The sequence below is a fragment of the Agromyces sp. NPDC058126 genome, from assembly GCF_042884595.1.
GTDB lineage: Bacteria > Actinomycetota > Actinomycetes > Actinomycetales > Microbacteriaceae > Agromyces.
Genome location: NZ_JBHVTS010000001.1, coordinates 750,395 through 808,065 on the forward strand (window position 1 = coordinate 750,395; position 57,671 = coordinate 808,065).

A 57,671-nucleotide genomic window follows, 5' to 3' on the forward strand; every position below is an offset into this window, starting at 1 on the left:
ACTACTGGAAGGCGCGTGGTGGGCTCGGCGGCGCGATCGGTGCGCCGACGGCGTCGCCGTCGGGTTCGGCCGCGGCGGGGTGGACGCAGAACTTCACGAAGGGTTCGATCTCCGTGAGCTCCACCGGTGTCGTGACCAGTTCGCCGTGACCGCCGGAGCTGTGCGGGCCGCCGGATGCCGGCCCTGTGCAGCGCACGGGCACGGCGGGCGCGTGTCGACCGGTCAGTCGCAGTCGACCTCGTAGAGCCCGAGCTCTCCCTCGGCGGCGATGAGCACGAGCCCCGCGCTCTCATCCAGTTCGGACAATCCGGGATAGCTCTCGGAGCGTGGGTCCGCTTCGAAGATGTACTGTTCGCCGAAGTCGAGAACGTGCGTCACGCCGAGTTCGCGAGCTGCAGCGCACGCCTCGGGAGTGCCCTCGGCGAGGCCCTCGGCGAGCGCCCGGTACTCGCCGGGATACGCACCTCCGACGTGCGGGAACACCGTGCGCAGCCCGGTGTAGGCGTACACCAGGGAACTCCCGTTCCATGGGTTGCCCGCGATGACCGCGTTCTCGGGCACGAGGTCGCCGATCCGCTCGAGGAAGGCGGCCTCCTGATCGGAGAGCATCACGCTGTCGTCGTCGAAACGGTACCCGTCGGCGAGGAATCGGCTGCTGTCGGTCACCGTCGAGGCGTACGGCACGCCGATCGCGAGCAGGCCCACGAGAATCATCGTCGCGAGCGCGGGCAGCCCGATGCGACGCGACCGATCGCGTCCGAGGCGGATCCCGCGGACGAGCCAGCGGGCGACGCGCACGGCGCCGAGCGCGGCGAGCGGGATCGCGAGCACGGGCGTCAACGCGGCGAGTCGGTAGGAGTCGTTGTACCAGGCACCGGTGATCGCCGTGCGGAACGGGCCCACCGGCCAGGCGATTGCCACGGAGTAGAGCAGGACGCCCAGGAGGTAGGCCGCGACCGCCCAACGGAGCCGTGGCCGGCGCACGGCGACGACCAGGCCGATGATCATGAACGCACTCACGACCCACGCGTAGCCGAGGTCGATCGGCCCGTTCGTGAGCGCTTCGCGGACCGCCGCCGGGAAGTTCCGGGTCGGCAGCCACCCGTTGTCCCCGGTGGTCGCGCGGGAGAACGCGAAGGCCTCGACGGCGAAGAGCGCGGCCGCCGTGGTCGTCGCGACGACGGCGACGAGTGCACGGCGTTCGGGGACGGCCCGGCGGACGACTCGCACGACCGCGTAGACGACGAGCGGAACAGTGAGGACGAAGAGGCTGAACAGCGCATTCGGATGAGCGAGCGTCATTCCGCCGACGACCCACACGGCGACGAGGGCGAGTGCGACCGGTCGCAGACCGAGCATCGACCGTTGCTGGACGAGTGCCGCGAGCAACCCCAGTGCGACTGGGAGCAGGCTCACGGCCAGCAGGTTCGGGTACAGCACGCCGAACCACAACAGCATCGCGGGGAACGCGCCGAAGACCGCACTGAGGCCGCCGACGAGCACGGCGTGGAACGGCGCGCGGCCGAACAGCACGCGCGCGAGGAACACGCACGCGACGGTCCACACCACGGAGGCGACGACGAGCGCGACGGCGTTCGTCGCGACGACGATGGAGGCGCCGGTCAACTGGACGACGATCGCGACGATCGCATGCCACAGCGTCGGGTAGAAGCCCGACGCACGCCCCGGAGTGGTCATGTTCATCGCCGTCGGCGAGGCGTTGCCCGTGTCCAGGATCCACTGAACGGCATTCAGGTGGAAGAGGGTGTCGTAGCTCTGGGCCGGATGATCGGGAGCGCCGAACTGGGGAGCGATCCAGAGGAGCGTGAGCGTCGTGCCCAGCAGGACCGCGAACGCCTGGGCGAGGAACGGACGACCCCACTCACTGCGACCGCCGGGGGCGGGAGCGGTCGTCAGTCGACGACGCAGCGGCAGCATTGCGAGCGCGACGAGGACTGAGAATCCCAGGGGGATGAACACCGTCCACGACAGGCCGATCCACGGCGCGACGATCGACGAGAGTCCGATCGAGGCGATCGACGAGCCGATGGCGACGCCGAAGAATGCGATGCCGCGGAGCCGGAGGGCTCCTGCGATCGGCGCACCGACGCCGATCATCAGCACGAGGACCGCGGCGAAGACGGGGAGGAATTCGAACCAGCTCATCCGAGGTCAGCCCGCACCGTCGGAGTCTTCGGACGTGTGGTGCGGTGATCCGTCGAGACCACGATCGCGCGAGGTGCGAAGGTCACGTGCTCGGCTCCAATTCTGAAAGACGGTCCATCGTACTCGACACGTCGCGACCCTTCCCGAGCGTCAGCCGAGTGGGCGGAGCACCGCGTCGGCCGCGGCATCCCCGACTGCGCGAAGCGACGCGTTGGCCTCGATCCAGGCTGCGCGGTCGCGCCGCTTCTCCGTCGCGAGCGCGGTCTCGTGCTCGCCGAGCAACTCGAGCATCGCCGCGGCGACGGATTCCGGAGTGAACGACGCGTGGATGCCGAGTCCGTGCTCCCGCACGAGCGCCGCACCGCTGCTGGCATCCGAACCGGCGAACACGACGGGGGTGCCGCACGCGGCCGCCGCGTACGTCTTGGTCGGTCGTGCGAAGTCGTATCCCAGGCCCGGAGCGATGCTCACGAGCGCGCCGACCGCTCCACGGATCCATTCAGCGGACTGCTCGGGCGGGACGACGCCGCCGAACGTGATGGCGTCGGGAGCCGTCTGCGCGGCGAGCACCCGCAGCTGCGCCTCCGCAGAGCCCTGGCCGAAGAACCTGAGCCGGACGTCGGGGACGTGTTCGCGTACGAGGGGAAGGGCCCGGATGAACACCTCGGCGCCCTGCCATTCGGACATCGTCCCGGTGTACACGAAGTACTTCGTGCCGTCGTTCGCAGCCTCCCCGTCTGGGGTGAAGACCTCGGTGTCGATCCCGTTCCCGACGGTGGCGATGCGCGCGGGATCGACGCCGAATTCGATGATCCGGTCGGTGACCTCATCCGAGATCGACAGGACGGTCGAGGCGTGACGCATCGTGAGGCCCTCGAGCCAGCGGATGACGGAGACGACGAAGCGCGGCGCACCGATCGCGGCGACGCCGTCGGTCCAGACGTCCGCGGCGTAGTAGGCGTAGGGTCGGCGGCGCAGTGCGCTGATCGCGGCGACGACGATGCCGGTGGTCGGAGGCGCCTCGGCGACGGCGAGGTCGTAGCGCGAGACGAGGAGTCGGAACACCAGCGGGATGTCGTAGCTGAGGTACTGGACGTACCCGCGTACGTTCCCGCCGGCGTCCCGCAGAACGGGGAAGCGCGAGATCTCCAGGCCGGGCTGCTCGTCGGTGCCCTGCGGGGCGGTGCTCGGCGGCGTCGTGGTCAGCACTCGGACGGTCGCCGACCGTCCGATCAGCGAGCGGGTCAGCGCCCGCAGCCGGAAGGCGCCGGCACTGACTTCAGGCGCGAAGAGCCTGGTCGCGAGGACGACCCGAGGCGCGGCACGGTTCTTCGGAGCCCTCGATGGGCTCACTCAGCGACCTCGAGGAGTTCGCCGTTCGACTCGGTGTAGAGGGCACCGGTCTGCGGGCACACCCAGTCGCCGTCGCCGATCGGGTCGAGCGGAACGCCGGCTCGGCCCACCCACCGGATGCGCCGCGCGGGAACTCCGGCGACGAGCGCGAACGCGGGGACGTCCTTCGTGACGACGGCTCCGGCGGCGACGGTGGCCCAGGCCCCGATCGTGACCGGGGCGATGCAGACGGCGCGCGCGCCGATCGACGCGCCGTGCTCGATCGTCACGCCGACGGGCTCCCAGTCGGATGCGGTCTTGATCGACCCGTCGGGCGCGATCGCCCGCGGGTAGGTGTCGTTCGTGAGGACCGCGGCCGGTCCGACGAAGACGCCGTCGGCGAGCTTCGCGGGCTCGTAGACCAGTGCGTAGTTCTGGATCTTGCAGTCGTCGCCGAGGTGCACGCCGGAACCGATGTAGGCCCCGCGTCCGACGATGCACCGGTCGCCGATGTCCGCGCCTTCGCGGACCTGCGCGAGGTGCCAGATCTTCGTGTCGTCGCCGATTCGTGCGTCGGGGGAGACGTCGGCGCTCTCCGCGATGGTTGCCACGGTGGACTCCTTGTGCTCAGACGGGCGGGATCCCGGGGCGCAGCGGCGCCTCAGGGGTGGGCGTCGGGAAGGTCGCGCTTCGGGTCGATTCGCTCCTCGAGCCGCTCCAAGCGTACCTTCTGGAGGGCGGACTCCTCGGCGAGCGTGCGCGTCTTGTCCTCGAGGTCCGTCAGCTCCGCGCTGTGCTGGAGATTGACCAGGAAGAGCAGCACGATCGAGACGAAGAAGACGAGGTTGCTCGGCAGGCCGACGCCGACGACCGAGGCGATCCAGGCGACGCTGGCGGGGAACAGCGCGCCGAGGAGCGCGAGCGTCGCCGCCAGGATCCACCAGATGGCATGCCGTTCGCGGAGGCGTCGCCGCCGGAGCAGTTCGATCACCGAGACGAGGGCGATCACCGCCGCAGCGATCCCGAGGAGATAGGTCATCGTGCTCACTGGGCTTCCTCGGTTCTCGTGAGCTGCACCTTCGGGCGGATCATCGCGAAGATGAGCGCCATCCCCGCACGCGCGAGGTACGCAGCGGCCTTGACCGGATGATGGGACGGCACGCCGCCCTGCCGATCGCGCATCGCGACCGGTGACTGCCGGATCCGGAGTCCGGCGCGCGCCGCGATCACGAGGGCCTCGACGGTGTCGCCGAGATACTCGGCCGGATAGGTCGACGCGAACAGCTCCACCGCGTTCGGACCGCTCGCCTTGAACCCGCTGGTCGCGTCCGTGAGCTTCGTGCTGGCGATCCGTCCGATGACCGAGGCGAGGACCTTCATCGCCCATCGGCGAGGGCCGCGGGCACTGTAGTCGCCGGTGCCGGCGAACCGCGCACCGATCACGATGTCGGCCTGGTCGAGGTCGGCGACCAGGCGCGGAACGTCTCGGGGATCGTGCTGTCCGTCCGCGTCGACCTGGACGACCGCCGAGTAGCCGTTGCGGAGCGCGTAGCGGAAGCCCGCGCGCATCGCGCCGCCGACGCCCAGGTTGAACGGAAGGTCGATCACCGTGACCCCACGGGCCCGCGCGACCGCGACCGTTCCATCCTCAGAGCCGTCGTTCACGACCAGGCAGTCGATGTTCGGCAGCGCTTCGGAGATCTCGTCCAGCACTGGTCCGAGGGCCTGCTCCTCATTGAACGCTGGCAGCACGATGAGCGGGCGCAGCGGTATCGAGGGCATGTCGGAGATACTAGCAATCGCGACCCCGCGAGAAGCGCGGGCGAGTTCGCTCTCGTCTACGATCGATGCGTGAAGGTTCTCAGTGTCGTCGGCGCTCGGCCGCAGTTCGTCAAGCTCGCTCCGATCGCCCGGGCCGCCGAGGCTGCAGGGGTCGAGCACGTCATCGTCCACACCGGTCAGCATTACGACCCGATGCTCTCGGACGTCTTCTTCGACGATCTCCGCATCCCCGCGCCGAACGTCCACCTGGGCGTGGGCTCCGGCAGTCACGGTGTGCAGACCGGTGCCATGCTCGGAGCGCTCGATGCGGTGCTGACCGAGCACGACCCCGACTGGGTGCTCGTCTACGGTGACACCAACTCGACGTTGGCGGCGGCCGTGAGCGCGGTGAAGCTGCACTATCCGGTGGCGCACCTGGAGGCCGGGCTGCGGTCGTTCAACCGCCGGATGCCGGAGGAGCACAACCGCGTCCTCACCGACCACGCCGCCGATCTCTGCCTGGCCCCGACGCACGTGGCGCTCGATCACCTCACCACGGAGGGCCTCGCCGAACGCTCCGTGCTCGTCGGAGACGTCATGACCGACGTGCTGCTCGGTGTCCGCGACGCCGTGGCGGACGAGTACCCGCAGGTGCTCGCCGACGCGGGACTCGCCGAGCGCGGGTACTACCTTGCGACGATCCACCGTGCGGAGAACACGGATGACCCGACTCGGCTCCGGTCGATCGTCGAGAGCCTGTCCGGTCTCGATCGACCGGTGCTCATCGTCGCGCACCCCCGACTCGTCGCGAAGGCGGCCGAGCACGGCATCGAGCTCGCGACGGGCACCCTCGTGCCGCACCGGCCGTTGCGCTACCCCGAGCTCGTCTCCGTCGCGCTCCGCAGCGCCGGCGTGGTGACGGATTCGGGCGGACTGCAGAAGGAGGCGTTCCTGCTCGGTGTCCCGTGCACGACCGTCCGCAGCGAGACCGAGTGGGTCGAGACCGTCGAGCTCGGTTGGAATGTGCTCGCCGAGACGCACGAGGCCATCTCCCGAGCGGTTCAGCGTCCGATGCCCGCGCCCACCGATGCGCAGCCGTACGGCGACGGTCGCGCGGCCGAGCGTGTGATCGAGGCGTTGCTCGCCGGCGCGAACTGAGCGCGATGGCTCGACTCCTGCCGCGCACCGTTCGGGACGCGGAGCTCAGCCGGTCGAGGAGGTTCCACCGAGGCGATGCGGATTTCCGACGAGGTAGGCTTGGCGGACGTCCTTTGTGCCATACGGCAGAACTACATCGAAAGGTGGGCGCGTGAGCGGTCCAGAGTTCATCCCTGCGGCGAAGCCGATCATCGGCGACGAGGAGCGGGCAGCGGTCGACTCGGTGCTCCGTTCCGGAATGGTCGCGCAGGGCCCCGAGGTCGCGGCGTTCGAGCGCGAGTTCTCCGATGTACTGCTCGACGGCAGGGCGGCGGTGGCCGTCAACTCCGGGACATCCGGATTGCATCTCGGGCTGCTCGCGGCCGGTGTCGGCCCCGGCGACGAGGTGATCGTTCCGTCGTTCACGTTCGCCGCGACGGGCAACTCCGTCGCGCTGACGGGCGCAACGCCGGTGTTCGCCGACATCGAGCCCGATCACTTCGGTCTCGACGTCGCGTCGGTCGAATCGCGGATCACCGAGCGCACCGTCGGCATCATGCCGGTGCACCTGTACGGTCACCCCGCGAACGTCGCCGGCCTCGGTGATCTCGCCGAACGACGTGGGCTGAATCTCTTCGAGGACGCGGCGCAGGCGCACGGCGCGACGGTCGACGGCGCGTCCGTCGGAACCTTCGGTGCTTTCGCCATGTTCAGCCTCTATCCGACGAAGAACATGACGTCGGGTGAGGGCGGCATGGTCTCGACCGGCGACCCCGACCTCGAGCGTCGACTCCGGCTGCTGCGCAACCAGGGCATGGAGCGCCAGTACGAGAACGAGGTCGTCGGGTTCAACGCTCGCATGACCGACATCCACGCCGCCATCGGCCGCGTCCAGCTCACGAAGGTCGGCGCTTGGACTCGAGCACGCCAGGAGAACGCGGCGTTCCTCGACGCGAATCTGACCGGTGTCGTGGTGCCGCCGGTGGCACCGGGGGCCGTGCACGTCTACCACCAGTACACGATCCGCGTGCTCGACGATCGCGACGGCTTCGTGAAGGCGCTGAAGGACGAGTACCAGGTCGGCAGCGGCGTCTACTACCCGATTCCGAACCACCGTCTTCCCTCGCTCGCCCACTACGCGCCCGGACTCGACCTGCCCGAGACCGAGAAGGCCGCGAGCGAAGTCGTCTCGCTGCCGGTGCATCCGTCGCTCACGCAGAACGAGCTCGAGCGCATCGTCGAGGCCGTCAACGCCATCGCCGGGGCGGGCGCCTGATGGGCGCTCTGCGCGCCGGACTGCTCGGCGTCGGGATGATGGGCCGGCACCACGCGCGGGTGCTCCGAGAGCTCGACGGCGTCGAACTCGTCGCGATCGCGGATCCCGGCGGGGATCCGCACGGCGTCGCCGGCGATCTCGAGATCCTCCCCGACATCGATGCGCTCATCGCCGAGGGGCTCGATCTCGCGGTCGTGGCCGTGCCCACCCGCTTCCATGAGGACGCCGCACTGAAGCTCGCCGCCGCAGGCGTGCACACGCTCGTCGAGAAGCCGATCGCGCACACGATCGACTCCGGTCACCGCATGGTGGACGCATTCCGTGAGGCCGGCCTCGTCGGTGCCGTCGGCCACATCGAGCGGTTCAACCCCGCACTTCAAGAGTTGCGTACTCGCATCGCCGCGGGCGATCTCGGCGAGGTGTACCAGATCGCGACACGTCGTCAAGGTCCGTTCCCCTCGCGCATCGCCGACGTGGGCGTCGCGAAGGACCTCGCATCTCACGACATCGACCTCACTTCGTGGGTGGCGCAGAGCCCGTATGAGACGGTCTCGGCTCAGACGGCCTTCAAGAGCGGACGTGAGCACGAGGACATGATCGCCATGACGGGATGCCTCGAGAACGGCGTCATCGTCAACCATCTCGTCAACTGGCTCAGCCCGATGAAGGAGCGCGTGACGATCGTGACCGGCGAGAAGGGCGCGTTCGTCGCCGACACGTCGACCGGCGACCTCACGTTCTTCGCGAACGGGACGATCCCGCTCGAGTGGGAGTCGATGACCGTCTTCCGCGGGGTGTCCGAGGGTGACGTGACTCGCTACGCGTTCCCGAAACGAGAGCCGCTGCGCGTCGAGCACGAGGCGTTCCGCGACGCCGTGCTCGGCCTGCCGAGCGACGTGGTGACGATGGCTCAGGGCCTGCGCACCCTCGAGGTCGTCGAAGCCGCGCTTCGGACCGCGGCCGGCAGTCGCCGTGCGCAGACGCCCGATGGCGTGATGGAGCGATGATCGGGGTACGACGCATCGGGGTGGCGACGTGAAGCGCATCCTCAGCACGTTCCGTCAGGTCGTCCCTCACCTGCCGGAGAACGCCCAGCGCTATATCGTGCGCTACATCGTGCTCTCATCGTCCCTCGCGATTCTGGATGTCGCGGCGCTCATGCTGCTCGCCGCTTCTCTCGTCGCGATGCTCGGCGGCACCGCGATCCAGCTTCCGCTCATCGGGTCCATCGGCCAGGACGGATATGTGTGGATCCTCCTCGTGATCTCCGGGCTCATCATCGTCAAGTCGACCGCGGCCGTCCTCATGCAGTGGATGGCGACGCGTCGAATGGCGACGTTCGAGCTCGAGATCGGCGACCGGCTGTTCGAGGCGTACATCCGTGCCCCGTGGGTCGAGCGCCTTCAGCGGAACACGACCCATCTCGTGCGCCTCGCCGACGTCGGCATCGCGAATGTCACGTCCGGCTTCCTGCTTCCGTTCATGTCGCTGCCGACGCTGCTGACGACCGCCGCGCTCGTCGTGCTCGTCATCGTGATCGTGCAGCCGCTCACCGCACTCGTGACCGTGGCATACCTCGGTGGGATCGCGGTGCTGCTGTACGTCGTCCTCGCGAATCGCACGGTGCAGGCCGGACGCGTCAACCGCGACTACTCGTTCCGCGTCGCGTCGCTCATGACCGACATGGTGTCCGCCCTCAAGGAGATCACACTCCGCGGGAAGTCCGCCGAGGTCGCACGCGTCGTCCATGAGGACCGCCGTCATGCAGCCAAGGCGCGCGCCAACATCAACTTCCTCTCCGCCATCCCGCGCTTCGTGCTCGATGCCGCGATCGTCGGAGGGTTCCTGCTCGTCGGTGGGATCAGCTATCTCATCGCGGGGCCCACGCAGGCGATCGCGGCGGTCGCGCTGTTCGGCGTGGCAGGCTTCCGGCTGGTTCCCTCGCTCACGGGATTCCAGTCGCTCATGTCGATGATGACGGCGAACATCCCGCACGCCGACGCCGTCCTCCGAGACATCGACTCGTCTCGCCGATACCAGGAAGCGGCCGAGAAGATCGGACGCGACCCCATCGAGGGCGAACCCGCCAGTCTGGTGCTCGACGAGGTCCGGTTCAGCTATCCGAGCGCCGAGAACCCTTCGCTCGACGGCGTCACCGGCGTGCTGCCCCTCGGTTCGCGCCTCGGCATCGTCGGCTCCTCCGGCGCGGGGAAGTCGACACTCATCGACATCCTGCTCGGGCTGATCTCTCCGACGTCCGGGCGGGTCCTCCTGGGCGAACAGAACCTCGTCGACGTCATGGCGAGCTGGCGCGAGCGCGTGGCGTACGTCCCGCAGGACGTGGCGCTCTTCGACGCGACCATCGCTCAGAACGTCGCCCTCACGTGGCGCGAGGACTACGACGAGGACCGGGTGCGTTCCGCGCTTTCGCGAGCACAGCTGCTGGACGTCATCGAGGCGCGCCCCGATGGCATCCGGGGCCGCGTCGGTGATCGAGGCCTTCAGCTCTCGGGCGGACAACGTCAACGGCTCGGCATCGCGCGCGCCCTGTACAGCGACCCGCTCGTCCTTGTGCTCGACGAGGCGACGAGCTCGCTCGACACCAAGACCGAGGCCGCGGTGACACGCGCGATTCAAGAACTCAGTGGCGAGGTGACCGTCATCTCCGTCGCGCACCGGTTGTCGACGATCCGCGACTACGACCAGATCTGGTTCATGCGCGACGGCAAGGTCGAGGCGCGGGGAACGTTCGCAGAAGTGATCGCTGCTGAGCCCGAGTTCGCGCAGCAGGCCCGGCTCGCCGGTCTCAACCCCGACGGGACAGAGCTGTGACGAAACCTCGGCTGCTGATCCTGTCGTTCTCGCCGATCGTGTCCGACGCGCGGGTGCTCAAGCAGATCGAGGTCTTCCGCGATCGATACGCTGTGACCACGTGCGGGTACGGCCCGGCACCCGCAGGCGTCGACCGTCATATCGAGATGCCGCGCTCGGCGAGCTATCAGGATCTGAACGGACGACTGATCACGCTGCGGATGTATCGAGCGGCCTACTGGCGGATCTCAGCCGTGGCGTGGGTGAAGGCGCATCTTCGCCCCGGTGACTTCGACGTCGTCTTCGCGAACGAGACGGAAGCCGTTCCCGTCGGTCTCTGGCTGAAGCCGAGGTTCGGCGTGCATGCGGATCTCCACGAGTACACACCGCGCCTCAACGAGGAACACGCCCTCTGGGCGAAACGCATCCGGCCGTTCCACGAGTGGGTCTGCCGACACTACGTGACCCGTGCATCGTCGTGGTCGACGGTCAGTAACGGCCTCGTGCGCGAGTACGAGAAGGAGTTCGGATTCCGTCCCGAACTGGTGACGAACGCCGCGCCGTACACCGACGCCGAGCCGACGCCCGTTTCCACGCCGATCCGGCTCGTGCACAGCGGCGCGTGCTTGCGGAATCGACGGCTCACGGAGATGGTGGATGCCGTCGCGCTGAGCGGCGCCGACGTCACGCTCGATCTCTACCTGACGCCGAACCACCCGGATTACCTCGACGAGCTGAAGGCCCGTGTCGCCGACGAACCTGCGGTCACGGTGCATGACCCGGTTCCGTACTCCGACCTCCTTCGGACGCTGAACGCGTACGACGTGGGCGTCCACCTGCTGCCTCCCACGAACTTCAACAACGCGTGGGCGCTCCCCAACAAGCTGTTCGACTACGTCCAGGCTCGTCTCGGCATCCTGATCGGGCCGTCGCCCGAGATGGTCGACTACGTCGAACGACATGGGCTCGGCGCGGTGGCAACCGGGTTCGACGCCGGTGATCTCGCGACGACGATCGCAGAGCTCGATGCGACTCGCGTCACGGCATGGAAGGCGAACGCCCACGCCAGTGCGAAAGCGCTCGGTGCGCAGGAGCAGATGCAGAAGTGGCTGCGGCTCGTCGACGGCCTCGTGGCAGGCGGGAAGCGATCGTAGCGTGAGAGTTGCGCTCGCCTGCGGTCCCGTCGCGATCCCGCCGACGTACTTCGTCGTGCAGCACGCGATGCTCCTCCGTGACCGCCATGAGTTCGCCTTGTTCTCGCCGTCGGCGCGCGTGACCGAGGACGTCGGGATTCCGATCCACTCGGCCATGACGCTGCGGCCGGGATCGCGGATCGATACCCTTCGCGTCCAGGCGGTTCGAGGCCGCGTGACACGGGACATCCGGCGCTTCGAGCCGGCCGCGGTGCATCAGCACTTCGCGACATGGAGCTTGCCCGCGGCATCCGCGGCGAGGCGACTGGGCGTCCCGCTCGTGACCACGCTGCACGGGTACGACGTGTTCGCGCTGAAGCGTCAGAGCGCCGGCGTCTGGGGTGCCATCACGCGTGCGAACCTGCGTGCGACGGCGGCCGGGACGACCCGGTTCCTCGCGGTCAGCCGGTGGCTGGCCGATCGTGCCATCGCTGACGGGATCGACTCACGACGGCTGCACGTCATGTACCAGGGCATCGACACGTCGTTCTTCACCCCCGGCACGCCCGGAGCGGACGGCGACGGCGATGAGCCCGTCGTGCTCTTCGCGGGAGGCCTGGTCGAGCACAAGGGTGTCCGTGATGCACTGCGGGCGTCCATCAGGGTGCACGCGACGACCCCCCATCGACTCCGGCTGGCGGGTGGCGGGCCGCTCGAGGCGGAGGTCAGGTCGGCCGCCCGCGAGCATCCCCACATCGAAGTCCTGGGTCCGCTGTCGCGCGCCGAACTCCGAGCGCAGTATCGAGCGGCACGAGTGCTGGTCATGCCGTCGCGGGGTTCGGCCGAGTGGTCGGAAGCCGCCGGACTGGTGTCGCTCGAGGCGCAGGCTTGCGGGACGCCGGTCGTCGCGTACGCATCCGGGGGACTGACCGAGATGGTGGAGGACTCCGCCACCGGAACGCTCGTTCCGCAGGATGACGTCGATGCGCTCGCCGTCGCCCTCCGTCGCTGGATCACCATGGCCGATTCCGAGCACGCCAGCCACGCGTCCGCAGGGGTCGAATTCGTGCGATCGCGGCGAAGCGCGCAGGGTGCGGCCGACGAGTTGCTGTCCCACTACGACGAGGTCACCGCCGCGCGCGGGAACCTCATCGCCGACTGATAGCGTGCTTGAGTGCGCGTGCTCGTAGTGACGACGTGGTTTCCCGGCCCGTGGGCTCCGGAGTCCGGGATCTTCAACCTTCGCGACGTCGAGCTGCTCGCCCTCGATCATGAGGTGACGGTCGTTCATCTGGTTCCGCCCGCTCAGCTCGCTCAGGCTCGCGTGGACCGGCTCGGCCGCATCGCCGTGCATCGCGTGCCGATGTCGGTTCGATCCCCCCGCTCCATCCGGCGTGCGCGGCGGTACATCGCAGAACTGGCACTCGAGCACGACCTGCTGCACAGCATGGCGATCTCGTCGCTGCTCCCACTGGGGGGCACGGCGCTGAAGCTGCCCTGGGTGCACACCGAGCACTGGTCGGGTTTCCTCGCGCCCGAGACCGCGCCCGTCGGTGTCAGAGCGATGGGCGCGCTCCTGGCGCGTCGACTCAAGCGGCCCGACGTCGTCGTGACGGTGAGCGAGGCCCTCGCGAGCGCCGTCCGGCTTCACCGCGACGGCCCGACGATGGTGATCCCGAACCATGTCATGGTCCCCCCGGTCGGCGCCGACCTGGAACGGGAGCAGACGGATCACATCCGGCTGATCGCCGTCGGGGGGATCATCCAGCGGAAGGGCCCGATCCTGGCCGTTCGGGTGCTCGCCGGACTCCGCGCCCGTGGGTACCCGGCGACCCTCAGCTGGATCGGTGAGGGTCCGTTGCGCGACGACGTCATGAGCACCGCCGCGCGGCTCGGAGTGGCGGACCGCATCGAACTCAGGGGCAGCCTGTCGCCGGAGGAGGTCTCGCGCAGCCTGCTCGGCGCCGACGTGTTCCTCCTCCCCACCGAGGGTGAGACGTTCGGCGTCTCGATCGCGGAGGCGTTGACCCACGGCCTCTCCGTCGTGGTCGGCTCGCGCGGCGGCCAGGGGGAGTTCGTGGGTCCGGCGGACGGCGTGCTCGTCGCCGCGCAGGACCAGGAGCTCTACACGGACGCGGTCATCGCGGTGGTGGGCAGCCGAACGCCTGCCACGCCCGCTGAGATCGCACGCCGGGCCCAGCAGCGCTTCGCACCGGCATTCCGTCGCACGGAGTACCTCCGCGCATACCACCTCGCAGGCGACCCCGAAGGCCACTCCGCATGAAACTCCTGATCATCTCGTTCTCGACGCTCGTCTCCGATCCACGCGTGCGGAAGCAGATCGACCTCTTCACCGGCGAGTTCGAGGTGACGACAGTGGGCTACGGGCCGAAGCCGCCGGGCGCGTCCGCGCACCACCAGATCCCCGACGACCGGGTGGCATGGCGCTATCCGCGGCCGGCGGTGATGGCGCGCGCGTATCGATGGGCGTTCGAGCACAATCCCGCGGTGTCCTGGGTCCTCGAAAATGTGCGACCTGGTGGCGCGGAGGTCATCGTCGCCAACGATGTCGACGCGGCCGGCGTCGCCGTGAGGCTCGCGCCGTCGCGCGGGTTCCATTCGGACCTGCACGAGTTCGCCCCGGAGCAGAACTCCGAGATGCTGCGGTTCAGGCTGTTCGTGGCGCCCTTCCTGCGCTGGCAGCTGCGGAGGTACGTCGCACGGGCGGCATCCACGACCACCGTCTGCGCGACCATCGCGGACCGCTATCGCGGCGAGTTCGGACTCGACGCCTCGGTGGTCATGAACGCCCCTCCGTTCGCCGAACTCGAGCCGAGCCCGGTCGGAGCCCCGATCCGACTCGTGCACGCGGGCGCGGCGCTGCGGAATCGTCGGCTCGAAGTGCTCGTCGACGCCGTCGCGTCGCGGACCGATGTGACGCTCGACCTGTACCTGACGCCGAACGACCCGGCCTATCGCGAAGAACTCGTCGCGCGTGCGGCTGCGACGCCGGGGGTGCGCGTCGTCGACCCGGTGCCGTTCGACACGCTGGTCACGACGCTCAACGCCTACGACGTCGGCCTGCACATGCTCGCCCCGACGAACTTCAACAACGCCTACGCGTTGCCGAACAAGTTCTTCGAGTACGTGCAGGCACGACTCGGTCTGATCATCGGGCCGTCGCCCGAGATGATGCGCGTCATGGGCCCGCGCGGGTTCGGAACCGCGGCGGCCGATTTCACCGCCGACGCCCTGGCGGCCGAGCTCGACGGGCTCACCGCCGAGCGGGTACGGCAATGGAAGTCGGCAGCGCACGCCGCGGCGCGTGAGCTGTCGGCCGAGCACCAGGTGCCGGTCTGGCGCTCGGCCGTCGAGGCGATCGCCGGAGAGCGCGCGTGACGCCCGAGATCGAGGTCATCGTCCCGGTGCATACGCCGACGCGACCGATCCGGCGCCTGGCGGCATCGGTGCTTCAGGGTTCCGAATGCGACGTCCGCCTGCGAGTGATCGCCCACAACACCGATCCGGCGGGCATTCGCGCTGCGCTGCATGAGTACGCGAACGACCCGCGGGTGGAGGTGACGGCGTTCGACGACGGTGTGCACTCGCCCGCCGGGCCGCTCGCCTTCGCGCTCGCCGACGTGTCGGCACCGTGGTTCACCAAGATCGACTCGGACGACCACCTCGCTCGGGGAGCACTCGATTCGTGGCTGGCGACCGCGCACCGGCATCGCGCCGACGTCGTGATGCCGCGCATGGTTCAGGAGCCGTCCGGCGTGGACTTCCCGACACCGCCGCGAAGGATGCTGCGCACGATCCTCGAGCCGGCCAAGGACCGTCTCGCGTACAGGACCAGCACGATGGGACTGCTCGCGCGCGGGCTCGCTCCGCTCGCAGTGCCCGTGGCCGGCCTGGAGACGGGGGAGGACATCGCGCCGAGCCTGAGGCTGTGGTTCGAGTCCGGTCGGATCGCCATGGCGGACCGCGGATTCCCGTACATCGTCGGGGAAGGGGCGGGAGACCGGGTCACGGCGGCGCCGCGTCCGATGCGAGCAGAGCTCGCCTTCGTCGGCCCGCTCGCTCTGGAGAGCTTCTGGGGTCGCCTCTCCGAAGCGGAGAAGACCTCCATCGTGGCCAAGCTCATCCGCGTCCAGCTGTTCGGCGCCGCAGGAAGGTCCGGCGCCCCCTGGACCGATGAGGCGGTCGAGGCGGTGCGCGAGGCGCTGCCGACCTTGGTCCGGCTCGCGCCTCACGTTCCGGTCGTGCTCTCCCGCGTCGACTCCGATCTGGTCGGCGAACTGATGAGTGCCGCGCCCGAACGAGGTGTCATCGACCGTCTCGTAGCGGAACGCCGTCGCTACCTCGGGGTGCGGCCGCTGACCACTCGACCGTATCGGCGCACCTTGGCGAGGGATGCTCCGTTGCGGTTCCTCGCGGCGTCGTTCGCCGCGCGTCACTTCCAGCCGGGTCTGCCAGACCGCGGATAGTCCGGGTCAGGCGGGTCGTCAGGCTGCCGGCTCCGCCGAGGGGGCCGCTGACGGGGGCAACGAGTCGGACGTGCCTTCCTGCATCGACCCATTGCGGCGGTCCGCGATGGCCTTCGTCACCCGGTCGGCGGTGTGCGCGATGATCACCGCCGCGGCGAGCACATAGAACACCAGACCCGGTGTCGCGTAGCGGAACTGCGTCGGGGTCCCGTTGGTGACGTTGTAGAGCGCGATCCCGAGGATCGCCCCGAGCAGAAGGTGCGACTCGGTACGTCGCCAGAACAGGATCATCGAGGCGACCGCAAGACCGATGAGGAACAGGAGCGTGCGGTCCGCCCGCATCATGGCGGCCGCATCGGACGCGAGGATGTGCAGCAGCATTGCGGGGACGCGCAGTATCGCTTCGCCGAGCGTTTCGGCGCCGGCCTGTTTGAGGAACTGGTCCAGTTGCGAGAACGACGGGAAGACCAGGCTCTGCAGCACCTGACAGCCGACGGCGGTCCCGCCGACGACGATCGCGGGCCACATCCACGGACTGTTCCGGCGCCCGACGATCGATCCGAGCAGCCACGCCATGACGAAGGCGCCGGCCATGATCAGCGTCGCCTGGCGGGTGAAGGCGGACGCCGCCGTCGCCGCGCCCATGGCCACGAGGAGCCATGGGCTCGGTCGGTCGAGCCAACGCCAGGCGGCGAGGAGTGCGAGCACGGCGAAGAGCCCCGACAGCGATTCGGTGAGCATTCCAGTGTGGAACGACATCAGGAAGAGGCTGCCGTTCACCAGCAGCATCGTGGCGACCGCGACGACGTTGCCGTAGCGGCGCATGAGGATGAGGGTCAGCAGTATCGTCAGGGCGACCGCGGCCAGCAGCGGGACCACCGCGAGCCCGTACGCGCCGAACATCTTCACGAACGGCACACTCAGGACCGGATACACGACACGGGGCTGGACGAGGCCCCAGCCGAACAGGTCATCGACCGGCGGGACCGGGATTCCGCGCGGGTCGGCGAAGTCGACGGTGAGATCGCGGGCCGTCTCAGGATCGGCTCCGCCGAAGAGGTACGCCATCGCGAGGTAGTAGCGCGAGTCGGGGAAGAAGAACCGATACCAGCGGATGAACGTGACGTAGGTGATGAGGAACGTTGCGGCAACGATCGCCCAGGTGAGGATCGCGCCCGACCGGGCGCGGACGTACGCGACGATTGCTGATCCGGTCATGGCGACTCACGCTAACACGTCGACGTCGCCCGGCCCGCATCGTGGATTCCCGAGCAGGGCGACCGGGTCGCTCTGGGTAGGATTGAGGTCGGTGAAGATCATCAAGCGGCGGGTCGGGGTTCTCAGTTCGTGAGGGGGCACGCGCCCGCCGCGAGGGCGGCGGTCGCCCTCTGATGCTCCCGGCCGAGGTCGCCGATGAGGTCGGCATCACGGCACCCGACCACGCCTTACGCTTTCGCCGCACCTCCTCGAGAGCGCAGGGCCACGCGATCCGAGGACCACTGATGACCCACGCCGATGCCCCTCCCCTCCGCCGCGCCGTCGAACGGGTGGTCGCTCTCGACGGACTGCGCGTCGCCGCGGTGCTGGGGGTCGTCGCCATCCACGTCACCGGGATCATGGTTTCGAACCCGGAGATCTCCGGATCGATGTCGTGGTGGCTCGCCCTCGCGGTCAATGCGGGGAACATCTGGGTCGTGCCCGTGTTCGTGATGGTCAGCGGAGCGCTCCTCCTCGGGGAGGGCACCCATCGGAACGGGCCCGCGTCGTTCTATCGTCGACGCCTGCTCCGACTGGGGCCGGCCTTCGTGTTCTGGCCGCTGTTCTACATCTTCGTCGTGCGAATGCTCATCAGCGGTGCGGAGCTCACTCCGCTGGGCGTGGTCGGGCTCTTGGCCGCAGGAACCCCGTACACCCACCTCTACTTCCTGTTCCTCATCGTCGGTCTCTACGCGGTGGCGCCGGTGCTCGCCGCATTCCTCCGTGGCGGGGGAGAGGGGCGCGCCCGGATCTTCGCCGCATCGGCACTGGCCGCCACGATCCTGACCTACACGCTCGCCTCCGTGTTCACCGCGATCGGCCAGCCGCAGTCGATCGTGCTGAACGCGCTCACGCAGTGGCTTCCCTACGTGGGCTACTTCCTCGCGGGGTGGGCGTTGCGCGTGTTCGTCCCCAGGGGGACCACTCTTGCGGTCGTCGTGATCGCCACGGTCGGTCTTCTCGCAGAGATCGTCTGGCAGTCCGGCACGCGCGCCGATCATCCGACCCTCAACGCGGTGCTTCCCCTCGGCTATCTCGGGTTGGCGACCGCGCTCGCAGCGTGCGGTGTCTTCCTGTCGTTCCAGGGGATCTTCGCGGCCGTCGCGCTCCCGACCCGGGCGCGCCGAGTGCTCGCCACGTTGTCGGACGCCGCGTTCGGCGTCTTCCTCGTGCACTTCGTGGTTCTGATCCTGGTTCGGATGGCCGTTGCGGCCCTCGGTGGCGCCGTGACCAGCTCCTTGACCGTCACCGTCATCATCTGGCTGGTGGTGGTCGTGATCTCGTTCGCGATCAGCCTGATCGCTCGACGGGTGCCCTACCTGAGACGGCTGTTCTGACGTTCGTCCGGGCGGCCGTGGAATCCAGACTCAGCGCGTGCCGTGCGGATCGTCGGCGAGGACCCGGCTGAGCTGCTCCCGGAGGATGCGCCCCGAGTCCGACGCGAGCGCGTGGTCGCGCACCCACTGCTGGCCGAGGCGCGCATACCTCTCGGCGAGCGCCGGGTCGTCGAGGAGGGTGCGCAGATGCGCCGTCACCTCATGCGCCTGGGTCACGAACCAGGCCGGCTCGTCCCACTCCGGCAGGTCGGGTTCAGCGGACGGGTCGGCGCTCTGGAGCACCGCGCAGCCGGCGGCGAGGGCCTCGACTCCGAAGACCCCCGGCACGAACGCGTAGAACTGGTTCAGCACGATGTGCGCGTCGCGCAGCGCAGCGACCACGCGCTCGTGAGGCACATCGATGAGCTCCTCGTAGTCGAACTCGCGGCCCTCGTCCCGAAGGGCCTGCACGGCGGCGCGAACGACCTGGGTCCCCTTGATGATGGGCGACGAGGGCGCGTGGAGCACGCGGAGGCGGACCGGCGAGGAGAACTTCGCGCTCGTGTCCTGGACGCCGTCGTCGGGATAGAAGTAGAGGAACGGCAGCGTGGGCCTCGTGAGATACGAACGCTGATCGTTGCGCATGCTGAAGATCAGATCCGCGTGACGATCGGCGGCCTGCGCCGCGCGGCGGGTCGTCTCGTCGAACTCCGCCGAGACCGTGGCGCGATCGGCGAACCCCTGATAGGTCGACACGTTGGGCCTGCCGAGGGTGGCCTCGAGCTCCTTCATGAGCTTCGGCGACCGGATGTCGGTGCCGGTGAAGACGCAGACGACGTGCACGCCCTTCCGCTTGAGGAAGCCGAACTCGTACGCTCGGGAATCGTCGAGCCTCGAGAGGAAACCCGTCCGGCTCACGTAGACGAATCCGCGTGCGCGCCTCGCCAGTCGGCCCATGATCCACGGGCCTGCGTACAAGCGCCGAAGCCTGCCCCGGATGCCGCCGATGCCCATGTCGACTTCGGTGTCGTACGCGAACGAGTAGAACGGATGCCGGACGAGGTTCACCGTGTGCGAGTCGGGGATCTGGTCCGCCAGCTGGCGCACCATCGTCGCGACCTCCTGCGGCCCGACCACCCACGAGACCTGCGCATCGCCCCGGCCGCGTCGGTGCCACGCATAGCTCGCGTGCAGCGCCGCCTTCTGTGCGAACTGCGGGAGGGCTGCGCGCGCCTGATGGAGGTATCGGAGCACGTTCCTCGGCCTAGCCTGCGCGCACCGAACGTGACTCCGCGAGCGTGATGCGAAGCGCATCGACCACGGAATCCACGTCCGACTCCGTCATCTGCGGATAGAGCGGCACGGTGAGCGCCTGTCGGTGCGCCCGGGTGCTCGCGGGCAGCGCCTCGTCGGCGATCGCGAAGCGATCGCGGAAGTACGGCTGCAGGTGCATGGAGTACGTGCCGAGCGTCGTCTCGATGTCACGAGCCTTGAGCGTGTGGATGACGTCATCGCGGTCGAACGCATCGTCCAGCATCAGGACGTAGGACTGGAAGGTGTGCGTCCGGTCGTCGGGAACGATCGGCGTCGTCAGGCCGTCGACCTCGGCGAGGCGATCGTCGTACGCGGCGGCGAGGCTGCGTCGTCGCTCGAGGATGTGATCCAGTCGCTCCATCTGCGCGATCCCGATGGCGGCGTTGATGTCGCTCAGGCGATAGTTGTAACCGGCGTCCACGAAGGACATGTAGGTGTCCCCGCGGACCGCACCGTGGGTCCGCAGGACGGCGATGCGTTCGGCCACTCCGGCGTCCGAGGTGGTGATCATCCCGCCCTCGCCCGTGGTGATGATCTTCCGCGGGTGGAACGAGAAGACGCCCGCAGTGCCGAGGGCGCCGGCCGCGACGCCTCGGTACGTGGCGGCGAGGGCGCACGCGGCGTCCTCGATCACAGGCAGGCCGTGAGCCGCCGCGACCGCGTTGATCTCGTTCATGTCCGCGGGAAGCCCGAATGCGTGGACCGGCATGATGGCGGCGGTGCGCTCGGTGATCGCCGCTTCGAGCTTCGTCGGGTCCATGTTGAAGGTGGCCGGATCGATGTCCACGAACACCGGGACCGCGCCCTGCTGGATGACGGCGTTGGCGGTCGCGGGGAAGGAGTAGTCGGGGATGATGACTTCGTCGCCCGGCTCCACCCCGCAGGCGTGCAGCGCGAGATGGATGCCCGTGGTCGCCGAGCTCGTCGCGTAGGCGTGGCCGGTGCCGACCAGCTGTGCAACGAGCGATTCGAACTCCTGCGCCCTCGGCCCCTGGGTGAGGAACCCGGTCGCGAGCACCGAGCCGACGGCCTCGAGCTCGGCCTCGCCGAGAAGCGGAACGTTGAGCCTCACGCGAGGATCTCTTCGTACCACTCGACGGTCTCGCGCAGCGCCTCGTCGCTCAGCACCGGCGGGTGATGGCCGACGTACGAGACCAGTCGACTGACGTCCGCGAGGTGGCGGCGGACATCGCCCGGCCGCTCCTCCACGTGCACCACCGGGTGATCGGGCCGACCCATGATGGTGAGGATCTGGGCGACGAGGTCGTTGATCGACGTGCCGACGCCGGTCGCGACGTTGAGTTCCAGTCCGCGGCACTCGGGGTTGTTGAAGATGTCGATCGTGAGCTCGGCGGTGTCGCGGACGAAAGTGAAGTCGCGGGTCTGCTCGCCGTCGCCGAAGATCGTGATCGGTTGTCCCGTGCGAACGCAGCGGACGATGATCGGGATGATGCCGGCGTACGAACCCGGGTTCTGGCGGGGCCCGTAGTTGTTGAAGGGGCGGATGATCGTCGCGTCGATCCCGAAGGTGCTGACGTACGAGCGGATGATGTGGTCCTCAGCCGACTTGCTCGCCGCGTACGGGGTCAGCGCATCGTGCGGGTGCTCCTCGTCCATCGGCACGTACCGTCCGGAGCCGTAGGCCTCGGAGCTCGAGAAGTGCACGTACCGCTCGACGAGCCCTCGTCGCGTGATCTCGCAGAACGTCGTGGTGATGCCGATGTTGGTCTGCATCGTCCAGTGCGGGAACGTGAGCGAGGTCGGCAGCGGCACGACCGCGAGATCGAACACCGTGTCGATGCCGTGGGTCGTCACGACGTCCTGCATGGCGGCGAGGTCCGAGGCGTCGAGCCGGATGATCTCGAGATCGTCGCGTCGGGCGAGCGCGGGGGCGAGATTCCCCTCGTTCCCCAGGAAGAAGTTATCGACGACGACGAGCTTCGCAGGGTCTTCCGAGATGAGCCGATCGACGAGGTGGCTTCCGATGAACCCGGCGCCGCCGGTGACCAGGATGGAACGGTTTGCAAGCGTCAACGAGGTGAACTTTCGATAGGATTGCCTGGCGATCGCGGCCAGCGGACCAGAGGCAAGGCTACCATCCGCCCGCTCGCGCACATCAGAATCGGGGATCGTCATGGCAGTGTCCGAGGCATCGGGTATTCCCGCCAACCCCTACAACCCGCACGCCTGGCTCATCGGCGACCCCGAGATCGGCGAAGGCTGCTGGATCGGGGCGTTCTGCGTCATCGACGGCAGCGGCGGGCTCACCATCGGCGACGGCTGCGACGTGTCGTCGGGCGTCCACATCTACACGCACTCGACCGTCGCCCGCTGCGTCTCGGGTCGCGCCCTGCCCATCGAGCGACGGGCGACGACCATCGGCAGCCGCGTCCACATCGGGGCGAACGCCGTCATCCTGATGGGGTGCGAGATCGGGGACGGCTCGATCGTCGCCGCCGGCGCGATCGTGAAGGAGGGCACCCGAGCACCCGCGGGCAGCCTGCTCGTCGGGGTGCCGGCCCGCGTCATCCCCGATGCCGCCCTGAAGTTCGACGCATCTCGGAACCCCTCCGTCGATTCGTGATCGAGGGGGCGCCAGCATCGTCCCGTCATCCGAATATGATGGAATTCATGCGTATCGCCGTCGTGGCCCTCGGAAAGATCGGGCTTCCCCTCGCCGTCCAGTTCGCCGACTCAGGTCACGAGGTGATCGGGGTCGATGTCAACGCCGACGCGGTCGCTTCGATCAACGCCGGGATCGAGCCGTTCCCGGGTGAGGCGGAACTGCAGGAGAAGCTCTCCGAGCTCGTCCCCGCCGGCCGGCTGCGGGCCACGACCGACTACTCCGATGCCATCCCCCAGGCGGACGCGGTCGTGATCGTCGTTCCCCTCTTCGTCGACGACACGACGTGGGAGCCCGACTTCAAATGGATGGACGCCGCGACGCGCTCGCTCGCGGAGCACCTCACCCCGGGCACGCTCGTGTCGTACGAGACGACCCTGCCGGTCGGCACCACGCGAGGGCGGTGGAAGCCGATGATCGAGGAGATCTCCGGGCTCGTCGAGGGGGAGGACTTCCACGTCGTCTTCTCGCCCGAGCGCGTGCTCACGGGCCGCGTCTTCGCCGACCTGCGCAAGTACCCCAAGCTCATCGGAAGCCTGTCGGACGAGGGCACCCGACGGGCACGGGAGTTCTACGAAGCGGTCCTCCAGTTCGACGAGCGCGATGATCTGCCTCGGCCGAACGGCGTCTGGGATCTGGGCAGCGCCGAGGCATCCGAGATGGCGAAGCTCGCCGAGACGACCTACCGCGATGTCAACATCGGACTGGCGAACCAGTTCGCGCTCTTCGCCGCCGCGAACGGCATCGATGTCTACCGCGTGATCGAGGCGTGCAACTCACAGCCCTACAGCCACATCCACCGCCCCGGGATCGCCGTCGGCGGGCACTGCATCCCGGTCTATCCGCGACTGTATCTCGCGACCGACCCCGACGCGGACATCGTTCGCACCGCGCGAGTGCTGAACGCGTCGATGCCCGAGCGAATGGTCGCGCAGGCGGAGAGCGTGCTCGGCTCGCTCGAAGGTCTCCGCACGGTCGTGCTCGGTGCCGCGTACCGCGGCGGTGTGAAGGAGACCGCGTTCTCCGGAGTGTTCCCGACCGTCGAGGCGCTCCGCTCCCGCGGCGCGGTCGTGACCGTGCACGACCCGCTCTACTCCGACGAGGAGCTCCGTGCGATGGGCTTCGCACCGCACGCGCTGGGCGCCGAGGTGGATCTCGCCATCATCCAGACCGACCACGCCGACTACCGCGTGCTCGCGCCGGGCCAGCTGCCCGGAGTCCGGCTGCTCGTCGACGGACGAAACGCGACCGATTCCGCAGCATGGGCGGGAACTCCCCGCCTCGTCGTCGGCGCGGGCTGAGGCCCGGCCGCAGCCCCTCGTCGTCGGCGCAGGCTGACGCCCGGCCGCGGCCCTCGTCGTGGGCGGGGGCCGAGGTCCGGCCGCAGCCCACGACGGGCTACGAGGTCGCGCTCGTGAACGGCGGGTAGGTCGGCGTCGAAGGGGTCGCCTGTATGTCCAGCTGCAGCGCGCTGACGAGCAGCTGCGTGCCGATCATCAGTGGCAGCGCGGCCAGCATGACCGTCGCGGCGGTCGCCACGACCGATGCGGCGATCTGGAAGACCATCCACACGCTGACGCCGACCCCGAACACGAAGAGCAGCAGGCCGAGGAACCCGAGCAGCGCGATCGGGGAGAACGACCAGAGCACGTAGCGATACCAGACACGCGACCAGAACCCCGACCAGAGTCGGCCGATCAGCTCCGGGACCACCTTGCTGAGTCGGATGCTGGACACCTCGTCGCCGTAGATCGCCGGGATCGGGACATCGACGGCAGGTACCTGCAGGATGTTCAAGTGGATGAGGAGGTCGTTCTCGAAGCTGTAGCGCGTCGCGACACGATCGAGCGGAACGCGCTCGAGGACCTCCGTGCGGATCGCGGTGTATCCGTTCTGCGGATCGAAGAGGTTCCAGTATCCGGAAGCCATCTTGGTCAGGAAGGACAGGGCGATGTTGCCGAAAACCCGGTGCGCCGGCATCCCCTTGAACGACTCGGGGGAGTAGAACCGGTTGGCCTTGGCGAATCCGTACCCATCCTCCGTCACCCGGTCGAGCAGACCTGGAAGGTACGCGGGGTCCATCTGCGCATCACCCGCCATCACGACGTTCACGTCCGCCCCGAGGGCCATCGCCTTGCGGTGGGCCGTGATGATCGCGCCGCCCACACCCTGATTGACCTCATGGCGGATGAGCGTGACGCGCGGGTCGGTGCTCGCTCTGACGACGTCACTCGTGCCGTCGGGGCTGCAGTCATCGACGATGACGATGTGGTCGACATAGGCGGGCATCGTGTCGATCACCCTCGAGATCATCCGCTCTTCCTTGTAGGCAGGAACGACTGCGGCGACGACTGCGCCCTTATACATCGGCGGACTGGTCCTTTCGGGTGCGGGTGAACACCCAGTAACGGTATATGAAGTAATTCCACACGGTGGTGGCGGCGACCGCGAGGACCTTGCCGACGAGCCACTCGCCGCCCAGCGCGTCGACACCCCACACGATCACGGTCGTGGCGATCGTGTTGAAGATCACGAGCACGGTGTAGCGTCCGACGCTCGGCACGACCTTGGCGTCGGACGCGAACGCGACGACGCGCTGCATCGTATAGGTGACGGCGAAGGATGCCAGGAACGCGATGGGGGCGGAGATGGCGAGCGGGACGCCCAGCACCTCGTGAGCGAACCAGAGCAGGGCCACGTCCACGACGAAGCAGAACCCGCCGACGGCGAGATAGCGGATGACGCTGTTGCCCCAGAGGCGAGCGAGGGCGTGGGGACGCGTGGCGTCGGGATTGGTGGACATCGACTCCATCTTGCCAGAATGCGCCTGAGCGCCCTTCCGGTCCGTCCCGGGCGGAAATTCGGTCGATAGACTGAGTGGGCGCGGCGATGCCTCGAGGCACGCTGCGCAGCCGCGCCTGCGGCCATCCTCGAGCAAGAAAGCGCGCACTGCATGGATCTCCTCATCGTCGGCTCCGGCTTCTTCGGCCTCACCATCGCCGAGCGTGCCGCGAACGAGCTCGGCCTCACCGTGCAGGTCATCGACCGGCGCGATCACATCGGCGGCAACGCGTACAGCGAGAACGACCCGACCACGGGTATCGAGGTGCACAAGTACGGCGCACACCTGTTCCACACCTCGAACGAGAAGGTGTGGGAGTACGTCAACCGGTTCACCGCATTCACCTCGTACCAGCACAAGGTGTACACGAACCACAACGGCGTCGTGTACCCGCTGCCGGTGAACCTCGGCACGATCAACCAGTTCTTCGGCGCGGCCTACTCGCCCGACGAGGCTCGCGCCCTCATCGCCTCCCAGGCCGACGAGTTCGACACGAAGACCGCGGCGAACCTCGAGGAGAAGGCGATCTCGCTGATCGGCCGCCCGCTCTACGAGGCGTTCATCCGCGACTACACCGCGAAGCAATGGCAGACCGACCCGACCGAACTGCCCGCCGAGGTCATCAGCCGGCTGCCCGTGCGCTACAACTACGACAACCGGTACTTCAACGACACCTACGAGGGCCTGCCGGTCGACGGCTACACCGCGTGGATCGAGCGGATGGCCGACCACCCGAAGATCGACGTCAAGCTCTCGACCGACTTCTTCGACACGTCGCAGCCGTTCAACAAGGCGGCTGTGGCCGGCAACGTTCCCGTGGTCTACACCGGCCCCGTCGACCGCTACTTCGACTCGTCGGCCGGGCACCTGAGCTGGCGCACCCTCGACTTCGAGCGCGAGGTCATGCCGGTGGGCGACTACCAGGGCACGTCGGTCATGAACTACGCGGACGCTGCGGTGCCGTTCACCCGCATCCACGAGTTCCGCCACTTCCACCCCGAGCGGGAGTACCCGGCCGACAAGACCATCATCATGCGCGAGTTCTCGCGCTTCGCCGAGCAGGGCGACGAGCCGTACTACCCGGTGAACACCCCCGAGGACCGCGCGGCGCTCCTCGCGTACCGCGAACTGCAGGACGGCGAGGCCGACGTCTACTTCGGCGGTCGACTCGGCACCTACCAGTACCTCGACATGCACATGGCGATCGGTTCGGCGCTCAGCATGTTCCAGAACAAGCTGGTCGAGCGCTTCGCGCGCTGACCCGCGTCACGAGAACGGCCCCGGGGCGGATGCCTCGGGGCCGTTCTCGTTGCTTCGGTGGCCTACTTCTTCGTGGTGAAGTGGGGCGCCCACTGTTCGGGTGAGGTGATCTCGGGCAGCGCGGCACGGTACTCGCGGGCGAGTTCGGGCCAGCGACGCTTGAGCTCGGCGTGCAGTCGGCGGCTCTCCCGAAGAAGTCGCCGGAACGTCTCGGGGTCGCGCGTGTAGCGCACCTTGCCGGAGCCGTCCGCGGTCGACACGAGGGCGCTGTCGAAATAGGGGAGCCGGAACCACGTGCCGTCGCGCTTCGAGAGCTCCACCTGCGGTTCCGCGACGTTCTGCGGTGCCGGCTTGGTCAGCCACTGCTTCGCCGTCATCTGCGCGGTGAACGCGACGAGGGGAACGCCTCGCGGTCCCTTCGGCCCGGCGGTTCCGGACGGAACCGGGTAGACCCGCTTGCCCTCGACGGTCCGGGGCAGGTCTTCGTCGTTCTTGAGCACCGTCTTCTCAGGGAACTCGGCTGCTGCTGCGCGCAGCTCGCCGAGGATCGTCGGCATGCCGCGCTGCATGTGCTCGGGACCCGACAGGATGTCGCGGAGTGCCCGGTGCCGCAGGGTGACGGGATAGTACTGCATCGAGAGGAGGTGCTTGAGGTCCCAACGCTTGCTGTCGCGCATCAACAGGCCTCCGCCGGCGTGGGGGGAGTGCAGGAGCGCGGCGACGATCCGGTTGCGCGCGTGGAAGTACGCCTGCCAGTCGATCGAGTCGTCCTTGTCGAGCCACGACACATGCCAGAGTGCCATCCCCGGCAGCGTCACGGTCGGGTAGCCGGCGTCGCGGGCGCGGAGGCAGTACTCGGCGTCGTCCCACTTGATGAACGCCGGGAGCGAGAGGCCGATCTTGCGAACGACCTCGGTCGGGATGAGGCAGAACCACCAGCCGTTGTAGTCGGCGTCCATCCGGGCGTGCATCCAGCGGGTCTGGCGCAGGTTCGAGAACCGGAAGTCGTGCGGGACCTCATCGTGCGGCTGTGCATGCCAGACGAAGGGCTTGAGGTCGACCGTCTCCGCGAACGCGTGCAGGACCGGGCGGTTGAGCAGGTCGAACATGTGCCCGCCGACGACGACCGGACGCGTCGTGCGCCGTGCGAAGCGCACCGCACGCGCGATGCTCTCGGGCTCGACCGTGACGTCGTCGTCGAGCAGGATGATGAAGTCGCTCTCGCCGGCTTCGAGCGTCTCCGCCATCGAGCGGGCGAATCCGCCGGAGCCGCCGAGGTTCGGCTGCTCGATCATCGTGAGGGTTTCGCCGAGCAGCGCCGCGACGTCGCCGTAATCGGGTTCGTCGACGACGCGCTGGTTGCCCTGGTCGACGATGTAGATGCGATCGATGACCTCGCGGACGGTGGCGTCGGATGCAAGCGCCCCGAGGGTGCGTACACAGTAGTCGGGCTTGTTGAAGGTCGTCGTGCCGATGGATGCCCCGCCGGTGCGCAGCTCGGGCGCGTCGGTCTCCCAGCGCCCGTCGGCCACAACGACCTCGTGGTCCCCGGCGACGATGTCGAACCAGTACCAGCCGCCGTCGCCGAACGTCACGACCGGCAGCTCGATCTCGTGGCGCACGGTACCGCTGAACGGTTCGGAGGCGACGCGCTGCGGGATGCCTTGGGCCGTCGAGCGGTAGACCAGCAGGGTGCCCGATCCACTCGTCTCCACGCTGAGCCGCACACGTTCGACGTTCGTCCACTGCTGCCAATACGACGCAGGGAACGCGTTGAAGTAGCTCGCGAAGGAGACGCGGTCGCCGGCGCCGACGCGGAACCGGTCGCGCCCGAGCACGTCGTCGAGGTGGGCGCGATCGCTGACGCGCACCTCGCGTTCGCCGACCTTCGCCCACACGTCGGCGTCGACGTACAGCGAGATGACGTCGGGATCGGCATCCTGGGGGAAGACGATGCGTTGGATCTCGTTCCAGGTCAAGCTCACGCTGAAATGCTCCGTGGTTCGGTGGGAAGGCTCCGCAGCTGTCGGCGCCCCTACGAGCCTACTGGCTCTGCTCGGCGAATCCTGGGCGCGAGTGACACGAGCTGGACGGCGAGCACGCACGACTCGGCGATCGCGAGGCCCCAGGCGACACCTGGTGCGCCGAGCCAGATCATCAGCGGATACATGAGTGCCGTCCCGACGACGGCGCCGACGATCGTGCTCGTGGCGAGCACCCTCGTGAGTCCATACGCGGTCAGGCACGCGAATCCGGTGAGCTGCGACACGAGGATCGCTGCGAGGTTCACCGCCATCGGCACGGCGAGGGCGGTGGGGATGCTGAGGGCGCCGCCCGAGAGCACCTCACCGATCCACGGTCCCGCGATGCCGTAGGCCAGACCTCCGAGCACGCCCAGGCCGATGCCGATCAGGGTCACGCGCCGGGCTCGAGCCGCCTGCGTACGCGGATCCGGGTTCGGCACCCATCCCTGCGCGACCTGCACGACGGGGCGCGTCGAGTACAGCGCGAGCCGCACGATCCGCTCGGCGAGGGCGTAGACGGCCGTCGCTTGGGGGAGGAAGAGGTCGATGAGCACGATCGGGACGTTGACGTAGAGCGAGGAGGTCGCCGACATGGCGACCGGACTCGCCTGGCCTGCGAGGTTCCGAACGGCCTTCACCGGCGACAGGGTGAACCGCCAGCCGCGGTAGCGGGCGAGGATGTCCCAGGACGAGAGCACGGCGGCGATGACGACACCGGCCAGCTGGAGGCCGGCGAAGGCAACCGCATCGCCCGTCACGATGAGTGCTCCGGCGCCGAGCACGGTGCCCGCGGTCCGCGGGAGCGTGTCGAGCAGGAGGAAGCGGATCGGACTCGCCTCGCCGACATAGAACCAGCCCGCGCCGAGCGCGACCAGCACACCGCTCGCAACCGTGAGTGCGGCGAGCAGCGCGTCGTGGCCGATGATCACGACCGCGATGACGATGGCGATCGGCACGACGAAGATGCAGAGCCAGGTCCGGCTGAGCAGCGAATCGAAGAAGTACTCGCCGCGCTCGCCCGGCGCGCGGGCGGCGATCTCGGTCGGACCGATCACCCCCCAACCGAACACGGCGAAGACGATGCCGAACCCCGCGACCGCCTGGGCGACCGCGATCGTCGCCCAGGCATCGGCGCCTGCGGCGACGATGATGGCGGGGATCACCGCCAGGCTCACGACGCCGCTGATGGCGACGGAGAGCCCGTAGCCTCCGGCGAAGCGGAGCGCAGTCTTGGTCTTCACGCGCCGACGACCTCCAACGGGCTCAGGTTCGGGCTGGGGCGCCCGGCCGGTGTCGTGCGCATTCCCGCTATTCTCTCCCAGAACCGCGGGAGCGAGGAACCGAAGCGGGCAGGTGGGAATCCACGCGTTCGCATAGACTCGTATGATCCTCTGAGCCACCCGTCAAACGAACCGAAGGATTTGCACTTCGTGACTGTATTTCGACGTGCCGGCCTGCGCTCGGGGCTTCGGGCGGGGAAGCGCGGCCTTCGCGTCGGCTTCGATTCGCCCGCACTCGGTCGCACGGTCGATGTCGAGATCGACGGCCACCGCATGTGGTCGACGCGCGTCCCCGAGCCCGAGGGGCGCACCGTCGTCGTCCCGTGGCCGAACGTGCTGAGCACCCATCTCGTGGGCGAAGGGGAGATCGTGCTCCGTGACCAGCGCAGTGGCATCGCGCTCGCGGAGGGGCGTTTCGCCTGGCCGAGCGCGGCGCACACGATCGGACTGCCGGAGCTCGCGGCATCCGGTCAGATCGTCGACAAGTGGGGCAAGCTGACGGATGCGCCCTCCGATGAGCTGCACCGTCGTCTCATCGCCGCCATGGGCGCCGTGCTCGACGACCTGCGGGGGCTCGGGTACACCGCGGCGATCACCGGGGGCACGCTGCTCGGCGCGATCCGCGAAGGCCGCATCCTCGCGCACGACGACGACATCGACCTGCTCGTCTACCTCGGCGAGGTCTCCCCGCCCGACGTCTCGATCGCCTCCTACGCGCTCGAGCGCCGCATCCGGGAGCTCGGCCACGACGTGATCCGGCACAGCGATGCGCATCTGCAGGTCATGTTCGAGGCGCCGGCAGGCCCCGGCGTCCACGGTCCCGACGTGCATGTCGACCTGTTCCTCGGCTTCCATGACCGCGGCATCTACAGCCAGCCGATCGCCGTGCGCGGCCTGTTCGATCCCGAACTGCTGCTGCCGTTGACCGACGTGAGCCTCGAAGGCAACACGGTGCCGTCGGTCGCCGACGGCGACGCGTGGCTCGCTCTCTGCTACGGACCCGACTGGCGCACGCCCGACCCGGGCTTCCGGTTCCGCACCCCGGCGGCGACCCGCAGGCGGTTCGAGAACTGGTTCGGCGTCTACGACCTGAATCGCGACTTCTGGGAACGGCATATCCGACTGGGGCGATCCCGGCACTGGCGTCGCGACGCGGCCAGGATGCTCGCGGCGACCGCGCCCGGAGAACGAGTGATCGACCTCGGCTGCGGAGACGGCGAACTGGCCGCGGTGCTCGCCGAGGCGGGTCGAGAGGTGCTCGCCGTCGACTTCGCGCGCGCGGCCATCGCAGCCGCTTCCGCCCGGCCCGGGGTCACCGCGCTCAGGCTCAACCTCGCCGACCGTCGGGCGGTGCTCGACTTCATCGCCGACGAGCTCGGGCGGGGCGGCGTGCGGCACTTCCTGCTCTCGGACGTGCTCGCCTCACTGACCCGCGAGACCCGAGCCAACACCTTCCTGCTCCTCCGCGCCCTGCTCGGCCACGATTCGACTGCGCTCGCCTCGTTCGCGGTCGACCCGTCGTTCGTCTACGAGCACCATCGCCCAGACACCTGGCATCTGCCGCTCGCATGGCTGCGCGAGGAGGCGTCGCGGGAGGGGCTGTCGATCGAGTTGGTGGCACGTTCGCTGCGCTCGTCGTCGTCGGGTCCGCGATCGGTCGCGACGGTGAGGATCTACAGTACGAAAGCGCCGGCATCGCCGGCTCGGGAGGAGACATGGTGAACCGGTTCGAGACGGCACTGCGCAAGCTGGGACGCCGCGGTCCGACCGTGCCGGAGTCGGCGGAGATCGCGCGGCTGAACGCTGAGCTCGACCGCCTCCGTGCCGAGGTCGACGAACTTCGGGTCGACTCCCGACGGATCGCCGAGCTCTACGACCTCGTTTTCGAACGGCTGCGTGCCGAGGCGGGCGAGCGAGAGGAGCGCTGACCCGCTGCGCCGAGGCGGCACGACGTGCGCGGACGCGCCGCAGCGGGATCAGCGTGCCGCTGCAGCGACCTGCACATCGACGATCTGCCCGGTGAGGTCGGAGTCGAGCAGACGCAACGAGACCGCTGCGACGTGATCGGGATCGAGCAGGGTGTGCGTCGGCTCGTCGCCGAACGCCTTCGTGCGCATCGGCGTGCGGGTGCGCTGCGGGTTCAGACAATTGACCCGTACGCCCGCCTCGGCCCACTCGTCGGCGAGCGCCTGGGTGAGGTTGACGACGCCGGCCTTCGTCGCGGAGTACATGCTGTAGCCGGCCCTGCCGCGGGTGTACGAGCTCGATGTGAAGAGCAGCAGCTGCCCCCTCGAAGTCTCGAGGTATGGGAACGCCTCCTGCGCGATCTTCGCCGGGGCGAGCAGATTCGTCTCGAGCGTGCTGCGCAGGCGCTTCTTCGACGTCTCGGTGAGGTTCGAGATCGAGAGCACGCCCGCCGCGATCACGACGTAGTCGATGCCGCCTTCAGCCGACGCGGTCTTCAGCGCACGGCGCACCTGCTTCCGCGAGGTCACGTCGGTGCCGGTGGACGAGCGGCTGAACGAGTGCACCCGGGCGCCCGCGGCCCTCGCCTGCCCGGCGATGCTCGCGCCGATCCCGTAGCTGCCGCCGAACACGACGACCGACTTGCCGGTGAGGTCGAGCGCGACCTGACCGTCGGCGGAGGGCGCGGTGAGCGACGTGGTCTGCAGCTGGAAGATCTTGTCGGCGATGTGGATGTCGAGCGGTTCGGTGATCTTCATGTTCTCGGCCGTGCCGGGAACGACCTTGATCGGCACCTCGGGGAGGTACTTGAAGATCACACCGCAGTCATCGGTCGCGGCAAACTCGGGGTCGTCCGCGGCGAGCTCGTAGGCCCGTCGAATGACCGAGAGCCGGAAGGCTTGAGGGGTCTGACCGCGGCGCAGCCGAGAGCGCGGTGGGATGCCGGTGATGATCGAACGTTCATCGACCTCGATGATGGTGTCGGCCGACGGGATGGCGGTGTCGACGGCGTCGTACTCGTCGAGCGCCGCGACGCAGTCCTCGATGATGCGGTCGTCGAGGAACGGGCGCACCGCGTCGTGGAAGAGCACCTTGGGGTCGGCATCGTTGGGGAGTGCTGCGAGGGCGAGCCGCGTGGTGTCGTTGCGGGTCTCACCGCCCGGCAGCACGGCGGTGAGCTTGGTGAACCGCGGATCGAGCTTGAGATGGTCGAGTTCGTGGATCGAGCCAGCGTTCATCATCACGAGGACCTCGTCGATCAGCGGGCTCGCCTCGAGCGCCTCGAGGGTGTGCTCGACGATCGCCTTACCGGCGATTCGAATGAGCTGCTTGGGCATGCCGAGCCCGACGCGGACGCCGATGCCTCCGGCGAGGATGACCGCGATGGTCTGGGAGGACGGGTTCATCGGGTGGAGGCCTTCAGCGTCGTGATCGCATCGCCGATCGCCCCGTCGAACACCATCTCGCCCCGCCGGAGCACGATGCCCCTGCTGCAGAGATCGGACACCATCCCGAGGTCGTGACTCACGATGAAGAGCGTCTTGCCGGCTGCGACGATCTCACGGATCTTCGTCTTGCACTTCTCGCGGAACGGCGCATCGCCGACGGCGAGCACTTCGTCGACGAGGAGGATGTCGAGTTCGGTATGAATGGCGACCGAGAACGCGAGGCGCACGAACATGCCGGACGAGTAGTGCTTCACCTCCGTGTCGATGAACTCGCCGATCTCGCTGAACTCCACGATCTCGTCGAAGCGGGCGTCGATCTCGTCCTTCGACATGCCCAGGATGGCCGCGTTCAGGTAGACGTTCTCACGTCCCGAGAGGTCGGGATGGAAACCGGCCCCGACTTCGATGAGTCCCGCGACGCGTCCGCGAGTCAGGATTCGACCCGCGTCGGGGCGGAGTACGCCCGAGACGAGCTTGAGGAGGGTCGATTTTCCGGAACCGTTGTAGCCGAGCAAGGCGATCGCCTCGGAGTCGCCGACCGTGATGTCGATGCCGTTGAGCGCCTGGAACGACGTCGAGGTCTTCTTGCGCCTGATCCAGGCGACGAAGGTCTCCTTGAACGACTGCGTGTGGCGCAGGGTATAGGTCTTCCGAACGCCCTCGACGATGATTCGCGGCGGATTGAGCTCAGAGGTCTTGGGCAAAGCGACCCTCCAACTTTCGGAAGACGAACTGGCCGATGAGCAGCACGACGAGTGCCACGACAACCGAGATGCCGGCGAAGAACCAGAGATGCTCGGGTCGTTCGGCCGCCTCACTCGTCGTGGGGAACCAGAACGCCGAGTGGAAGAGTTCCACCGCCGAGGTGAGCGGGTTGAGCATGTACAGGTCGAACGCCCAGGTCGGCAGCTTGTCCCGCACCATCGTGAACGAGTACAGCACCGGGGAGGTCCAGGTCGCGAACATGAGGATGAGCTCGACCAGGTTCTGCGAGTCGCGGTAGGAGACGTTGATGGAGCCGAAGAGCAGCCCGAGTCCGGTGGCGATCAGGAGGACGATGAAGATGGCGAGCAACGCTCCGGCGAGCTGCACGAAGGTCGGCACCCAGCCGAAGATCAGGCATACCACGACCAGGATGCTGAGCTGCGGAAGGAAGTGGACGAACGCGATGAAGACGTCCGCGATGGGGAACAACTCGCGCGGAAGATAGATCTTCTTCACCAGCGCCTTGTTGTTGACGATCGACTTCGTCGCGTTGCCGAACGCCTCGTTGAAGAGGTTGACGACCACGATCCCGGAGAACAGGTAGATCGGGAACGCCTCGATCCCTCGCGAGAGATTGAGGAAGACTCCCATCACGACGTAGTAGATGAAGAACTGCGCCGTCGGCTTGACGTACGACCACGCCCACCCCAGAACGGAGCCGTGGTAGCGCGTCAGGATCCCCTTGCGCACGAGGAGGCGCAGGAGGTATCCGTAGCTGAACACATCGAGGATCCCGCGTCCGGAACCGGGTACGGAGAACGCCGAGAGATCGACGGAATCGGGCTTGGACATCTTGACGATTGTATGCGCCCGAATGGGGACCGGTTGAGCGGACGTGCAGGGCCCGCTCAGCTTCGCTTGAGCGCGTCGCGCCAGCTCATGTCGCGCGCGGCCTTCACCGCGCAGATGACGACGAGCATCCACCCGCCCTCGTAGAGGGCGAAGCTCTCGGCAGCGCTCGTCACCGCGACTGCGACCAGCACGAGGGCGGGCCACAGGTACACGACGCTGCGCCGGTTCGACGCGAGGAGCCAGGCTCGCACGAGCGCGACGCCGATCAGCGCGGCGAAGGCGAACGCACCGATGACGCCGACCTGGAAGTAGGCGTCGAGGTACGCGTTCAGCGCCGACTCGTGCGGCCGCCCGGCCCCGGCTTCGAGCCAGGTGTACGGCGGTGAATCGGGCCACCGGCCGACCCAGCCCCAGCCCTGCAGCGGGTTGAGGCTCAGGTAGCGCGAGAGTTCGCGCCAGAGATCGAGGCGCACGTCGAACTCGGCCCGTGCATCGAGCAGTTCGATGATGCGGATGCGCAGGATCCACCCCGTGACGAGCGCGGCCGCGCCGGTGACGAGCAGCGCGAGCTGCCAGCGCCAGCGGCTCACCGTGGGCACCCGCCGCAGCCCGTAGAGCGCTGCGAGGGCCACGAGCGCCGCACCGAGGGCGATCCAGGCGGTGGGGGAGCCCGAGAGCACGATGGAGCCGAGCGCGAGGGCGACCGAGCCGATCGCACGGCCGCGCGAGATGATGTGCATCCGCCATTCGACGATGAAGGTGATGAACCCGATGAGCGCGACGAAGCCGAGCATGTTGCGGGAGCCGAAGATGCCCTGGATCGGGCCGAGCGCGGCGAGATCGCCCTGGATCCCGAGGAACGGGATCGGCGAGTCGATGAGGATGCCGGCGAGCAGCTCGAGCGCGAGCGAGACGGCGAGGAGGAGCCGGAAGGTGTCGCCGAAGGCGCGCACGATCTGGATGGTGTCGCGCATGAGCGCCACGTAGATGCCGAGCACGGCGAAGGCGACGAGGTAGACGACGCGGGCCGCCGAGGCGCCGGGGGTCGTGCTCCAGATCACGGACGCGGCGCACCAGCCGACGAAGACGAGGATCGTGAGGGGCAGGATGCCGTACCACTCGATCGCCCGCCAACGCGTCACGAGCGAGGCGGCGCAGAGCACGAGCAGGCCCGCGAGCGCCGCGAGCAGGCCGGGCCAGCCGATCAGGGCGCGGATCGCGTGCGTGCTGAACGCCAGCCCGATCGCGATGAGCGAGACCGCCTGCGCGAACCGTGCCGAACCCACGAACTCGCGGATCATCTCGGCGCGCGCCGGCGCCCCGCCCGACGTCATCGCGCCCCGTCGCGCACGCCCTGCGCGTCGTGACCGCCGAAGCGCTTCGCGCGGGGTGCGGCGGGCAGGGGCTCGTGCTCCCACTGGCGGCGCTTCGTCGACCAGGCGATCGCGATCAGCAGCACCCAGCCGCTCTCGACCAGGATGCGGCTCTCGGCGAGGCTCTGGCCGATGAGTGCCACGAGCACGAGGAGCGGGAGGAGCGCGGCGGGGGAGTACGGGATCGGCCGGCCCGAGGCATCCATCGGCCGGTCGACGGCGAGGAACCACGAGCGCCACAGCGCGCCGATCACGATGGCGGCGAAGGCGAGGAGGCCGATGATGCCGAGCTGCATCCACACGTCGAGCCAGGCGTTGTGCGCCTGCAGGTAGACGACGCCCTTGCGGACGGCGAGGTCGCTGAACGGCTCGACGAAGGGATTCCAGTAGCCGACCCAGCCCCAGCCCGCGATCGGGCGCTCGCCGATCATGCCGATCACGGCGTCCCAGATGTCGAGTCGACCGGTCAGGTCCTCACCCTTGCCGAAGAGCTCGAGCAGTTGATTCCAGAACACGGCGAGCAGGGTGACGGATGCCACGAGCGCACCGCCGGCCGCCCAGTACACCCCGCGACGACGCTCGGGGCCCATCCGGCGCGCCCACAGCGCGAATCCGAGGGCGACGAGGACGACCGCCGCCACGAGGATGACGGTCGCCGATCGGGTGAGCGCGAAGACCGCACCGGCGACGGCGAGCCAGAAGATGCCGCTCACTCGTCGCATCGTGCCCGCCGCGAGCATCGTGCCGAAGACGATGAGCCCGAGCAGCGCGGTCATCGCGAGGAGGTTGCGGCTGGCCACGATGCCCTCGATCGGACCGCCGTCGAAGAGCAGTGCTCTCGACCAGTAGAAGGCCATCGGGATCTTCTCGGCGTTCGGGTCGAAGTCGGGGAAGTTCGGCACCAGCGGTTCGCGGACGAACACCGCGACCCAGAGTTCGAAGAGCAGGGAGAGCGCGAGCACCCATTTGATCGAGGCGCCGAGCGAGCGGACGATGCCGGACCAGGGCAGGCTCAGCGCGAGCGCGACGGCGACGAAGGTCGTGACGACGGTGAGCCCGACGCCGAGCGCCGAGGCGCCTGGATAGAAGGACCACGCGATCGAGAGGGTCGCGAAGACGAGGAACACGAGCGTCGACTTCGGCACCCGTCGCCAGTTCCATTTCGGACGCGTCGCGACGACGAGCCAGATCGCGCCGCCGAGCACGAGGGCCGCGACGATGCCGAAGCCCCACCAGCCGAGCAGATTGCGCCAGAACTGGCCCGCCAGCAACGTGAACAGCGCGAACGTCGCGTACGCGCCGATGAGCGCGCTGCGCCGTACGGGACCCATGGGGTAAAGCGTAGCGCCGTACTCCCGTCGCCAAGAACCCGAGGCGAGGCGACCTGGCCGTGTTCGAAGCATTCCGAGGTCCCGTACTCCCCCGAACGCACCTCTGGTTCGCCCGCTCGGGGCGACAGCCGCAATGCAGGGGTGACGCATATGCTGTGGGGATGCCCATCGATTGTCCGCCCGAATGACGGTCATGGGGAGGATCGGTCGGATCATTCGCGCCGGCGGATCTCGCTTGGCCGGACGCGCACAGCCGACCGAGCCGCTCGTCAGCGTCGTCGTCCCGGTGTACAACGTCGAGGCGTACCTCGCGAGCACGATCGACTCCGTGCTCGATCAGCGGTTCGCCGACTTCGAGTTGATTCTGGTCGACGACGGCTCGACGGACCGCTCGAGGCGGATCGCATTGAGGAAGGCGCTCGGAGACGCGCGCGTTCGACGGATCAACCAGCGGAACGCCGGCCCGGGCCCTGCTCGTGAGCTCGGCATCCGACATGCGCGCGGCAAGTATCTCGCCTTCCTCGATTCGGACGACCTGTTGCCGCCCGACGCGTTGGGAGCGCTCGTCGACAGCGCGGAGAAGACCGGATCGGAGATCGCGGTCGGTGCCTTCCGCCGGTTCGACGGCACACGAGTGTGGGTTCCTGAGTGGGTCGGCGAGCTGCACGGTGGGCCCACGCTCCGGACCACGCTCGATGCGACACCGAAGCTGCTGAGAAACAACTACCCGTGCGGGAAGATCTTCCGGCGGGACTTCTGGTCGGCCCAGCGCCTCGGGTTTCTCGACGGGGTCATCTACGAAGACCAACCGCTGATCGCACTGATGTTCGCGCGGGCCTCGTCGATCGACGTCCTCGACACGATCACCTACGACTACCGGGCCCGCCAGGATCGGTCGTCGATCAGTCAGAGACCCGAGGAACTGCGGGATCTTCGAGATCGCGTGGCGGCGTGGCGTCGCTCATTGGACTCGCTGCGCCGCGAGGGGGTCGGAGAGGCCGTGCTCGCCGCATGGTACTGGACGCTCTACGCCACCCACTTCCATTGGTATCTCGACAACGATGCGATCGACGATGACGAGTACTGGTCGATCCTCCGAGCAGCGCTGCTCGCGGTCGAGGAGCACGAGCCCGACGACGCGCGCGCAGAGGTCACCGCGGAGCGTCGAGCGGCGCTCTCGCTCCTCGCCTCCGGGCGGAAGGAAGAGCTGCTCCAGTTCCGGGCATCCGGCGCATACCGCTGTCCGTCCGACTACTTCGTCGGCGCCGATGCGTCGGGGGTCGAATACGGATTCGTCGTCGATGTGCCGCTGACCGAGCGGACCACGGCACCTCCTGCGGCGCGTGTCCAGCACCTCGTCGAGCGAGGGGAGTTCGATGACGAGGCATCAGCGACCGAGCTTCGACTCAGCGGGTTCGCCCGGATCCGCGGTGTTCCCGACACCGTGGGCGTCTCCGTGCGAATCGAGTTGACCGGTCGCCGTACCGGAGCAGCTGCAACGGTTTTCGAACAGTGCGCCGAAGGTGGAAGATTCGACTTCACCGTCGGCCTGGGCCCGTTGGCCGATGACACGTACGAGTTCTCGGCCACGGTCGAAGTGAATCACCTGCGGATTCAGGTGGGACTCGGGCATCCTGCCGAGTGGCTCGCGGCCGACGGAATGGTCGCGCACGGCGCGGATCGCCGGTACAGACTCGAGCGCGACCCCAACCCGCACGTACCGCTACGACTCACGGTCGTTGGGCTCACGCCTCCGGAACGAAGGGTTCGGAGGCCACCTGGAACGGAATCGCGCGACCCGCAGCGATGATCGCGTCGTAGACCCGTTCACTGTTCCGCCCGTCGCGATGTGGGAACGCCGCTCGCGTCCGTTCGACGTACTTCGAATCGTTTCCCTCGAGCAGTTCGCGAAGATGCTCGATCGTCGATGCAGCCTCGAACGTCACTGGCCCGAATCCGTCGCGCGAGTAGTCGAAGTACCCGCGCCGCTCGGTGTGCTCCGCCCAGTAGCGCTCATCGTCGAACTGGAAGTACACGCTCGGTCGCCCGAGGAGGGCGAGGTTGAAGGCGATCGACGAGTAGTCGGTGATCATCGCGCACGAACGCGCGACAACCTCCTGGATGTCGAGCCCGCCGTACTGAAGGACCTCGATCTCATTCGGGAGGTCGAATTCGGGAAGGTAGTGGCTGAGGTTCGGATGGGGGAGGAACACCAGCCGGCGATCGTGCCGTCGAGCGAGTTCGAGGAGCGTGGGGTCGGTGAGCAATGAACGCCACGCGCGCGCGAATTCGCTGTCCATGAATCCCGAGAAGTGCCCGTGCCGCTGCGAACGGACCTCGAGCGACCCAGCGAGGTACTTCCGCCACGTCGGGGCGATCAGGATGTCCCGGACGGCGTCCGGGCTGACCTCGGCGCTCTTGCGGAGGAGCGCATCGAACCGTGGCATCCCGGTGAGACGAACCTCCCGGGTCGAGAAGCGGTACGGCCCCTTTCCGCTGAGGTAGCGGTACTCGTCAGGGGTCGAGGTCACGATGGTGTCGATCGGCTTGGGGTTCAGCCAGGTCGAGAGGTCGCCCTTGATGACACCGTGCTGCAGGAAGGTGAAACGCCACCGCGGGCGTCCGTACCGCTTGCCGAACGGATTGACGATCGGGGCGTCCGCGTGGCTCGACACGAGCTCGGCGGCCATGATCATGAGCAGGCGATACTGGCGGCTGCCGTACGCCACCATTCTGAACCCGTCCGTGCGGAGACGCTCCCAATCGGGGGAGTCCTTGCTGAGCATGAACCACGCGTTGACCTCGGGTCGATTCGCACGAAGCCAACGGTAGAACTCTTCGGCGCTGTCGTTCGCGTCCCATTCGCGATCGATGAGTGCCCACGCATCGAAGTACTTCTTGCGGTTCCACGGCGCGCGGAGTTCGAGGGAGACCGCGGTGTCGCTGAGGCTCGACTTCTGCATCGATCGGATGACGGCTCGGATCGCTCGTCCGAGCGACTGACGCACGAGGGCCACGATGCCGAAGTCCACGCGGAACTTCGGCGGTGTCAGTTCATTGCGCTCTTCGACGAGCGAACGCTCCTGGTCCGGTCGGAACTTGTACGGCGACCACGTCGTCTCCTCGGGCGAGATGGTCTGCTGTGTGCCGTCGAGGTCGACTCGGGTCGTCCCGTCGGCCGGCACCCATGCGGTGCGTTCGTGCGCCAGGACGCGGCCGAAGTAGCTCAGCGTCCGGTCGGTCGCGTGGTGCGGGGCGACCTCGACACCGCGCGAGAGGATTCGTTCGACGGGCCGGGGGCCGGTATACCGGTACCTCAGCCGCACGAGATCCCGGTCGTCGTCGATGGCATCGGCGATGACGCCGGACGCGATGGGGCCTTTGCGGAAGGCATGGGCGAGCGCCCATCGGTCGTCGAGCGGGAATCCGACGATGTCGGAACCCAGGACCGACTCGGGTTCGAGGTACTCCATCGTTGCTGCCACCTCATCGAGGAACGCGTCCAGGACGTCTCGAGGCAGCGAACGACCGGCAGCTCCATCGCGCCCCTCGACCTTGAACAACCAGAGAAGGTCGTAGGCGATCAGTGCCTGCAGCCAACGGGGAACTCGGCCGAAGCGGTCGTCGGCAGCGCCGAGCAGGGGCAGGTAGCCGTGTTTGGCGACCTGCTCGTAGGTCCGGGCATCGCTTCGCGCACCTTGAACGGACGAACTTCCGTCGGCCCGCTGACGGTAGTAGTAGTACGCATCCGCGACGAGGCCGACCACCGGCCTCGATGCGGTGAGCAGATACTCCGAGACGAACTTCCCATCCTCGAATCGGGTGCGCAGACGATCGTCGAATTCGACGTCGTGCTCCCGTACCCGGTCGAGCCTGAAGAAGGTCAGCGGCGCTTGCCCGTGGACGAAGTTCGGTTTGCCTTCGAGGTCGACGATGCTGCTGCCGTTTCGGAAGCGGAATGCGTTCGGGTGCCGATCAGTCCGGGCGTCTGTCGCCTCGTCCCACATGATCGTGTGTCCCGCGAACAGCACGGCGTCCGCGGCATCGGGTCTGTCCATGACCGCGGAGACGCGCTGGAAGTAATGCTCGTCGAGCACATCGTCGGGGTCGACGAACGTGATCCATTCGCCGGATGAGGCGGCGATCCCGGCGTTCCGCGCCGCCCCCTGCCCCTGATTCTCCTGGGTCAGGACACGCACATTCTCATGATCTGCTGCGAATGCACGGCAGGAATCCAACGAGCCGTCAGTCGACCCGTCGTCGACGAGAATCACCTCGAGATTCCGAAAGCCGAAGCTCTGTGACACGAGCGAGGCGAAGAAGTCGCTGAGATAGCGGTCGACGTTGTAGACGGCGGAAGCGATGGTGAACTGAGGCTGCATGGGACTCCGTGGTACGTCGAGATAAGTCGGGTCGGGCGCGGCCTGCTAGGCCCTCTTCGGCAGGTCGAGCACGCTTCTGGCCGCTGACCGGAACGCCGCGACCGATTCAGCTGGGTCGTCGAATCCGAGGAAGTACCGGCGCACCTCGGCTCGGTTCGCCGAGGCAGGGTCGGTCCCGAGCAGCGCGGCGATCCCGTTTCGGATGGAATCGTCCGAGTCACGGATCGTGTAGCCGGCGGATTCGATTGCCGGTCCCTTCACCGACGACGTCGTCGGAAGTCCGGTCTCGGTGACCGCGAACGGCTTGCCGGAGGCGAGGAAGTCGGCGATCACGCTCGAGACATCGGCGATCACCGCATCGACCTCGTTGAAGGTCAGGTAGAGGTCGCTGGTTCCGAAAGACCTGCTGAACCGGTGGTTCCGGCCGGTGCGTGCACGATCCTGTTCCAGGCATCGGCGAATCCGAGCAGCGGCGTGCCGGGTCCAACGGACATGGTCGGTGTGGGGGTGCGGGCGGAAATCGACCTCGATGTCGTCGTGACGGAGAAGTTCCGCGACGATCCGCTCACCGAAGAGGAGTGAGCTGTGCGCCGTGTCCGCGTTGAATCCTGCCCAGGTCGGTGCGTACAGCACGCGTCGTGGTCCGGGATGCGGGGCCGACTGGCTGATGGGGGCGAGCTGGGGTCGTCCGACGATTCGGAAGAAGTCGGCCGTCGTCGTGACAGCCCGGTCGGCGAACCGGGCGACCGCGGCCTGGCCTGCGACGAAGTCGTGGTCGTACATGCGCATGGACGGACTGTAGCTCGGTGCTTTGTCGCTCTCCCCGTGATTGAGCTGCACATGCCTGAGTTGGGCGAAGCGGGTGAAGTTCGCGTTCCGAGTCGCGTTGTTGACGTAGAAGGCCACCCGCAAAGACGGAACCAGCAAGGCATCGAGGTCGGAGTGGCTCAATCGGAGCAGCACGGGTCTCGTGGTGATCTCGAGCGCATCCTCGAAGCTGCCGCGTTCGCGAAGGACGATGATGAATGGCGCGTCGAGTTCCTCGAGCTGCTCGATCCACATCCGGAGCTGGTAGCCGGTGCCGCGCGCTGCGTCCCAGTACACGACGAATTCGGGACCATACGTAACGAGCGCGCGGGGCAGTCCGGCCTCAACGATCGCAGAGCGCCTCCGCCGTGCGGCGGAGTCACCCAGAAGCACGAGAGCGCCGGCGATCGTGATCGCGCCCAGCACGCTGGCCGCGTAGGCAGCCGACTCGAACCCGAGCAGTACCACGGAGGAAGCGACAAGTGCAGCGAGATTCGAGAAATACAGCCATCGTGGTGGGAACGTCGCCGCGTTGCGCAGTTCGACGCCCGGGAGATTCGCGAGGAGCGGTGCGGCGGTGATCAACGCCAGCCGTAGCGGTTCCTCGATGATCACCCCCAAGAGGATCAACACGCAGGCCAGAGCGGCCGACTTCGGCTCGAACGCGAGAATGCTCGCGGCGGCAATCACCCGAAGAATCCGGAAACGAGCGAGCGGCGCGAAGTCGTCGAGCTGTCGTCGGGATTGCAACGCGCCGAGCGCGGTCGCAATCGCCAGAGCGCAGATTAGCGCGATCAGAAGGACTTGCGGGCGTTGTTCAGGCCACAGCGCGACCGCAAGGACCGCGATGCTCAGGACGGCCTCGACACCGCCGATGGAAACGAAGCCGCGAACGAATCGGACGAGTCGGTCAGCCAAGCGCGGGACTCCGGTCTCGCACGATCGGGCCACTGAACCGGGAATCGGCCTCAGCGGTCCTGGTGTTCGGCGGCTCGCCACACACGATGGTTCACCTCGCGGCCGCGTCGAGGGTCGAGAGCGCGTGGAGATCGACGGACCCCCACTGTCCGCGAGTGTCGATGACACTGGCGTCGGCAGCGACATAGGTGTGCGCGGCCTGGAACTGGTCGTGATCGACGAGGAGAAGGACGATATCGGCGGAGGCGATCGCCGCCGTGCTCTCGAGGGCGACATTCGGCAACCGGAGCTCGGCCGGAAGTTCGGCGATATGCGGCTCGATGACGTGCACGGCCACAGTGGGGAACCGTTCCGCGATTCTCCGAGTGATGTCGATCGCGGGGCTCCCGCGCAGGTCATCGACATTCTTCTTGAAGGCGAGCCCGAGCACGGCGATTGAACTGGTCGACGGCCCTGCGGCGTCAGCGACCTGCTGGACGACGTAGTCGGGTTTCGCGTCATTGACCTCGCGGGCGAGGCGGATCAGCTTGGCCGTGCTGGGTGCTGCCTCGACGATGAACCAGGGGTCCACGGCGATGCAGTGCCCACCGACCCCGGGCCCCGGATTCAGGATGTTGACACGCGGGTGTTGATTGGCGAGCTCGATGACCTCCCAGGTGTTCACGCTGAGCTGGTCGGAGATCAGTGAGATCTCGTTCGCGAAAGCGATGTTCACGTCGCGGTAGGCGTTCTCGACGAGCTTGACCAGTTCTGCCGTGCGCGCGTCGGCCGTGAGAATCGTGCCTCGGCAGAACGACTCGTAGAGGGCCTTCGCACGGAGCGACGCGGCTGGGGTGAGTCCTCCGACGATGCGGCCGTTCTCCACGAGCTCGCGCATCATCTGGCCCGGCAGCACTCGCTCCGGGCAGTGGGCGAAGTCGACCTCGCCCACGAGGTCCGGACGCTCTTCAGCCACCCAGCCCATCAGCCGTTCGGTGGTGCCGGGTGGGCTCGTGCTCTCGAGGATGACGAGTTCACCGCCGTGGAGCACTTTCGAAAGGCTCCGGGTGGCTGCTTCGACGGCGCGGAGGTCTGCCGTCCGGTCCCCGTTGAATGGCGTGGGCACCGCTACGACGAACACATCAGCTTGCTCAGGGGCCGTGCCGGCGGTGAGGAGGCCGGCGTCGACGACGTTCGCCAGCTGCTCCGCAAGGCCTGGTTCGACGAAGGAGAGAATGCCGTCGTTCACGTTGCGGACCACGGCCTCGTTGAGATCAACACCGCGCACCTTCACCCCGGCGTTCGCCAGCGCGACTGCGGTGGGTAGTCCGATGTACCCGAGGCCGATGATGCTGACATGCATGTGTGCTGACTCCAGATCGTGAAGGCGGTACGCTCGAGGGTCGGGACCGTCCGAGTGAGAATACAGCATGACGGGCCGCCCCGATCACGACGCGAGCGCGTCCCGATCGCGGTCGAATCAACTCAACGAAGGTAGTCGGATGCGGGTAATGGTCGTCTATGGAACACGGCCCGAGGCGATCAAGGTGGCACCGCTCATTCGTGCTCTCGAGGCAGACCCCCGATTCGAGACTTCGGTCGTCGTCACGGGCCAGCACCGCGCAATGCTCGATCAGGTGAATCGCCTCTTCGGGATCACTCCACACCACGATCTCGACATCCTTCGCCAGGGGCAGACGCTGAGCGAGATCACCGTGCGGGTGATGAGCGGCCTCGCGCCGCTCTTGGCGAAAGAACGACCCGACTACGTGGTCGTCCAGGGCGACACGACGACGAGTACCGCCGCGGCACTGGCGGCCGCGTTCGCCGAGGTGCCGGTTGCGCACCTCGAAGCAGGCCTCCGCAGCTTCAATCGGCGTTCACCCTTCCCCGAAGAGCTGAACCGCAAGGTCACCACCCAGCTCGCCGACATTCATCTCGCCCCGACGCAGACGAGTCGGTCGAATCTCATCGCCGAGGGTGTTCCTGCGAAGGATATCGTCGTGACTGGGAACACGGTCATCGATGCACTCCTGCAGGCCGTCGACGTCCACGTCACGCTCGACGGGCCCCTCGAAGCGCTCGTCGAGAGTGCGCGACGCCTCGTCATCGTGACCACGCACCGGAGGGAGAACCAGGCGGGCGGTATGGACGCGATCGGGCGAGCCGTCTCGCGCCTTGCCCGAGCGTACCCCGACGTCGACTTCCTCTACCCAGCGCACCTCAACCCGACGGTTCGAGCAGCGATGTACCCCCAGCTCATGGGCCTGCCGAATGTGCACATCACCGAGCCGCTCGAGTACGCGCCGTTCGTCAAGGCGCTCGCAGCTTCTGCCGTCGTGCTCACGGACTCGGGAGGGATCCAGGAGGAGGCGCCGTCGCTCGGTAAGCCGGTCCTGGTCATGCGCGACACGACCGAGCGCCCCGAAGCAGTCGAGGCCGGAACCGTGCGGCTCGTCGGTGCTTCTGAGAGTCGTATCTTCGACGAGACGAGTGCCCTGCTCGATGACAGCGCGGTCTATTCCGCGATGGCGAATGCCGTCAATCCCTATGGAGACGGGCTCGCCTCGGCTCGCACCGTCGCGGCGCTCGCGGAGCGGCTCGGCATCGGAGCACGTATTGCGGACTTCGAACCCGAGGCGATGGTGCGGAGCACGGCCGTGATCGACGTCGTGTCGGCGACCCACGAGCGGTAGGCGACCGGAATCGAGCTGAGCGGTGATCCGCGCTCGCAGATTCCCCAGACAGGACGCCCGGTTCCCAGGTAGTCGGCGACCTTCGACGGCAGGTACGGATTGAGTCCGTGGTACTTCGTCGCCTCAGTGTCGTTCACGAGGAGCACGTCGAGCGCTCGCGCCGTTGCGAGGTACTTCAGGTAGGGCAGCGCGGGGTGCACGCTGACGACATCGTCGAGTCCGTACTCGTGTACGCGGGCGAGGAGCTCCGTGCCGTTCGTCGTGAACACCTCGAGCGAGAGCGCGCCGCGATCGGAGTCGTCGAGTTCGGCGAGTGAAGTGAGGACCTCGTCGAGGCCCCGATTCGCGTAGAACGTCCCGAAGTAGCCGATCCGCGCCCTTGTGGTGGCGGCGAGGAGCTGTGAAGATTCGGCGTCGAACCATTCCTCGGCAGGTACCGGATGAGCGTCGACCACTGCCTTCGACCGAACGAATTCCTGCATACCGGCGGCGGGCACGTGGTCGAGCATGTACTCGAGTTGGTTGGCGTTGGTGAAGACGACCTCATCCGCCAGCGCGTACGTGAGGTGCTCGATCCACCGGGCGAGGTTGTCGTCGTCGAGGACCGGGAAGTCACGAGCGCGCAGCTCATCGATGAATTCCATTGCGAGATCGTCGCGCTGGAGGTCGCCGATGCGGAGCTCGCCGACGGTGTTGTGGGCGAGTGGATCGGACATCTCGGCGACCCAGTACGTCGTCGGCCGCTTGATCTTCACGAGCGCGGCGAGGAGGTGCGACGCCGGCCACATCGCTCGGCTGTACATTCGTTCGTACGGCCAGCCGTCTTCGGTGTGTTCCTCGAGCTTCGACCAGCCTTCGACGACGAACTGACGAACGCCGCCCGACCAGTTCAGCGTCGTCACCGGGGTTTTGAGGCGCCAATGCTCGCCGACGAACGGTGCGAGCATCGTCGCCACCGCGGGATCCGTCGAACGGACACGGGGCATGCTGTGCGAGACGACATCCACGCAGCGCCCTTCCCTGTAGACGCGGCGGGCGGCCACGACGGCACTTGAATCGGCCGTCGGGGGAAAGCAGTACGACACGACCAGATCACGCGCCCTGCCCCGGTTGAGCTCAGGCCACGAGACGAGATCCCTGACCGAGCTGGCGGTCACGGCCTCGACCGCGCTTCGATGGAGGTTCGGGTGCTCGCGCAGGTAGTTCGCGATGTGGCGGACCTGTCCGGAGACATGTCGGCGCGCGACGTCGGTCGCCCAGGCATCGGGGTCTCGGGAGATATCGGCGAGTCGTTCGATGACGGTGAGCTTCGCGAGCACGCCGTACTCGAACGGGCGGTCGAGAGGCCGCGAGTGGGAACCGCTCCGAACGTAGCGGTAGTAGACCGCGCGAGCAGCCGGCTCCAGGATCTTCAGATTCAGGCTTTCGCCGTTGACCAGTTCGGTCCAGAAGATGACGTCCATGCCGCTCAGCAGCGAGGTGTCCCACCTGTATCGGTGGGTTCGGTCCCGTGCGACGAGCTTGCATACATTGAGCGCGAGCGCCTGCGGTACCGCGCTCGGATGTACGGTCTCGCCAGCGACGCGGCTCAAGGCTCGGCTCACGTAGTTGCCGTAGCGGGCGACCCCCTCGGCAGGGTCGATGTCCGCGATCCAGGAGACCGTGACCGCGTCGGGGGTCGCCTCCTGCAGGAGCGCCTCGAGGTAGCTCGGTGCGAGGTCGTCGTCGTCGTCGACGAACGTGATGTATTCGTATGTGGCGAGATCGAGGGCGCGATTGACCGCTGCTGAGACGTTCGCCTCCGGAAGCCAGTCGTAGATGATTCGCATTCCGGGGTATTGTGCGCTGAACCATTGGACGAGCTCGCTCGTCCCGTCGGGCGTTCCGTTCTCGACGACGACGAGCTCCACGCGGTCCGAGGCGATGCTCTGGCGGGCCAGCGCGGCCAGCATCTGGTTGATCCGCGACCCGCCCCTGTGGGTCGGAAGAATCACTGATACGGTCGGAAGGGCGCTGTCCACGCGCTCGATTGTATGCGCGTCACGCGCACCGTCCGTCCACCCTGCGGGAAGTGGCGATTCCATGAGGATGCGATGACGAAGATGCAGAGATTGCGCACGGTTATGCCGCGGACGCGAACGGGCCGAGCGATCGCCGGGTTGATCATCGGCGCGATCGTCGTCGCCGCGAGTGCGCTGGCGTACGAGCTGTTCGGAGGCATCGCCTTGGCGGTGGCGATCGGGGCGATCGGCGCTCTGCTCGTCATCGTCGCCGCGCGCGTGGAGGTGCAGGCACGGCGAGTGCTCGCCAAGCAGGACGTGCAGATGCTCAAGCAGCTCAGGCGGATCCAGCAGGACGGGCAGGCCGTCCAGCATGAGCTGGGCCGGCTCCGGGCCACGCTCGTGGAGACCGAGCTCGCCGTTCTCGAAGCGCAGGCCGGCGTGAGCGAAATGCGTGGCACTGTGGCCACGAAGGCCGACCTGCAGTTCCACTACGCCCAGGTTCAAGCAGCCATCAATCTCTTCGGCCAGTTCGAGGTAGGCGCCTCGGTGCCTCAGATGCGAGGGTGGGCCGCTTCGCCGGACGTGTTGCTGCGACTCGTCGATCTCGTCCGTACTCGTCAGCCCCGTCTGATTCTCGAGTGCGGGAGCGGGGTTTCGACATTCTGGTTGGCGATGGCCGCGCACAAGTACTCGCCCGGCACGAAAGTGATCGCGCTCGAGAGCAGTGAGAAGTACGCGCTCCGCACCGAGTCGCTCATCGAAGCGCACGGGCTCGGTTCGTTCGCCGAAGTACGCCGGGCGCCGCTCGAGGAATGGGACGGCGTGGGCACCTGGTACTCCAGAGATGCGCTTCGCGGAATCAGCGACATCGATCTGCTGTTCGTCGATGGGCCGCCCGAATCGACCGGTCCTCTCGCCAGACGGCCGGCGATGCGCGTGCTCCACGACCTGCTGTCGTCGGACGCGGTGATCATCATGGACGACATGAAACGCCCAGATGAGCAGGCGACCGTCGCCTCCTGGCGGCGTGAGTTCGGTCCCCTGATCGAAACCGAGTTCGATGTGGAGAAGGGGGCCTCACTGTTCGCCCGGCCATCCGAAGGCTGATTTGGCGACATCGGGCCGATGGCGGACTCGAGCGCAGCCCGAGGCGCGCTCCCTGACCGTGCGGCCTGCGACAGGGCGGAGCCGTGTCCTCGGATCCACGTTCAGCGGTCGACGGTCGTGAGGACGACCCCGGGTCATTCCCCCAACTGCAGGAGGCGCTGAACGACCGGATCGCCGATCCAGCGCAGAAAGACCTCCGCGCGGACCGTGCCCTCGTGTGCACCCTCGACATCGAAGCGGAAGAGCGGATCGACCTTGTACCACTCCGTCGCAATCCGTTTTCCGCCGACATGGAGATAGCACGCAGCTTCGCTGCCGGCCCGGAGGCCCTCGATTCGTACCTCCACACTGCGAACCGCGGCCCCCGCGCGGGTGGTCGCGACTGAACCCGTGACGCCGGAGAGATCGATGCGTTCGAGTGCGGACTTGAGGCGGATCGCCTCGACCGGTCGCGAGCCTCCCCAGGGCGATCGATCATCGAGCATGACGGTCGTCGGCTGCGGGGGCGTACCGGCTCCAAGATCCCAACGGAGGACACGCGTCGGTGCCGCGCCGGGCTGGAGCACATCGGCGGCGGTCTCCGTCGCCGCGAGCAGGACGCGAACGAGGTTGTCGCCGAACTGGGCGGTGCGCGCGATCCGTCCCGTGAGGCCGTGTTCCGCAGCATGGCCGAGGTGCAGTGCGTCGAGGATCGGCTCAAGATTTTGGCCGATCCGCTCGAGAGCGGATCGCTCGAACGCGTACGGCTCGGGGCGGTCCAAGCGGCGCGGGGACGGCAGCGCAGAACGCGCCGCGACCAGCGAGTCCATGGCCCGCCGGCCGTCGAACCCCTCCCAGACGTCGGAGGCTGTGGCTGACGCAGTTCGGAAGCCGCCGGGCCACGGGGGCGATGCGTAGTCCAAGTCGTGTAGCTCGGGATCGCCCGTGGCGATGAGATCGAACAGTACTCTGCCGCCCTCGGCCTCCTCGGTTCCCTGGAGCCGGCTCGCGGCGATGAACTCCGGTTGCACGAGCGGGTAGATCGTTCGGCTGCCGAACGGCAACTGGTAGTGGGCCGAGCCTCCGTGGCATCGGTTGCGGTACTCGAAGTAACCTTGATCGAGTTGGGCGATGATGCCGTCGCCTTCGCGCAGTGCCAGCGCGTCCGAGAACGCCCTGCGAGATTCCGCGTAGAGCTCGGCGTCGATGTCGAAGTTCGGGCAGATGATATCGAAGAGCGCGGCGGCATCGGCGGCGACGTCGTCCCAGCCCTTGCCTGCCCGTGACCACCAGCCGGGGAAATTCTTCCGGTAATCGGCGCCGATGTAGCTTCTGAGCAACTCACCGCCGATCCCGACGAGGGACCATCGAGGTATCGGCTCCGTGACCGAAGCGCGCGAGTGCATCTCGAAGGAATTGTTCCCGCGATAGTCCTGCCAATGCGCGACGTTCTCCTCAAACGTGACGCCTCGCTGCACGCTAGTTCCCTGATCCCACCACCCGAGCCCGTAGCGTTCGACAAGTCGCGAAGCGATACTCAGGTCCTTCGAGATGACGTCTCGAGACGCGCCGGGCCCGCCACTGGGCATCAGCGTGGAGATGCGGATATCCGATGCCACACCGCCGGCGAGCGCGAACGCCAGCAGTGCGCGAGAGTCCTTCCCTCCGGAAAGACTCAGTACGACAGGCAGATCGGACCGGGTGGCGGCGACGATCGAGTCGACCGAGCGGGAGAATCCGCGCTCGATGAGCGTCGCATAGTCGTCTGAGGAGGAGGTCGCCATCGGCCTCGATACGATCCCGAATCCATGTGGGCCGGCCACAATCAGTTCATTCGAGCGGAGGACGCCGACGCCGGACGCGAAGGACGAACTCGACCAGCGAGTTCGGAAGAGGTTGTTGCTCGCGACGAGTGATGGCAGCATCTGCGAGACATCGAGACCAGGGCGTTCACCCAGCTCTGCGAGGACCGTGACCACTGAACGAAGCGTGAGACCGACGACGACCGCGCGGCCGAGTCGTGGGTGTCGCTCGATCAGCGAGTAGTAGATCTGCGCGTAGCCCACGAAGTCGGCGCCGATGGCCAGTTCGTCACTCGCGAATGAGTGGAAAACACCGAGCCATTCGCCAGTCCCGTCGAGCGATTCGGCGAGCGACACGTCTGGTACCAGGGAGTCGCCGAACGTGTGGAGGTCTGTTCCCACGCCCATGGTCATGAGGCCGGACGCACGGACGAGCCGGTACGCGGCCGGAGCATCTGAAAGGGCGCTCAGTGCAGCCGCGCCGATTCCGGTGATGACTACTGCGTCCGAGAGATTCCCGGCGAGCTGCGCGGTCTGCATTGGTTCCCCTCAAACTCCGTAGCCCGCTGGAACTGAATGGTGATCGTCGGGCATGCGGCAGCCCAAGGTTGAACGCTATCGGGTTCGTCGCGGGCACGCATCTCGAGCCCGGCTCGGCGACTCACTCGCGGAACAGGTAACCGGCCGATGCCTTGAGTTCGTCCTCGAGCAACGGTACAAGGGTGGTCGAGTACGACGCCGTCATGTGGTCGTCATCTCGGTATGCGGTCACGTTCCCCACCACCGGTTCGCATCTTCCATCGCAGAATCCGTCAGCGACGTCGAGCTCGATGAAAGAATCGGGCAACCGGTCGACGGACAGGGTGGGGGATGTCTCGGCGTAGACCCGCGCGCGGTCGAGGCCGCAGTCCGCTGGGGCATCCGGTCGCTCCTCGAGGCATTCGGGGATGCGCCAGGGGAAGCGCGGAGTGTCCCGTACACCGATCACCGGGACATCCGCTTCATCGAGAGTCTGCCAGGCCGTCAACTGGCCCGGGATCACGAGCTCCGGCTTGTCGAGGTAGGTCTTGGTCGAGACGGTGAAGACGGCGTCGGGGCGGATCCTGATGAGCTCGTCCATCGCCGCCTTGTTCCACGCGACGCAACTCGCGTTGGGGTTGTGCTCATCGAGGCTCAGGCGGCAACCGTCCTTGTCGATGATCGTGAGTCGCCAGTGGTGGCGTTCAGCGAGAATCGTCATCGCGTCCGCCCATTGCTGAGTGTGCGACCCTCCGGACATCACGATCTCGATGTCGGAGTCGGCATCGCCCCGGGGCTCGCACGTCTGGACGACGGCGTACTGGGGCTGATCGCGGTAGTTCTGGATGCACTTCTCCGAGTAGACGGCGGGAAGATCATCGAACGCGATCGAGGCGTCAGGAGCGGGTTCCACTCCCTCGGGAGCGACGCTGCCCTCCGTGAGGACGAGTGCGCCCGGGTACTCCGACGCCTCGTCGGCGACGCTGCTGAGGGTCTCGCTCCGGGACTGCTCGGCAGCCGTTGCGCCACTCGAGACGACCACGGTCAGTGCAGCGGCCGCGGCGACGGCCAGGATCGGGTGGTGCTTTCGCGGAGCTCGGCTCGCACGCTCGAGTATCGGCTCGGAGACGAAACGCTGGGTCAACCAGGCGAGCACACCTGCAGCGACAAGAACGAAGGCCCCGCCCAGAACACCGACGTGGTCGTAGTCGCGGACGGCGAGGTAGCCGATGAGGATGGGCCAATGCCAGAGGTACAGGGGATAGGAGATTCTGGCGAGCCACCGCATCGGCGGTGTCGCGAGCGCCCGATCGACGCCGAGACGAGTCGGTTCCCCGGAGCAGAGGATGATGAGCGCTGCACCGACGACGGGAACGAGCGCGGCCGGACCGGGGAACTGCTTCGCGCCGTCGAGCACGAACCCCGAGGCGACGATCAGAGCGGCCCCCACCCATCCGAGCACGACGCGCCACGCATCGCCCACCCGGTTGACGCGGCTGAAGACGACGGCGAGGAGCGCCCCGGCCCCGATCTCCCAGAATCTCGTGAAGGAGTCGAAGTACGCGACGGCCGGTTCATTCGCATTCAGGGAGATCGCGTAGATGAACGATGCGACCGAGGCCGACGCGACGACGACGGCGACGAGGTGCTTGGTCCAGACATGCCGCCCGCCCACGGCGAACAACGCCACCATGATGAGCGGCCACACGAGGAAGAACTGGCCTTGAACCGACAGCGACCAGAAATGCTGGACCGGGCTGGTCGAGGGGCCCGCCGCTCCATATGCGAGCTGCGATCCGATCAGCTCCCAGTTCTCGTAGTAGAACGCAGCGGCCGTGATCTCGCGTGCGGTCTGCGACCACGTCGACGGGGGGAGGACGGCCAGCGTGAGCACTGCCGTCGCGGCGAGCACGAGCAACGCTGCAGGAGTCAACCGCAGGATGATCCGGGTGTAACGCCGACGGAGGTTCTGAGGCCGGCCTGTCGACCAGCTCCTGAGCATCGTCAGCGTGAGGAGGAACCCTGACACGAACAGGAACACATCGACACCGCCTGACACCCTGCCCATGCCGAAGAGGTGGAACAGCACGACGAGCGTTAGGGCGAGGCCGCGGAGCCCTTCGATCTCGTCGATCCGGCGGGCGGTGGGACTGGGCATCTCGGCGTGACTCTCCTGACTCTCGAGAAGGGGCAATCGAGTCTAGGGGCCGGTCGAGCGCCGGCTGGCCACTCGCAGGAGGGATGCGACGAGGCGTGACGGTACCCCTCATTCGGACGTCCGCGTCCGTTGGTAGTTTGGAGCCACGCCGAAGGAAGGGACCAGCACGCATGTTCGTGGCGATCGACAACACCCCCCGCGACTACGCCTGGGGGTCGAGGAGCGCGATCGCCGGGTACCGCGGCAGGCCCGCATCGGGCGACCCCGAGGCTGAGCTCTGGCTCGGCGCGCACGCCGGGTCGCCGGCGCGGATCGTCGACGCCGCATCGGTCGGGCACGCCGACCTCGCCGAGTGGATCGCCGCCGACCCGGTCGCGGCGCTCGGTTCCGAGCTCGCCTCCAGGGGGGCGCGACTGCCGTTCCTCCTGAAGGTGCTCGCTGCGGGCGCGCCGCTCTCGCTGCAGGCCCATCCGACCCCCGAGCAGGCACGAGCGGGCTTCGCACGCGAGGAGGCCGACGGGGTCCCGATCGATGCGTACGACCGCAACTACAAGGACGAGTTCCACAAGCCCGAGCTCATCGTGGCGGTGAGCGAGACCTTCGACGCGTTGTCGGGGTTCCGGCCCCTGGAGGAGGTGCACGGGATCCTGGACGCGCTCCGTGCTGCCGACGGGGCATCCGGCTCACCCGAACCCGGAGCGCTCGAGCTGCTCGAGTCGCGTCTCACGAGTGCCGACGGGCTCCGCACGACCGTCGAGTGGCTGCTGACCGACGGCCGCGGCGGCGACACCGGCGAGGCGAGCTGGGTGATCGAGCGGGTGACCGCGCTCGCCGCATCGCCCGAGGCCGCAGCCTCGCCGTACGCCGTCTCGTTCGAGACCGTCGGCGCGCTCGCGGAGACCTACCCGGGCGACCCCGGCATCGTCATCTCGCTGCTGCTCAACCGGGTTCGTCTCACGGCGGGGGAGTCGCTCTACCTCGCCGCGGGCAACATCCACGCATACCTCGACGGTCTCGGCATCGAGCTGATGGCCGCGAGCGACAACGTGCTGCGCGGCGGGCTCACTCCAAAGCACGTCGACGTCGACGAGCTCGCCCGCGTGCTCGACTTCACCCCCATGCCGCCGCCGCGGCTCGAACCGATCGAGGTCGCGCCCGGCGTGCGGGCGTTCCGCCCGGGGGTGCCCGACTTCCAGCTGTACCGCGTCGAACCCTCGACGGCCGGGACCTCGGGACGGGTCGCGCTCGAAGGGCCGGCGATCGTCGTGGCGGAGGGTGCGCCGATCGAGCTGCGCGGCGTCGTCTCGACCGGGCCGGTGCGCCTCGAGCGCGGTGAGGCCGTGTTCGTCACGCCCGAAGAGCGGGAGCTCCTCGTCCTCGGCGAGGGAGACGCGTGGATCGCGACGGTCGGTGCCACTGGCGCGCCCACCGCCTGATCAGCTCGCGACGCGGAGCCCGAACAGCCGCCGGTAGGCGGTCGGCGTGGTCTGCAGCACCTTGACGAAGTGGTGCCGCATGACGGCGGCGGCGCCGAACCCGGTGTCGCGGGCGATCTGCTCGAGGTTGAGGTCGGTCTCCTCGAGGAGCTGCTGCGCGCGCAGCAGCCGCTGACGGTTGAGCCAGGCGTTCGGCGTCGTGCCCGTCTCGGCGCGGAACCGGCGGGCGAAGGTGCGCGGCGACATGAGTGCGGTGCGGGCGAGCCGGTCGACGGTGAGCTCTTCGTCGAGGTGCTCGAGCATCCAGGCGGTGATCGTCGCGAACGAGTCGCTGTGGCACTCGCCCACGGGCGTCTGGATGAACTGGGACTGGCCGCCGTCGCGCTGCGGGGGCACCACCATGCGACGGGCGATGATGTTCGCGGCGCTCGCGCCGAGTTCGGAGCGCACGATGTGGAGTGCCGCGTCGATGCCTGCGGCGGTGCCTGCTCCGGTGACGACCTTGTCGTCCTGCACGAAGAGCACGTCGGGGTCGACGTCGGTGGTCGGGAACTCGGCGGCGAGGCGGTCGGTGTACATCCAGTGGGTGGTCGCGCGCCGGCCGTCGAGCACGCCGGCGCGGCCGAGCGTGAAGGCGCCCGAGCAGACGCTGAGCACCCAGGCGCCGCGTGCGACGGCGTCGCGGAGCACCTCGGCGACGCGCTCGTCGAGCGGTTCGTCGATGAGGGCGGCCGGCACTGCGACGAGGTCGGCGGTGCGGGCGAACTCGAGCCCCTCGTGCACGACGATGTCGAACCCGAGCTTCGTCGAGATGGGGCCGGGGTCGGCGGCGACGACGTGGAAGTCGAAGTTCGGGCCGCCCTGCTCGGAGCGGTCGATGCCGAAGACCTCGCAGATCACGCCGAATTCGAACGGCGCCATCTGGGGGATGGCGAGACAGGCGATGGAGTGGAGCACGGTGCCCTCCGCTTGGCAGAAATCGATCGATTAGTGTCCACTCTGCCACTTTCGGCAGTATCTGGCAATACGTAGATTTACTGCCATGACCACCATCATCCTCCTCGTGCTCGCGGGGCTCGCCATCTGGGGAGTCCTCGCCACCGTGCTCCGGCTCGACGACGACGGCTACGGTCGTCCCGAGATCCGCGACCGCACGCGCCACATCGAACGACTCAGCTGACCGCCGACGCGCATCGAGCCCGCCGTCGCTCCCTGGAGAGCGGCCGGCGGGCTCGGCCTCGCCTCGTTCGTTACGATCGGGTGGGCGCCGGAGACACCGCCGCCCGGAGAGGTCGAACATGAGCTGGCTGGTCACCGGGGGAGCGGGTTACATCGGGTCGCACGTCGTGCGGGCATTCGCGGCGAAGGGCATCGACACCGTCGTCGTCGATGACCTCTCCTCGGGCCGGCGCGGATTCGTGACCGACGGCATCCCCTTCGTGCAGGGCTCCATCCTCGACGGACGGGTCCTCGAGTCGGCGTTCGAGCGCTACGGCATCCGCGGCGTCGTGCACCTCGCCGGGTACAAGTACGCCGGTGTCTCGGTGCAGCGACCGCTGCACACCTACCAGCAGAACGTCACGGGCACCGCGACCCTCCTTGCCGCGATGGAGGCGAAGGGGGTCTCGAACATCGTCTTCTCGTCGAGCGCGGCCGTGTACGGCACGCCCGACGTCGACCTCGTCACCGAGGCGACCGCGAAGCATCCCGAGTCGCCCTACGGCGAGTCGAAGCTCATCGGCGAGTGGCTCCTCGCCGACCAGGCGCGGGCCACAGGGCTCGCCCACACGAGCCTGCGGTACTTCAACGTCGTCGGATCGGGCACGCCCGAGGTGTTCGACCCGAGCCCGCACAACCTCTTCCCCCTCGTCTTCGACGCGCTGCTCGACGGACGCACCCCGCGCATCAACGGCGACGACTACGCGACGCCAGACGGCACCTGCGTGCGCGACTACATCCACGTCGCCGACCTCGCCGAAGCCCACGTCGTCGCGGCGCAGCGGCTCGAGGCCGGCGAACCGGTCGAGCCCGTCTACAACCTCGGATCGGGCGAGGGCGTCTCGGTCGGCGAGATCATGACGGCGGTCGCCGAGGTCACCGGCATCGCGTTCGAACCCGAGGTCGCGCCCCGGCGCGCCGGCGATCCCGCCCGCATCGTGGCCTCCGGCGAACTCGCGGCGCGCGACCTCGAC

At 67.8% G+C, this 57,671-nt stretch carries 45 protein-coding genes and 1 pseudogene (1 of these 46 cut by a window edge); 21 read left to right on the plus strand and 25 right to left on the minus strand.

The genetic code is table 11. The annotated features are described in order from the left end of the window. Positions 1–222: 222 nt before the first annotated feature. The 5 genes from ACFVTR_RS03345 to ACFVTR_RS03365 all read right to left on the minus strand — a co-directional run bounded on the left by ACFVTR_RS03345 (position 223) and on the right by ACFVTR_RS03365 (position 5,463). Positions 223–2,166, minus strand: coding sequence for a DUF6541 family protein (locus ACFVTR_RS03345; protein WP_387034717.1), 1,944 nt, complete (start codon positions 2,164–2,166; stop codon positions 223–225). A 150-nt stretch (positions 2,167–2,316) separates the two neighbouring features. Next, on the minus strand, positions 2,317–3,519 hold the full coding sequence (locus ACFVTR_RS03350) for a glycosyltransferase family 4 protein (protein ID WP_387034719.1): 1,203 nt from the start codon (positions 3,517–3,519) through the stop codon (positions 2,317–2,319). Continuing rightward, positions 3,516–4,109, minus strand: a complete 594-nt coding sequence (locus ACFVTR_RS03355) for a DapH/DapD/GlmU-related protein (RefSeq protein ID WP_387034721.1) — start codon at positions 4,107–4,109, stop codon at positions 3,516–3,518. Before ACFVTR_RS03355 ends, ACFVTR_RS03350 begins: the two co-directional genes overlap by 4 nt. Before the next feature lie 50 nt (positions 4,110–4,159). Further along, positions 4,160–4,537, minus strand: a complete 378-nt coding sequence (locus tag ACFVTR_RS03360; RefSeq protein WP_387035376.1) for a DUF2304 family protein — start codon at positions 4,535–4,537, stop codon at positions 4,160–4,162. Between the two features lie 5 nt (positions 4,538–4,542). Continuing rightward, on the minus strand, positions 4,543–5,463 hold the full coding sequence (locus ACFVTR_RS03365; RefSeq protein ID WP_387034723.1) for a glycosyltransferase family 2 protein: 921 nt from the start codon (positions 5,461–5,463) through the stop codon (positions 4,543–4,545). Between ACFVTR_RS03365 and wecB (ACFVTR_RS03370) the strand changes: the two genes are divergently transcribed. The 9 genes from wecB (ACFVTR_RS03370) (at position 5,350) to ACFVTR_RS03410 (ending at position 16,103) form a co-directional block, all read left to right on the plus strand. Further along, positions 5,350–6,417, plus strand: coding sequence for a non-hydrolyzing UDP-N-acetylglucosamine 2-epimerase (wecB, locus tag ACFVTR_RS03370; protein WP_387034725.1), 1,068 nt, complete (start codon positions 5,350–5,352; stop codon positions 6,415–6,417). The genes ACFVTR_RS03365 and wecB (ACFVTR_RS03370) overlap by 114 nt on opposite strands. Before the next feature lie 151 nt (positions 6,418–6,568). Next, a complete protein-coding gene (locus ACFVTR_RS03375) occupies positions 6,569–7,672 on the plus strand; it encodes a DegT/DnrJ/EryC1/StrS family aminotransferase (RefSeq protein ID WP_387034727.1) in 1,104 nt (367 codons plus the stop codon). Continuing rightward, positions 7,672–8,679: a Gfo/Idh/MocA family oxidoreductase gene (locus ACFVTR_RS03380; RefSeq protein WP_387034728.1), complete on the plus strand. Its 1,008-nt coding sequence runs from the start codon at positions 7,672–7,674 to the stop codon at positions 8,677–8,679. Before ACFVTR_RS03375 ends, ACFVTR_RS03380 begins: the two co-directional genes overlap by 1 nt. 28 nt (positions 8,680–8,707) lie before the next feature. Further along, entirely contained in the window at positions 8,708–10,504 is a 1,797-nt protein-coding gene (locus ACFVTR_RS03385; RefSeq protein ID WP_387034730.1) for an ABC transporter ATP-binding protein, read from the plus strand. Next, entirely contained in the window at positions 10,501–11,637 is a 1,137-nt protein-coding gene (locus tag ACFVTR_RS03390; protein ID WP_387034732.1) for a glycosyltransferase family 1 protein, read from the plus strand. The genes ACFVTR_RS03385 and ACFVTR_RS03390 overlap by 4 nt, the downstream gene beginning before the upstream one ends. Before the next feature lie 67 nt (positions 11,638–11,704). After that, positions 11,705–12,778: a glycosyltransferase gene (locus ACFVTR_RS03395; RefSeq protein WP_387034734.1), complete on the plus strand. Its 1,074-nt coding sequence runs from the start codon at positions 11,705–11,707 to the stop codon at positions 12,776–12,778. 12 nt (positions 12,779–12,790) lie between these two features. Further along, positions 12,791–13,900, plus strand: coding sequence for a glycosyltransferase family 4 protein (locus tag ACFVTR_RS03400; RefSeq protein WP_387034735.1), 1,110 nt, complete (start codon positions 12,791–12,793; stop codon positions 13,898–13,900). Beyond that, the gene (locus tag ACFVTR_RS03405) at positions 13,897–15,015 is read left to right on the plus strand and encodes a glycosyltransferase family 1 protein (protein WP_387034736.1); all 1,119 of its coding nucleotides are present in this window, start codon (positions 13,897–13,899) and stop codon (positions 15,013–15,015) included. Before ACFVTR_RS03400 ends, ACFVTR_RS03405 begins: the two co-directional genes overlap by 4 nt. Beyond that, positions 15,012–16,103 carry a glycosyltransferase gene (locus ACFVTR_RS03410; protein WP_387034738.1) on the plus strand — a complete coding sequence of 364 codons (1,092 nt, stop codon included), beginning with the start codon at positions 15,012–15,014 and terminating at the stop codon, positions 16,101–16,103. Before ACFVTR_RS03405 ends, ACFVTR_RS03410 begins: the two co-directional genes overlap by 4 nt. Positions 16,104–16,121: 18 nt before the next feature. Here the strand turns inward: ACFVTR_RS03410 and ACFVTR_RS03415 are convergent, their stop codons facing one another. Beyond that, complete coding sequence (locus tag ACFVTR_RS03415) at positions 16,122–17,171, minus strand: hypothetical protein (protein WP_387034740.1); 1,050 nt, start codon at positions 17,169–17,171, stop codon at positions 16,122–16,124. 434 nt (positions 17,172–17,605) lie between these two features. Here ACFVTR_RS03415 and ACFVTR_RS03420 point away from each other — a divergent pair, with 434 nt between their 5' ends. Next, positions 17,606–18,697, plus strand: a complete 1,092-nt coding sequence (locus ACFVTR_RS03420) for an acyltransferase (protein WP_387034742.1) — start codon at positions 17,606–17,608, stop codon at positions 18,695–18,697. A gap of 30 nt (positions 18,698–18,727) precedes the next feature. On the opposite strand, the gene ACFVTR_RS03425 is transcribed toward ACFVTR_RS03420, so the two are convergent. Genes ACFVTR_RS03425 through ACFVTR_RS03435 form a run of 3 tightly spaced genes read right to left on the minus strand, consistent with a single transcriptional unit; the run spans position 18,728 to position 22,024 of the window. Beyond that, positions 18,728–19,930, minus strand: coding sequence for a glycosyltransferase (locus tag ACFVTR_RS03425; RefSeq protein ID WP_387034744.1), 1,203 nt, complete (start codon positions 19,928–19,930; stop codon positions 18,728–18,730). 10 nt (positions 19,931–19,940) lie between these two features. Further along, a complete protein-coding gene (locus ACFVTR_RS03430; RefSeq protein ID WP_387034746.1) occupies positions 19,941–21,062 on the minus strand; it encodes a DegT/DnrJ/EryC1/StrS family aminotransferase in 1,122 nt (373 codons plus the stop codon). Continuing rightward, entirely contained in the window at positions 21,059–22,024 is a 966-nt protein-coding gene (locus ACFVTR_RS03435) for a dTDP-glucose 4,6-dehydratase (RefSeq protein WP_387034748.1), read from the minus strand. The genes ACFVTR_RS03430 and ACFVTR_RS03435 overlap by 4 nt, the downstream gene beginning before the upstream one ends. 100 nt (positions 22,025–22,124) lie before the next feature. On the opposite strand from ACFVTR_RS03435, the gene ACFVTR_RS03440 reads away from it, so the two are divergent. Both ACFVTR_RS03440 and ACFVTR_RS03445 read left to right on the plus strand, forming a co-directional pair. After that, positions 22,125–22,574, plus strand: a complete 450-nt coding sequence (locus ACFVTR_RS03440; RefSeq protein ID WP_387034750.1) for an acyltransferase — start codon at positions 22,125–22,127, stop codon at positions 22,572–22,574. A 47-nt stretch (positions 22,575–22,621) separates the two neighbouring features. Next, positions 22,622–23,914 carry a nucleotide sugar dehydrogenase gene (locus tag ACFVTR_RS03445; protein WP_387034752.1) on the plus strand — a complete coding sequence of 431 codons (1,293 nt, stop codon included), beginning with the start codon at positions 22,622–22,624 and terminating at the stop codon, positions 23,912–23,914. Positions 23,915–24,011: 97 nt separating this feature from the next. Here ACFVTR_RS03445 and ACFVTR_RS03450 read toward each other — a convergent pair whose 3' ends face one another. Then, entirely contained in the window at positions 24,012–24,980 is a 969-nt protein-coding gene (locus tag ACFVTR_RS03450) for a glycosyltransferase family 2 protein (protein WP_387034754.1), read from the minus strand. Then, a complete protein-coding gene (locus ACFVTR_RS03455; protein WP_387034756.1) occupies positions 24,973–25,416 on the minus strand; it encodes a GtrA family protein in 444 nt (147 codons plus the stop codon). The genes ACFVTR_RS03450 and ACFVTR_RS03455 overlap by 8 nt, the downstream gene beginning before the upstream one ends. 150 nt (positions 25,417–25,566) lie before the next feature. On the opposite strand from ACFVTR_RS03455, the gene glf reads away from it, so the two are divergent. Further along, positions 25,567–26,715: a UDP-galactopyranose mutase gene (gene glf / locus ACFVTR_RS03460; protein WP_387034758.1), complete on the plus strand. Its 1,149-nt coding sequence runs from the start codon at positions 25,567–25,569 to the stop codon at positions 26,713–26,715. 62 nt (positions 26,716–26,777) lie between these two features. Here the strand turns inward: glf and ACFVTR_RS03465 are convergent, their stop codons facing one another. Both ACFVTR_RS03465 and ACFVTR_RS03470 read right to left on the minus strand, forming a co-directional pair. Continuing rightward, positions 26,778–28,700: a glycosyltransferase gene (locus tag ACFVTR_RS03465; protein WP_387034760.1), complete on the minus strand. Its 1,923-nt coding sequence runs from the start codon at positions 28,698–28,700 to the stop codon at positions 26,778–26,780. 50 nt (positions 28,701–28,750) lie between these two features. Next, on the minus strand, positions 28,751–29,980 hold the full coding sequence (locus ACFVTR_RS03470; RefSeq protein ID WP_387034762.1) for a lipopolysaccharide biosynthesis protein: 1,230 nt from the start codon (positions 29,978–29,980) through the stop codon (positions 28,751–28,753). A gap of 189 nt (positions 29,981–30,169) precedes the next feature. On the opposite strand from ACFVTR_RS03470, the gene ACFVTR_RS03475 reads away from it, so the two are divergent. Both ACFVTR_RS03475 and ACFVTR_RS03480 read left to right on the plus strand, forming a co-directional pair. Beyond that, a complete protein-coding gene (locus ACFVTR_RS03475; RefSeq protein ID WP_387034764.1) occupies positions 30,170–31,741 on the plus strand; it encodes a methyltransferase domain-containing protein in 1,572 nt (523 codons plus the stop codon). Beyond that, complete coding sequence (locus ACFVTR_RS03480) at positions 31,735–31,947, plus strand: hypothetical protein (protein ID WP_387034766.1); 213 nt, start codon at positions 31,735–31,737, stop codon at positions 31,945–31,947. The genes ACFVTR_RS03475 and ACFVTR_RS03480 overlap by 7 nt, the downstream gene beginning before the upstream one ends. A 48-nt stretch (positions 31,948–31,995) precedes the next feature. Here ACFVTR_RS03480 and ACFVTR_RS03485 read toward each other — a convergent pair whose 3' ends face one another. Genes ACFVTR_RS03485 through ACFVTR_RS03505 form a run of 5 tightly spaced genes read right to left on the minus strand, consistent with a single transcriptional unit; the run spans position 31,996 to position 37,693 of the window. Beyond that, complete coding sequence (locus ACFVTR_RS03485; RefSeq protein ID WP_387034768.1) at positions 31,996–33,390, minus strand: SDR family NAD(P)-dependent oxidoreductase; 1,395 nt, start codon at positions 33,388–33,390, stop codon at positions 31,996–31,998. Beyond that, entirely contained in the window at positions 33,387–34,136 is a 750-nt protein-coding gene (locus ACFVTR_RS03490; protein WP_157422457.1) for an ABC transporter ATP-binding protein, read from the minus strand. The genes ACFVTR_RS03485 and ACFVTR_RS03490 overlap by 4 nt, the downstream gene beginning before the upstream one ends. After that, entirely contained in the window at positions 34,120–34,989 is an 870-nt protein-coding gene (locus ACFVTR_RS03495; protein ID WP_387034770.1) for an ABC transporter permease, read from the minus strand. Before ACFVTR_RS03495 ends, ACFVTR_RS03490 begins: the two co-directional genes overlap by 17 nt. A gap of 56 nt (positions 34,990–35,045) precedes the next feature. Next, positions 35,046–36,323, minus strand: a complete 1,278-nt coding sequence (locus ACFVTR_RS03500) for an O-antigen ligase family protein (protein WP_387034772.1) — start codon at positions 36,321–36,323, stop codon at positions 35,046–35,048. After that, on the minus strand, positions 36,320–37,693 hold the full coding sequence (locus tag ACFVTR_RS03505; protein WP_387034774.1) for an O-antigen ligase family protein: 1,374 nt from the start codon (positions 37,691–37,693) through the stop codon (positions 36,320–36,322). The genes ACFVTR_RS03500 and ACFVTR_RS03505 overlap by 4 nt, the downstream gene beginning before the upstream one ends. A 184-nt stretch (positions 37,694–37,877) precedes the next feature. Between ACFVTR_RS03505 and ACFVTR_RS03510 the strand changes: the two genes are divergently transcribed. Further along, the gene (locus tag ACFVTR_RS03510) at positions 37,878–39,503 is read left to right on the plus strand and encodes a glycosyltransferase family 2 protein (protein ID WP_387034776.1); all 1,626 of its coding nucleotides are present in this window, start codon (positions 37,878–37,880) and stop codon (positions 39,501–39,503) included. On the opposite strand, the gene ACFVTR_RS03515 is transcribed toward ACFVTR_RS03510, so the two are convergent. The 3 genes from ACFVTR_RS03515 to wecC form a co-directional block, all read right to left on the minus strand. Continuing rightward, complete coding sequence (locus tag ACFVTR_RS03515) at positions 39,439–42,075, minus strand: CDP-glycerol glycerophosphotransferase family protein (RefSeq protein WP_387034778.1); 2,637 nt, start codon at positions 42,073–42,075, stop codon at positions 39,439–39,441. The two genes, ACFVTR_RS03510 and ACFVTR_RS03515, sit on opposite strands and share 65 nt — an antisense overlap. A gap of 45 nt (positions 42,076–42,120) precedes the next feature. Then, a complete protein-coding gene (locus ACFVTR_RS03520; protein WP_387034780.1) occupies positions 42,121–43,800 on the minus strand; it encodes a glycosyl transferase in 1,680 nt (559 codons plus the stop codon). Between the two features lie 91 nt (positions 43,801–43,891). Further along, positions 43,892–45,142 (minus strand): UDP-N-acetyl-D-mannosamine dehydrogenase, encoded by a 1,251-nt coding sequence (gene wecC, locus ACFVTR_RS03525; RefSeq protein ID WP_387034782.1) that lies wholly within the window; start codon positions 45,140–45,142, stop codon positions 43,892–43,894. Between the two features lie 148 nt (positions 45,143–45,290). On the opposite strand from wecC, the gene wecB (ACFVTR_RS03530) reads away from it, so the two are divergent. Next, positions 45,291–46,475 carry a non-hydrolyzing UDP-N-acetylglucosamine 2-epimerase gene (gene wecB / locus ACFVTR_RS03530; RefSeq protein WP_387034784.1) on the plus strand — a complete coding sequence of 395 codons (1,185 nt, stop codon included), beginning with the start codon at positions 45,291–45,293 and terminating at the stop codon, positions 46,473–46,475. 1,667 nt (positions 46,476–48,142) lie between these two features. Here wecB (ACFVTR_RS03530) and ACFVTR_RS03535 read toward each other — a convergent pair. Continuing rightward, positions 48,143–48,850 (minus strand): annotated as a pseudogene (locus tag ACFVTR_RS03535) (glycosyltransferase); the annotation flags it as partial. 300 nt (positions 48,851–49,150) lie between these two features. Between ACFVTR_RS03535 and ACFVTR_RS03540 the strand changes: the two are divergent. Then, positions 49,151–49,585, plus strand: coding sequence for a hypothetical protein (locus ACFVTR_RS03540; RefSeq protein ID WP_387034786.1), 435 nt, complete (start codon positions 49,151–49,153; stop codon positions 49,583–49,585). A 134-nt stretch (positions 49,586–49,719) separates the two neighbouring features. Here the strand turns inward: ACFVTR_RS03540 and ACFVTR_RS03545 are convergent, their stop codons facing one another. Both ACFVTR_RS03545 and ACFVTR_RS03550 read right to left on the minus strand, forming a co-directional pair. Next, positions 49,720–51,906 carry a hypothetical protein gene (locus ACFVTR_RS03545; protein ID WP_387034788.1) on the minus strand — a complete coding sequence of 729 codons (2,187 nt, stop codon included), beginning with the start codon at positions 51,904–51,906 and terminating at the stop codon, positions 49,720–49,722. A 121-nt stretch (positions 51,907–52,027) separates the two neighbouring features. Then, positions 52,028–54,043, minus strand: a complete 2,016-nt coding sequence (locus ACFVTR_RS03550; protein ID WP_387034790.1) for an acyltransferase family protein — start codon at positions 54,041–54,043, stop codon at positions 52,028–52,030. Between the two features lie 170 nt (positions 54,044–54,213). Between ACFVTR_RS03550 and manA the strand changes: the two genes are divergently transcribed. After that, positions 54,214–55,479: a mannose-6-phosphate isomerase, class I gene (gene manA, locus ACFVTR_RS03555; RefSeq protein WP_387034792.1), complete on the plus strand. Its 1,266-nt coding sequence runs from the start codon at positions 54,214–54,216 to the stop codon at positions 55,477–55,479. Here the strand turns inward: manA and ACFVTR_RS03560 are convergent, their stop codons facing one another. Next, positions 55,480–56,436 carry a GlxA family transcriptional regulator gene (locus tag ACFVTR_RS03560; RefSeq protein WP_387034794.1) on the minus strand — a complete coding sequence of 319 codons (957 nt, stop codon included), beginning with the start codon at positions 56,434–56,436 and terminating at the stop codon, positions 55,480–55,482. It abuts the gene before it with no gap. 85 nt (positions 56,437–56,521) lie between these two features. On the opposite strand from ACFVTR_RS03560, the gene ACFVTR_RS03565 reads away from it, so the two are divergent. Together ACFVTR_RS03565 and galE are read left to right on the plus strand one after the other, a co-directional pair. Then, positions 56,522–56,659, plus strand: a complete 138-nt coding sequence (locus ACFVTR_RS03565; RefSeq protein ID WP_387034796.1) for a hypothetical protein — start codon at positions 56,522–56,524, stop codon at positions 56,657–56,659. Positions 56,660–56,777: 118 nt separating this feature from the next. Further along, positions 56,778–57,671, plus strand: partial view of a UDP-glucose 4-epimerase GalE gene (gene galE / locus ACFVTR_RS03570; RefSeq protein WP_387034798.1) — the 5' portion only. It continues 69 nt past the right edge of the window; the window shows 894 of its 963 coding nt (coding positions 1–894); it begins with the start codon at positions 56,778–56,780; the stop codon falls past the right edge of the window.

Bases quoted from the DNA above. Each gene is read 5' to 3' on its own strand.
- ACFVTR_RS03515 (WP_387034778.1), bottom strand. From the start codon at position 42,075: ATGCAGCCTCAGTTCACCATCGCTTCCGCCGTCTACAACGTCGACCGC.
- ACFVTR_RS03365 (WP_387034723.1), bottom strand. From the start codon at position 5,463: ATGCTGACCGGTGTGGACGATGACGTGCTCGACCCCTGCAGCCTCGGC.
- ACFVTR_RS03360 (WP_387035376.1), bottom strand. From the start codon at position 4,537: ATGACCTATCTCCTCGGGATCGCTGCGGCGGTGATCGCCCTCGTCTCG.
- ACFVTR_RS03420 (WP_387034742.1), top strand. From the start codon at position 17,606: ATGACCCACGCCGATGCCCCTCCCCTCCGCCGCGCCGTCGAACGGGTG.
- ACFVTR_RS03445 (WP_387034752.1), top strand. From the start codon at position 22,622: ATGCGTATCGCCGTCGTGGCCCTCGGAAAGATCGGGCTTCCCCTCGCC.
- ACFVTR_RS03500 (WP_387034772.1), bottom strand. From the start codon at position 36,323: ATGACGTCGGGCGGGGCGCCGGCGCGCGCCGAGATGATCCGCGAGTTC.
- ACFVTR_RS03540 (WP_387034786.1), top strand. From the start codon at position 49,151: ATGGCCGCGCACAAGTACTCGCCCGGCACGAAAGTGATCGCGCTCGAG.
- ACFVTR_RS03485 (WP_387034768.1), bottom strand. From the start codon at position 33,390: ATGAACCCGTCCTCCCAGACCATCGCGGTCATCCTCGCCGGAGGCATC.
- ACFVTR_RS03495 (WP_387034770.1), bottom strand. From the start codon at position 34,989: ATGTCCAAGCCCGATTCCGTCGATCTCTCGGCGTTCTCCGTACCCGGT.
- ACFVTR_RS03440 (WP_387034750.1), top strand. From the start codon at position 22,125: ATGGCAGTGTCCGAGGCATCGGGTATTCCCGCCAACCCCTACAACCCG.
- ACFVTR_RS03510 (WP_387034776.1), top strand. From the start codon at position 37,878: ATGACGGTCATGGGGAGGATCGGTCGGATCATTCGCGCCGGCGGATCT.
- ACFVTR_RS03380 (WP_387034728.1), top strand. From the start codon at position 7,672: ATGGGCGCTCTGCGCGCCGGACTGCTCGGCGTCGGGATGATGGGCCGG.
- ACFVTR_RS03550 (WP_387034790.1), bottom strand. From the start codon at position 54,043: ATGCCCAGTCCCACCGCCCGCCGGATCGACGAGATCGAAGGGCTCCGC.
- wecB (WP_387034784.1), top strand. From the start codon at position 45,291: ATGGTCGTCTATGGAACACGGCCCGAGGCGATCAAGGTGGCACCGCTC.
- manA (WP_387034792.1), top strand. From the start codon at position 54,214: ATGTTCGTGGCGATCGACAACACCCCCCGCGACTACGCCTGGGGGTCG.
- ACFVTR_RS03450 (WP_387034754.1), bottom strand. From the start codon at position 24,980: ATGTATAAGGGCGCAGTCGTCGCCGCAGTCGTTCCTGCCTACAAGGAA.
- ACFVTR_RS03415 (WP_387034740.1), bottom strand. From the start codon at position 17,171: ATGGCGTACCTCTTCGGCGGAGCCGATCCTGAGACGGCCCGCGATCTC.
- ACFVTR_RS03455 (WP_387034756.1), bottom strand. From the start codon at position 25,416: ATGTCCACCAATCCCGACGCCACGCGTCCCCACGCCCTCGCTCGCCTC.
- ACFVTR_RS03405 (WP_387034736.1), top strand. From the start codon at position 13,897: ATGAAACTCCTGATCATCTCGTTCTCGACGCTCGTCTCCGATCCACGC.
- ACFVTR_RS03565 (WP_387034796.1), top strand. From the start codon at position 56,522: ATGACCACCATCATCCTCCTCGTGCTCGCGGGGCTCGCCATCTGGGGA.
- wecC (WP_387034782.1), bottom strand. From the start codon at position 45,142: ATGCATGTCAGCATCATCGGCCTCGGGTACATCGGACTACCCACCGCA.
- ACFVTR_RS03480 (WP_387034766.1), top strand. From the start codon at position 31,735: ATGGTGAACCGGTTCGAGACGGCACTGCGCAAGCTGGGACGCCGCGGT.
- ACFVTR_RS03345 (WP_387034717.1), bottom strand. From the start codon at position 2,166: ATGAGCTGGTTCGAATTCCTCCCCGTCTTCGCCGCGGTCCTCGTGCTG.
- ACFVTR_RS03395 (WP_387034734.1), top strand. From the start codon at position 11,705: ATGCTCCTCCGTGACCGCCATGAGTTCGCCTTGTTCTCGCCGTCGGCG.
- glf (WP_387034758.1), top strand. From the start codon at position 25,567: ATGGATCTCCTCATCGTCGGCTCCGGCTTCTTCGGCCTCACCATCGCC.
- ACFVTR_RS03505 (WP_387034774.1), bottom strand. From the start codon at position 37,693: ATGGGTCCCGTACGGCGCAGCGCGCTCATCGGCGCGTACGCGACGTTC.
- ACFVTR_RS03545 (WP_387034788.1), bottom strand. From the start codon at position 51,906: ATGCAGACCGCGCAGCTCGCCGGGAATCTCTCGGACGCAGTAGTCATC.